Raw genomic sequence first — 56049 nt, 5'->3', positions numbered from 1 at the left:
GCCTTCTAAAAAATTCATTTCAGCCAAATAGATGTGGGCTAGATTGTAATTAATCTGAACAGAATCTTTATGAATTGATAATGCTTGTAAATTTATCTTTTTTGCTTCTTCAGATTTTCCTAAAATTGATTTTAAATATGACTTATTAATTAATGCATCTGCAAAATTATTATTTATCTTTAAAGCACTCTCAAAATAATCTAAAGCAAGCTCGTAATATTTTAAATCAATTAATGTACTGCCAGCATTCGACCATGCTGCTGCCGAATTTGGAAATAACTTTAATGATTTTTCATGGCAATTAAGAGCCCAGTTATGCTTTCCTATATGATTTAAGGCATTACCTAAGTTTGTCCAACATACTGGATAGGTATCATCGATTCTGAGTGACTTGATTAAAAATTTGATTGCTCTTCTATCTTGATTAGTTTCGATTTTGACATTACCCAAATTACACCAAGCAATATTATTTAAATTATTTTGTTTGATTGATTTTAATAAGATATTTTCTGCATCTATAAATAATTTCAATTCTGCATAACAAGTTGCGATTTCAACCAATACTTTGTCATTAAATTCATAATTCTTAATTTTTTTAAATGATTCAATTGCCTCATTAAATTGATTATTCTTTTTTTGAGAAATAGCTAAATTAATTCTATAATCAATATTGGTAGGATTTAGATCACATAGTTTTTTAAAGTTTTTAATTGCTTCATAATAATTTTCTTTTTTTGCTAATGTTAATGAATATATTAAAAGTGCATTTAAGTTTTTTGGGTCATCTTTAAGTATTTTTTTTCCTAAGATTAATGCGGAATCAAGCAAGTTTGATTCAAAATATTGGAGTAATTGATTATCTAGTTTCATTGTTCAGATTTAATATTATTTGCTACATCCTGTATCACCTCTAGCCAATCATCCATCTTTAATTGCTCGTTTACAGTGACACTCGGGTACCATAAACTTTTTTTGTTTTCGTGATGCCAATACCAAAATCGACCCTTGCTGAATGGCAACAGAAGGATTACTTGTTTACCGATTGCACCTGCCAAGTGTGCCGTTGTATTACTAGTTGTTATTATCAAATCGCAACACATAATTAATGCTGCCAATCCATCAATATCATTAAAATTATCTATGGAATTCATTTTTTCGATATTGATACCATATTCCTTTCTTAATTGCTCACGTTCTGTGGTTGTATCTGTATATTGCAAGTCTATAAACTTAGTATTTGACACAGTCAAAATTGGCAATAATTCAGAAAGTTGAATGCTTTTAAACGATCCGATTTTTTCGTTTTTGCTTAGCCAGGATAATCCTACTAGCTTAACGCTAGGTTGGACTAATTTCTTCTTTAGCAATTGATATTTCTCATCACAAACAGTCAAATAAGGATACTTGACTGTCTCAAAATCTTTTTTTTCCCTCCTAAAAAATTGTCCTAAGCTACCGATAGGAATATGGGCATCATAATTTTCCTCGGATACTATAAAATTTTTATCGAAAAACTCTATATTAGGAAACGAACGGCGAAATAAAATTAATAATTTTTGATCAACTCCAACGGTTAAAGTCTGAACTGATGCCCTTAATTCATGAAACATACTGGCATACAGTATTTGATCGCCAAGGCCTTGTTCTGCCCAAACATATAACCGCACAGCAAAATCTTTGCCATTCCAAATTGGTTTGCTTGTTGTTATTGGGGCACTATTAAATTCTCTCGTTTTCCATCGCCACTCATATTGTTTCCAGCCTTCTAAAAAATTCATTTCAGCCAAATAGATGTGGGCTAGATTGTGATTTGCTTCTGAATATCCACTATTTATTTGCAGTGCATTTAAATAGTCCTCAAGAGCTAAACTATAATTTCCACTGTCAGCATTACTAATTCCTCTATTTGATAATGCTTCTATATTGTTTGGACTTATGTTTAATATTTCTGTAAACATTTCTATTGCCTGGCTCATATTTCCAAGTCTTCTAAAAGCAATCCCCAGAAGCATTTTTATGTTGCTATTTTCACTTTTCTGACTATCTATTTTTTTTAGTATTTGGATTGCTTTTTGATATTCTTTTATCTCTATGTGAGCTGCTGCTTTATTAATGGTTGGCTCTATAAAATTTTTATCAATTTTTGTTGCTTTTTCGAATGATTTAATTGCCTCATTAAAATCTTTTTCTAATGCATATGTGATTCCCATAAGATTATGCATATCAGAATTTTTATAATCTAATGCTAAATATTTTTTTATAATTTTTTTTGCATTTTTTATTTCGCCTTTTTGAATTAAATCTCTTATTGAGCAAATTGCTATTTCATTATATTCGCGCATCATTTTATTAATTTTAGGTTTGGTTTTTTATTTTCCTTGTGTACTGATTTTATTTTGAATGCTTCCTTTTCATCGAAATGAAATGACATTCCTTGTCCATTTTCTCTGGCATATATTGCTAGTACATGCGTAATTGGCACCAAGACTTTTTTCGGCACACCACTAAACCTAGCCTGAAAACTAATCCAATCATTCTCAATGTGTAACTGATAGCAAGCTTCTGATGAGATATTAAGAACAATCTCATTATTTTTTACAAACTCTATGGGTACCTCAACCCGTTCGTCAACAAAAACGGCTACGAACGGCGTAAAACCAAAATCCGTACACCACTGATGCAGTGCACGGATGAGATACGGTTTGGTACTTGGGGTTTCGCTAGCCATAATTCTATTTTAAGCCAGCAGAGAAGTTGCTTCGATTAACGACGCATCACCTTTTCTGAAGGTGTCAATGCCTCAATATAAGCAGGGCGACTGAAAATGCGCTCGGCATATTTCAGGAGTGGAGCAGCGTTTCTGGAAAGATCGATACCGTAATGCTCTAAACGCCACAACAGAGGGGCAATTGCCACATCCAACATCGAGAACTCATCGCCCAACATATATTTGTTCTTCACAAATACCGGGGCTAATTGAGTCAAACGATCCCGAATTGCTATACGTGCTTTCTCATGGAGTTTTTCGGCACTTTTACCCTTTTCGTTCTCAAGTGCGCTAACGTGAACAAAGAGCTCTTTCTCAAAATTAAAAAGAAATAAGCGTGCACGGGCACGAGCTACTGGATCGGGCGGCATTAACTGTGGATGCGGAAAACGCTCATCAATGTACTCATTAATGATGTTGGACTCATACAAAATCAGATCACGTTCAACCAAAATAGGAACCTGACCATAGGGATTCATGACCGAGATATCTTCGGGTTTATTGAAGAGATCCACATCACGAATCTCAAAATCCATGCCCTTCTCAAAGAGAACTAGGCGGCAGCGTTGTGAGAATGGGCAATTCGTACCCGAGTACAACACCATCATAAGCAAGTATCCTTCAAATCAAATAATCAAAATACGCCAAGCTGTTACTTAGCGAATGTCTTTCCAATATGCCTTATTCAGACGCCATGCAATCAAGGTAAAGATCGCAAGAAATAGAAGGACAACAACACCAATTCGCTTACGTTGTAACTGGGTAGGCTCAGCCATCCAGGACATAAATGAAACAAGGTCCGCAATATTATCATCATATTCTTGGGGTTTCATTAATCCAGGGCTAACCTGCTCAAAACCTTTGAAGACCTTCGTACTTTTACTTGGATCCTTTGAGTCTTTAACGTTATCAAATTTGGCGATGCGCTCGCCTTGTAATTCCCACAAAACATGGGGCATACCTACATTAGGGTAGACAAGGTTATTCCACCCAGTTGGGCTCTCTTCGTCTTTGTAGTAAGTACGGAAATAGGTATACAGCCAATCGGTACCACGAGCACGAGCCTCCACAGATAAATCAGGAGGAACTTTGCCAAACCATGCTTTTGCATCCTTAGGTGACATAGCAATCGTCATCAGATCGCCGACTTTTTGATCACCCAAGATCAAGTTATCTTTAATCTGTTGATCGTTTAAGCCAATATCGCGCAGACGGTTGTAACGCAAGTTAACTGCGGAATGGCAACCTAAACAGTAATTGACAAAAATCTTGGCACCATTTTGCAAGGAAGCATTGTTGTTTACGCGATTGGGCGCGCTATCGAGGGGAAAATCACCGCCAGCAGCAAATACAGCGCTAAGCATAAAACAACCCAAGCCCACAGCAATGAACTTCTTAAATGCGCCGATCATATAAAGAGAATTGTTCATCTGGATTCCTAATATCTTCTATTGTTTTTATGGATTAGTGCGCCTCAAAAGTCACGCGATCGGGCACGGGCTTGAAGGTGCCCATCTTGCTCCACCAGGGCATAGCAAAGAAGAATGCCAAGTAGTAAATCGTGCAGATCTGCGAGATCTTCTCAAAGAGAGGTGAAGGTGGCTTGATGCCGAGGTAACCCAAGATCACAAAGCTAACAATGAAGGTGCCGTAAATGTATTTATGAAAATCAGGGCGATACCGAATCGAGCGCACGGGGGATTTATCAAGCCAAGGCAAGAAAAACAGAATCACGACCGTGCCGCCCATAATGACCACGCCCCAGAACTTGGCATCAAAGATGTAGAAGCCAACCGCAAGGACTGCCAAAATACCAGCGCATACCGCTTTAACCCGAATGTCTTTATTGGTTTTGATGACCATTCCCAAAATCACCGCACACAAAATCCACAACGGAATTAAGAATGGGGTAGTCGTCGCGCGCAACATCGAATAAAACGGTGTGAAGTACCACACCGGGGCAATATGCGATGGCGTTTGTAGAGGGTCTGCTGGGATAAAGTTGTTCGCCTCTAAGAAGTAGCCGCCCATCTCGGGGGCAAAGAACACAATCGCGGCGAAGATCATGAGGAACACACCGAGACCCATGATGTCATGCACCGAATAGTATGGGTGGAACGGAATACCATCGACTGGCTTACCCGAAGCATCTAAGTTCTTCTTAATATCAATGCCGTCTGGGTTGTTGGAACCTACTTCATGCAAGGCAATGATGTGTGCAGCGACTAAACCGACCAAGACCAATGGCAAGGCGATCACATGTAAGGAGAAGAAGCGGTTTAAGGTGGCGTCTCCCACCACATAATCGCCACGCAGCCATAGGGCTAAGTCTGGACCAATCAAGGGAATGGCGGCAAAGAGATTAATAATCACCTGAGCACCCCAGTAGGACATTTGGCCCCAAGGTAAAAGATAACCCAAGAAAGCTTCAGCCATGAGCAACAAGAAAATCGTGCAACCAAAGATCCAAATGAGTTCACGCGGTTTTTGATAGGAACCATAGATCAAGCCACGGAACATATGCAAGTAGACCACCACAAAAAACATCGAAGCGCCCGTGGAGTGCATATAGCGAATAAGCCAACCCCAAGGCACCTCGCGCATGATGTACTCCACCGAGTCAAATGCTTTCATGGCATCCGGTTTGTAGTTCATAACCAAGAAAATACCGGTCACAATCTGAATCACCAGCACCACAATGGCTAAAGAGCCAAAGAAGTACCAGAAGTTAAAGTTCTTTGGAGCATAGTACTCGCTCATATGCTCTTTAAATAGCTTACTCAATGGAAAGCGTGAATCCACCCAGGCCAGGCCCTTTTGGGCAACCGAGGCGTTATCAGGGACTTTAATTTCTTGGAATGCCATGGTTAGTTTCCTAAATCAGTAACTAATTATTAAACAGATAAATTACGACTTCTTATCTTCACCGATCAAAATCTTGGTGTCGCTCAAGTACATATGGGGGGGCACTTCTAAGTTATCTGGAGCTGGTTTGTTCTTATACACACGGCCGGCCAAATCAAATGTGGAGCCATGGCAGGGACATAAAAAACCGCCCGGCCAATCATTCGGTAATGATGGCTGAGGACCTGATTGTAATTTTGCTGTTGGTGAGCATCCCAAATGAGAACAAATACCAACTGCCACCAAATACTCTGGCTTGATCGAGCGGTGATCATTACGGGCATACGGAGGTGTCAGAGCAGCTGGGTCTCTCAAGGACTTGGGATCGGCCAACTCGCCGTCTAATTTGGGCAGTTGAGCCACTTGCTCTGGGGTACGGCGCAGAACCCAAACCGGCTTACCGCGCCACTCAACCGTACGAATTTCATCTGGCTTCATACCAGAGATATCAACCTCAACTGGGGCTCCAGCAGCTTTAGCGCGTTCTGAAGGTTGAAAACTGTCTAGAAATGGGTAGGCAACTGCTGCAGCACCGCAGCCACCTACAGCGGAGGTAGCTATTAGCCAAGTCCGGCGGTCTTTGTCCATTTTTGGGGTATCACTCATGTACGATCTATCCTTGTGCCTATGTCAAATAAGGGTTCTAAAGGGCGAATTGCAATAACCCTTTATTTTAAGGTAAAAAGCTAAATACACGTTTAATTTAGGTCAAAAATCATCTAACTCGCCGAAATATTAGGAGAAAACCGTGGCATCCAAAATGATGAAAGAATTTAGAGCCTTTGCGGTCCGGGGAAATGTGGTTGACCTCGCGGTCGGAATCATCATTGGGGGTGCCTTTGGAAAAATCGTTGATTCATTGGTAAATGACATTGTCATGCCCCTCATTTCCACCCTTTTAGGCGGCAGAATTGACTTTACCAACCTTTTTATTGTGTTGGGTAAGGCTCCTGAGAACATACCTCGCACATTTGATGCTCTCAAAAAGGCAGGTGTTCCCATCTTTGCTTATGGTAATTTCATCACCATTTCCATTAATTTCATTCTACTTGCATTTGTTATCTTCCAGATGGTCAAGATCATCAACAAAATTAGGGATGAAGAGCCAAAACCTACGCCACCAACACCGGAAGATATTGTTCTGCTAAGAGAAATAAGAGACGAACTAAAATTAAAGAAGATACTTTCTTAGTAAGTTTGGATGTAAACGCATAACTTTGGCTAAATCTTTTGGATAATAGTCAATCGGATGAAATGCCCATTCATGCGACTCGCGATTCAAATAATCAATGCCTAAATTAATAGCGTTCTCCAACTTCTCAATATTTTTAATTTCCTCTTTATTGAGCTCTTGATGAGCAAATGCCTCAATTTTTTCCTTTAGTTTATTTGCTCCACCCAGATTGGAGAAATGCCACCCAGCCCTATGAACTAAAGGTAATTTAGCCTCTTCTCTAATTTTTGATAATTTTCCCTGATTGCTTGATAAATTCCCTACTGTAGAAAAATAAGCAGAAACCCATGAGTTATTTGCCTTACCAACACCTCTACAATTCAACCAATAATAGTGAAATTGCATCTCAAGCCTAGCAATTTCTAAGGGTATTTTTTTTGATCTCAAAAGCTCGGCTAGATGCGGATTCCAAATTTCATCAACATCACAAATGATTGCAACATCATTGATTTCAAAATTTTTTATTTCTGAATACAAATAGTCTCTTTGCGCCCTCTCAACTTTCCAAGGTCCAGAATCAGGATCAAATGAGTCAATTTTTGAAAATGAAAAATTTTTTATATCTAAATCTAGATTTATTAGTTTAATCTTTTTTTTATATTTTTCAAACTCATCTAAGTTTTCCTTTAAATGAAAAGATTTTTTCTCTCCAGAATGCGTGTAATTTGCTTCACAAATTATAAAAGTATCAACAACTGGGTAAAGCAATTCAAGACGCATTTTTAATACTTCAACCTCATTAAAAAAAGTCACTGCATCAATAATTTTCATCATTTTTTTTGCTTAATCCATCTACTAGGGTATTAATTGAAGAATGCCAATCATCTACTGCTGGTTGTCTAATTAAGGTTGCCGTGGGATACCATGGTGTGTGCATTGTTTGCGTCATCCATCTCCACTCTGAAGACCATGGTAGTAGTATAAAAGTCCTCTTTGCAAGAGCCCCTGCCAAATGAGCTAACGAAGTATCAACCGAAATTACTGCATCCATATTTTGAATGATAGCGGCTGTATCTTCAAAATTTGATAAAAAATCCCCAAGGTATATATAATTTTTTTTGGTACTAATAAAGTTTAATAACTTCGCTTTTTGCTCTTCTGGAATTTTTTGAACAATATATACATTCATATCGTCCAACTTGTTGCCAAAATTCATTAAGTCAATCGACCTATTTACATTATTAATGTGATTCGGATTTCCAAAATATGCTAGTGCTACATTTTTTCTTACTCTATTAATTCCCAGACGGCTCTTCCACTCTATTACCTTCTCTTGATTTGCCTTTAGATATGGAACATTATTAGGGATTGAATCTGAATTTACTCTAAATAATTTCGGCAAACTTAAAAGTGGAATTTGATAGTCGAAATTGTCCTTGGATTTCTCAGAAACGACTTGTAAAGTCCCGAAAGAATGTTTTACTAATTCATATAATTCAGATTGAACATGAAATGTAATATTCTTACTATAATCGATAAGGAGGTTTATGAATCTACTAAATTGAATTGAATCGCCTAGGCCCTGCTCACACCATACAATAACTTTATCTGACTTCCTTATATCGCCTAATTTTTTTATACTCTTATATTCTGAATAATACTTATTAAAAACTTTATTTTTTAATCTGTATTCATATCCCGCCCAACCCTCCTCAAAATTTCCGAGAGTTAAATTTGTTAATCCCAAGTTCCAAGCCGCATCAGTTGATTTAGAATTAATTTTTAAGGCTTTCTTATAACTAATTATTGCATCTATGTAATTTTTTAACTCATGTTGACACATGCCAAGATTGATATAAGCATCTTCGAAATTTTTATTTTGCTCAATAGACCTCTTATATTCATTGATTGCTTCACTAAATTTCCTTTGTTTTTTTAAAGCATTCCCTAAATTAAAATAGAGGGTATTGCTTTTTTTATTGTTTTGAATTGCCTTTTTTATTATCTTAATTGCGAATTCGCATTTATTAATCTCGATTAAAACTGCGCTCATTCCACAAATTGCCTCTTCGCACTCCGGATCAATCCTAAGGGCTCTCTCATAACTTAGCTTTGCCTCTTCGTACCTTCCTGCCGCATAGTGGAGAAGTCCAATATTGTTATGAATTCTTAAGTCTTCGGGGTTTATTTCTTGTGCTTTATAGTAGCAATACATTGCTTGCTGTTCATCTTTTTGCTCTTGGTATAAATTACCTAAATTGAGATATGCTAAAAAATGATTGGGGTTTAGGGTAATTATCTTTTTATATTTTTCTTTTGCTTCATCAGTTTTTTTCTGGTCGCTCTGCAACACCGCATAATTGAGAAGCGCTTCAATATTTTCTTGATTAATTGCCAATGACTTGTTGTAAGCAGCTTCGGCATTAGAATAATCGCGTAAATGATATAGGACCAAGCCCAAATGATTCCAAGCATCGGACTGTGCTGGATTGATGCTAACCGCTTGCTGAATGAAGGTCTTGGCTTGCTCAAATTGAGTGAGTTCAGCATATAACAGACCTAAAAAATATAGCGCTTCAAAATGATTTGGATCGCTACTTAAGACAGACTCATATTTTCTTTTGGCAACGTCATAGTTACCATTTTGGTGCTCAAAAAATGCTTGCTGGAAGGCTTGATTCATTTATTGACATGTGCAATTACAAAATTTTCAAATTCACGAATTGGCTCTTCATCTAAAAATAGACAACTTGATTTAAATATTTTGCATTTAATTTTTTTGTAGAAGCTTTCATCTATAAGTAATTTTTGCACAATTTCTATATATTCTTTTTTACTGTTTGCACAAAGTTCGTCTAATCCCGCTCGCTTTAAAATCCCTGATGCCAAATTTTCACGTAATAGCGTTCCTTCGCTAGTTACTATCGGTGTACCAGCTTTCAAGGACGCGAGTGCAGTATTGAATCCTGAAAAGTAAATTGTATCTAAGCATAAATGACTGATTGATAAAATATAATTGAATTTTTTAATCGGTTGGTTTGGAATAAATTTTATTATTTCATTAAATTTATTTTCTGATATTTGTAGGTTTTTTATAAGTCTATCTTGAATTTTATTTGATACATATTTATCGCTTACAAAGAATATTATTTGAATATTATTTCCAATTTTTGCTATTTCCCGAATATATAAATCAAAATCCGGATGGTATTTTGGCTCTAATCCTGGACAAATAATTATTTTTTTATTAGTCTCTATTTTCAGCTCAGCTATATCAAAACACTGCTTAGGGAATTCGTCATTAAACAGGTATACACCCAAATTTTTTAACTTGATTAAATTTTCAGTATAGTTTTCCTGTGCCTCTCCGCTCTCCATTAATTCGGATGAGATATAGCTATCTATCGTTTCTATTCCTGTTGTTTCTGGGTGTCCCCACATCACACATTGTAAATTTGCCAATCGTCGTATTGCTAATTGTGTTGTTTCTTTATGCATCCCAAGTTCGGGATAAATTATTACGTCGGGATTTAGTTTAATGATTTTATTGATCCAAACATCCGTTGAATTTTTTTCTTTTATATAAATTGAAAATTTTTTGGCTATTTCTGTCTGATCATCTTCTTTTTCTCCAAGGTCAATGACATATATTTCAAACTTATCTTTGTCTAGTTTTTCTATAAAACCTCTTGTTATTGCATTCCAAACGGAATGGTTATAAAAATGACTTCCAATAAATATGACGTTTATTTTTTCTTTTGATTTTGTTTTCGTATGTTCAATTTTTCTTAAATTTTGAGTTCCAACTAATTTTCCCCATAATTTTCCGATTTTCCTATATAAATTAACTCTATTATCTTTTGTATATGCTAAGTAAAATGGTTGATTGACAGCAATTATTTTTTCATCGGGAACATTTTGTTTTTTTAATATTACATCTAAACTATTTTCAAATTTTTTAATTTGTTCATCGATCTGTAAACTATTTGTATAGAACTTTCGTAGAAAATTCATTGTTTTTACTAATTTATATTGAATATTTTCGGCATCAATTTTTTCAACTTCAGAATAGCAGTGTTCAGCAAGAGCATAATCAGTCATCTGATATGCAAGCTCTCCAAAGTTGTACCATGCCTCTTCGCACTCCGGATCAATCCTAAGGGCTCTCTCATAACTTAGCTTTGCCTCTTCGTACCTTCCTGCCGCATAGTGGAGAAGTCCAATATTGTTATGAATTCTTAAGTCTTCGGGGTTTATTTCTTGTGCTTTATAGTAGCAATACATTGCTTGCTGTTCATCTTTTTGCTCTTGGTATAAATTACCTAAATTGAGATATGCTAAAAAATGATTGGGGTTTAGGGTAATTATCTTTTTATATTTTTCTTTTGCTTCATCAGTTTTTTTCTGGTCGCTCTGCAACACCGCATAATTGAGAAGCGCTTCAATATTTTCTTGATTAATTGCCAATGACTTGTTGTAAGCAGCTTCGGCATTAGAATAATCGCGTAAATGATATAGGACCAAGCCCAAATGATTCCAAGCATCGGACTGTGCTGGATTGATGCTAACCGCTTGCTGAATGAAGGTCTTGGCTTGCTCAAATTGAGTGAGTTCAGCATATAACAGACCTAAAAAATATAGCGCTTCAAAATGATTTGGATCGCTACTTAAGACAGACTCATATTTTCTTTTGGCAACGTCATAGTTACCATTTTGGTGCTCAAAAAATGCTTGCTGGAAGGCTTGATTCATTTTGTGATAACAATAAAAAAACTCGCTATGTTTCCATAGCGAGTTTAAGGTACTTTTTTAATCTAAAAGTTGTAACTTATATGATTAGAAAGTATGGCGAACACCTAAAGCATACGAGTTTTGGCTTGCACCAGCCCCCGAGGAAACCGAGGTACTTGATGTTTGTGAGCTACCAAAAATTGCATACATATTGGTGCGCTTACTTAGCCAGTAATTAGATCCAACCTGATAGGCTGTGAAATTTGCTGTTGGTTGACTTGCGCCGTACGACTGCCAACGACCATTACCCATACTTGCCCAGTATTCAATAGTTTTAGTTGCAAAACCTCTCACACCGATTTGCTGCGCTGTACGGCTTAAGAAATTAGTTGAATTCAATGTGCTCGAATCTTTGCGATTAATATAGCCTGCATATGCTTTCAAGATTCCAAAATCATATGTAGCGCCAACATAATACTGATTGCTTGTTGCGTTAACCATTGATGTCAATAATGTAGCAACTGTTGTCGATGTGATTGTGGATGATTCATTTTTCAAATTTTGAAATACAGCTGTGGCATAGAGCTTGCCGAGTGTGTAATCTAGACCTGCGCCCCATGTAGTTGTATTACTTTTACCCGACGTTGTTGTTGCTGATGAAACTGTTCTGTCAGCGTTATTCATTCCGTATTGTGCAGTTACGCGAATGCCAGCCATTCTTTCTGACTGCAATTGAAGAACGTTATTAGTACGTACGGTATATGCAATTCCGCTATCCTGTCCAGAGGTTGAAGATGCATTGGTTCCGCCTGAATGAGGATAAATTACGCTACCCACCATATTATTTTGTTGACCTGGATCGGTTGCTCCAACTTGGCTATGGACGATGGTGTATTGCGTTCCGATTGAGAAATTACCTAAACCTTTTTTCGCTAAACCAGCAAATGCTTGGCGAGTATTGCCCAAAACGGTAGTGGTTGAAGTTGGATTAAGGTCCACTTCAACAGTGAAAAAGGCACTGTCTCCACCACCTAAATCTTCAGTTCCACGAAAACCTAATCTGCTGGACTGTTCCGCACTTGTTGTGAATGCGCTATAAGTCTGTCTTTGATTAGGTCCTGTTGAGGTAATTGTGCTAGAAGTAAGATTTCTTGTATTTCCACCTGCCCAACCCGCATCAATGATGCCGTAAACAGTCACGCTTGACTGAGCTTGTGCAGCACCAGCAAAAGCAGTCGCAGCAGCGATTGCAAATAATGATTTTTTCATTGTTTAAATCTCCATAAATTAAGAAATGCCTGAATTTCTTCAGGACCTTTGAATTATCCCGTTTTTGTATGTAAATACTGCCTTTTGAGGCTTTTTTGTGGCTATTCGTTGTATTGGTGCAACAGCGATTTCTCATTGATTTAATCTTTATAAATCAAAATGTTATGAATTTATTCTGATTTTTCTTCTTCAGATTGCGTTTTGGGTAGGTAGAAACGAGCAATCAAAAGCCCAAGTTCGTAGAGAAGGCACATTGGAATGGCCAGTAAGAGCTGAGATAAGACATCTGGCGGCGTCACAACAGCAGCGATCACAAACGCTCCGACGATCACATAAGGCCTGATTTCCCTTAATTTTTCGATGCTAACAATCCCCATTTTAACCAACACTACCACCACGACCGGTACCTCAAAGGTGATGCCAAAGGCCAAAAAGGTCGACATGGCAAAACTAAGGTACTTATCAATGTCAGTTGACATATCCGCACCCAAGGGGGCGTTGTAGCTCGCCATGAACTGAAAAACGGTCGGAAAGACTAGGAAATAGGCAAAGGACATGCCTACTAGAAATAGTGAGTAACTACTAACTACTAATGGGAGGACCAATTTTCTCTCATGCGTATAAAGCCCCGGGGCAATAAATGCCCACATTTGATAAAGAACAATCGGTAGCGCAATTAAGAATGCCACCAACATGGTGACCTTCATGGGAACAAAAAAGGATCCGGTCACATCGGTCACGATCATCTTGCCGCCGGCGGGGAGCGAGTCTAAAAGTGGCTTGGCAAACAAATGAAAAATGTCTGGGGCCCAATAAACTAGGGAAACAAACACAATAATGACCGCGATCGCTGATTTAACCACCCGATCGCGCAACTCAAAAAGGTGGGACATGAAGGTTTCTTGAAAACCCTCACCCCCTTTTGAAGTTTCCTCGCTCTGACCTGGTTTGGTATCGGACATCGTATTTGTTCTTGGTTCTTTATTGGTGAGGATCTATTGATTAATGATGCTTTTACTTGCTCAAAGCGGGCCGCTTAAAGCGCTTCACACGTGCCGCACCTGATTGAACTCGAGTGCGCACACCAGCTGAGTTTTTATACCAAAGGGGTTTAGCAGTGCGCTTCACACCCCAACTATCTCGCCCTTGTCGTAGCGCATCTCGATACACCTTCGTCACATCCGGGGAAGACTCTAGAATGGCGCTCGCGTAATCATCCTTGGGTTCAGCCTGATCGCTCAGATTAACGCTCGCTTCTTGCACGGTGGCATTGAGAGAGCTTTCCATTTCTTTCATGGCGTCCGCACTTGCCTCACGAAGCTTCTTGAACTCATCAAGCTCAATCTGACGATTGACCTCAGAGCGCACTTCCGCCATGTAGCGTTGGGCACGACCAAATAAGTTACCCGCCATGCGAGCCACTTTGGGTAAACGTTCGGGGCCCACTACGATCAAAGCCACCACCGCAATTAGGGCGAGCTTTGATACACCAAGATCAATCATCGATGCATCGCTAGTTTTTAGTTTTTGTGTCTGGTTTGATCAGGTCTTACGACTTGTTCACATCCTTGGCTTGCACATCGACGGTCTTATCGGCTGGGGCAGGGGTTTGCGACTGAATCTGCTCGGTCTTGGCTTCTTCATTCGTCTTCATGCCATCTTTGAAACCCTTTACGGCACCGCCTAGGTCGGAGCCAATATTGCGGAGTTTCTTGGTACCAAAGACCAACAAAATAATGACTAGTACGATTAACCAGTGCCAAATACTAAATGAGCCCATCTCAATTTCTCCTCGGATTATTTTTTCCAGGGGCGCGGTCCGCCCATCACATGCAAATGCAAGTGATAAACCTCCTGACCCCCATCCGCGCCATTGTTCACCATCACCCGAAATCCCCCCTCTTTACCGGGGCGACATCCTTCTTGGGAAGCTAAACGCGGGGCTAATTCCAACATTCTACCTAGCAATGGCGCGTCGTGGGCAGTCGCTGATTCCAACATCGGTAGGTGTTTCTTGGGAATCAGTAATAAATGCACTGGGGCAGCAGGATTAATGTCCTTAAACGCCAGGATTTCCTCGTCCTCATAGACCTTCTGGCAAGGGATTTCCCCGGCAACAATCTTGCAAAAAATGCAGTTTGGGTCATGGCTTGGGTGTTTCATAGGCTGGCATCTTACCTGAATTAACCCCAAAAACCAGCGAACTGGGGGTAAGCACTACGTTTTGCGACTCGCCTTCTCGGTAATCCCCGAAGTACCCTCGCGACGCTTGAGTTCAGCCAACACATCCTCGGGTCGTAAGTTAAAACAGGAGAGCGCCACCAGGCAATGAAACCACAAATCAGCCATCTCACCCACCAATAGCTGTTGAGATTTGGGATCGAGCTGATTCTGGCGGGAGTCCTTGGCCGCCATCACGGTCTCGGTGGCCTCCTCCCCAATCTTCTTCAAAATCGCATCGTCGCCCTTGGTAAATAGCTGGGCAATGTATGAACTTCCGGCATCGATCTTGCCACTCGCTAAATCAGCACGACGGCTATCGACCACATCGGCCAGATGCGCCAAGATGGAATCGAGGTTGGGGTTTTGGTTCGAGCTACTCATGGCTTCATTGTATCGACCCAATTACTCGCCACCGAGTCCCACTCATTAAAAAAGCAACTGTGTCTACCGGTATGGCAAGCAATTCCGTCTTTTTGATCCACGATTAGTAAAAGCGTATCGCCATCGCAATCCAACCGAATCTCTCGCACGGTTTGCGTGTGGCCAGACTCTTCACCCTTATGCCAAAGTTTGTTGCGCGAGCGCGACCAATACACCGCTTCACCCTTTTGCAAGGTTTGCATGAGAGATACTTGATTCATCCAAGCCATCATCAGCACATCACCCGATGAGGCTTCTTGAGCAATCACTGGCACTAAGCCCTGCTCATTCCAAACAATTCGATCAAGCCATGGGCCTGGTTCTAAACCCGATGTCTTTGTAAATTTAGCGTTGGTCATGATGATTAGAGTCTAATCGCAATTCCCTGCTTAGCCATATAGTGCTTTGCCTCTTGCACACTATGCTGCCCATAATGAAAGATGCTTGCTGCGAGTACCGCATCGGCTCTGCCAATCTGAATGCCATCAACGAGATCTTGTAAGCCACCCACACCACCAGACGCAATCACGGGCACTGATACCGCTCTGCTTACCGCAGCCGTGAGTTCCAGATCAAAGCCATCCTTAGTACCATCGCGATCCATGCTGGTGAGTAAAATCTCACCGGCGCCGCGCTTTGCAACTTCCTTGGCCCACTCAATCGCATCAATGCCAGTCCCTTTGCGCCCGCCGTGTGTAAATACCTCCCAGTGCTTAGGGGCGGTTTGCTTAGCATCAATCGCCACCACGATGCATTGCGAGCCATAATGCGCGGACGCATCCGAAACCAAATCCGGATTGGCGACCGCTGAGGAGTTCATGCTCACCTTATCGGCCCCAGCATTGAGTAAGCGGCGGACGTCTTGGGTGGCGCGAACTCCACCACCGACCGTCAAGGGAATAAATACCTTTGATGCCACCGCTTCAATGATGGGCAAAATCAGATCACGGTCATCCGATGTTGCGGTGATATCTAGAAAGGTAAGTTCATCAGCGCCTTGCTCGTTATAACGCTGCGCAACCCCCACCGGATCACCCGCGTCTTGCAAGCCAACAAAATTAATTCCTTTAACGACCCTGCCTGCAGTGACATCGAGGCAAGGAATAATGCGTTTCGTAAGCATCGTTTGCCTACTTGGCCTTACTGAGTTGATCGGCGTACTGTTGTGCCTCAGTTAAATCAATATCACCGTTGTAAATAGAGCGCCCTACGATTACACCCATGACACCCTCATCCTCGACCGCGCACAAGGCTTGAATATCTTTCTTGCTAGATAGACCACCACTCGCAATTACTGGAATACGAACCGATTGCGCAAGTTTGACGGTCGCCTCCAAATTAATACCCTTGAGCATGCCATCGCGCCCAATGTCGGTATAGATAATCGCCTCAGCACCGTAGTCCTCAAACTTCTTGGCAAGATCGATCACTTCATGGCCCGTTAACTTACTCCAACCATCGGTTGCGACCTTACCATCTTTGGCATCCAAACCCACCATGATGTGGCCCGCAAATGCGGTGCAGGCATCTTGTAAAAATCCGGGGTTCTTCACCGCAGCGGTGCCAATGATGATGGTGCTAATGCCATCATCGAGTAAGCGCTCGATGGTTTCTAGATCGCGGATACCGCCACCCAACTGCACCGGAATATCATCGCCCACTGCTTTGAGGATCGATTTGATTGCAGCCTCATTCTTGGGCTTACCAGCAAAGGCGCCATTGAGATCGACCAGATGCAAGCGGCGCGCACCTTTACTCAACCAGTGCTTGGCCATCGCGGCGGGATCTTCGGAAAACACGGTGCTTCGGTTCATATCACCTTGCTCAAGACGCACGCAGTGTCCGTCTTTAATATCAATCGCAGGTATTAACAACATAAGGTCATCTTGTTGAAATCAATCAGGGTCGCCAAGCGACAAAATTTTGATAGAGCTTTAGTCCGTATTGAGCACTTTTTTCTGGATGGAATTGCGTAGCAAAAATAGTATCGCGAGCCACGGCTGATGTAAACCACCCACCGTAATTCGTTGATCCTACAGTATCTTCTGGGTTGCCCACCTCAACATAATAACTGTGTACGAAGTAAAAACTCGTCATATCAGGGATGCCATGCCACATCGGGTGATCACGATCTTGGCGAACTTGGTTCCATCCCATGTGCGGGATCTTAAACCCTGAGCCATCCTCTTGCGTACCCGACAAATGAAAGCGTTTCACCTTCCCTGGCATTAAAGCAAGGCACGCCGTATTGGTTGTTACTCCGGGTTTGCGCTCTTCAGTTTCTTCAAAAAGCATTTGCTCGCCCACGCAAATCCCAAAAAGTGGTTTCTCACGCACCGACTGCATCACTGCATCCATGAGACCTGAAGAACGCAACTGCTTCATGCAATCGGGCATCGCACCCTGCCCGGGCAACACCACACGGTCTGAGCGCAAGATCTCAGCAGGATCGCTGGCGATCGTAATCTTGCACTCAGGAGCGACGCGCTGCAAGGCTTGTGAAACCGAGCGCAAATTACCCATTCCGTAATCAACAATAGCGATGTGCATCGCGATCTCAATAATCTCGTTGGCAAAAGAAGTGTGTCTTACAAACTTCCCTTGGTGGATGGCACCGCATGGGGTGAACGTGGATCGATACTCAAGGCCATGCGTAGCGCTCGCCCAAAGGCCTTAAATACGGTCTCAATTTGGTGATGCGCATTCACACCCCGAATGTTATCGATGTGCAAGGTCACACCAGCGTGGTTTACAAAGCCGCGAAAGAACTCGATGCTCAAATCCACGTCAAAGTCACCCACGCGCGCACGGGTAAACGGCACGTTGAACTCTAAACCTGGACGGCCGGAGAAATCAATCACAACGCGCGACAAGGTCTCATCGAGTGGCACATAGGAATGCCCGTAACGGGTAATACCCGCTTTATCACCAACCGCTTTCGCAATTGCTTGGCCTAAAGTAATACCAACATCTTCCACAGTGTGATGATCGTCGATGTGAGTGTCGCCCTGGGCATGCACCTCGAGATCAATCATTCCGTGACGGGCGATTTGATCGAGCATGTGATCCAAAAACGGTACACCGGAGTTTAAATCCGCTTTGCCGGTACCATCCAAGTTCAAGGTAATTTGGATCTTGGTCTCTGAGGTATTACGGCTGACATCTGCTTGGCGCATGGTGTGTGAATAAAAATAATGAGTCTTAAGCGTTCATAATATCATTTGTCATTCAAAATCAATCGCTTCACCTGTTTTTCATTGTTACTCTTTGGACCCTATTGCGATGAGCCTCTTTTGGAACCCCGACCTGCAGAACTTAAGCCCGTATGTTCCTGGGGAGCAGCCCAAACACGAGAGACTTATCAAACTCAACACCAATGAAAGCCCCTATGGGCCCTCACCCAAAGCCTTAGCAGCGATTGCCGCAGGCAACCACGAGGGCTTACGGCTATATCCCGATCCCGATGCCAAATCCCTCAAAGAGGCCATTGCAAATCACTATGGCTTAGAACCTAATCAGGTATTTGTGGGCAATGGCTCAGATGAAGTCCTGGCCCATGTGTTCTTGGGGCTTCTCAAACACCCAAAGCCCCTCCTCTTTCCCGATATCACCTACAGCTTCTACCCCGTCTATTGCCAACTGTTTGGGATTGACTACCAGACAATTGCGCTCGATAGTCAATTTGCCATTCATCTAGATGATTACCTTCAAAAGACCAACGAGTTAGGCGGAAATGGTGGAGTTATTTTTCCGAATCCCAATGCACCCACTGGTCGAGCTCTACCGCGCGCAGCAATTGAAGCGTTCCTAAAAACCAATACCCAAAGCGTGGTGGTGGTTGATGAGGCCTATGTGGATTACGGTACCGAGTCATGTGTACCACTTTTGCGCAAACACTACCCCAATCTCTTGATCACCCACACGCTTTCAAAATCGAGGGCTTTGGCTGGGCTACGAGTTGGTTATGCCTTGGGCCACCCTGATCTGATCGCAGGACTTGAGCGCGTGAAAAATAGTTTTAACTCCTACCCCTTAGGTCAATTAGCGCAAGCCGGTGCGATTGCAGCGATTGAAGATCAGGCGCATCTTGATGCAATCACTCAAGAGGTAATGAGGACTCGAGCCGCCTGTATCGAAAACTTAAAGAGTCTGGGTTTTAATACCCTTCCCTCAAGCGCTAACTTTGTCTTTACCCAGCATCCCAAACATGATGGCGAAAAATTGTACTTAGCCTTACGTGAGCGCGGCATCATCGTGCGCCACTTTAAAACACCACGGATTAAGAACTACCTTCGCATTACGATTGGCACGAATGAGCAAATGAGCATTCTCGTCGATGCTCTACGCGATATTGTGTCGTAATCTTCTGTAGTGAGGCTAAGTTAATTATTTTTTCGTGAGCCGCATCTCGGCTGCACGCGCATGCGCCTGTAAACCTTCGCCATGCGCTAGGGTGCTAGCAATAGGGCCCAAACTTTGCGCACCCGCTTCACTCACCTCAATGAGGCTCGAGCGCTTAATGAAGTCGTAAACCCCCAAGGGCGAAGAAAACCGCGCAGTCCGTGCAGTGGGTAAAACATGATTAGGTCCAGCACAATAATCACCCAATGACTCACTAGTGTAAGAGCCCATAAAAATTGCCCCCGCATGCCGAATTTGCGCAGCCCATTGATCGGGATTATTTGCACAAATCTCCAGGTGCTCGGCTGCAATTAGGTTGGCGATTTGGCAAGCCTGCGCCATATCATCCACCTCAATCAATAGTGCACGATTTTGTAGGGATGCGCGAATCACTTTCTCTCTAGGCATCTGCGGTAATAGCCTCTGAATACTCGCATCTACTCGATCAATGAACCCTTTGTCAGGACAGAGCAAAATCGATTGAGCGAGCTCATCATGCTCAGCCTGCGAAAACAAATCCATCGCAATCCAATCTGGATCGGTAGAACCATCGCACAACACCAAGATCTCGGAGGGGCCTGCGATCATATCGATCCCCACCCGACCAAAAACTCGACGCTTAGCCGCTGCCACGTACGCATTACCAGGACCTACGATCTTATCGACCGCCGGCACCGTTTGGGTTCCATATGCCAATGCCCCAACCGCCTGTGCCCCGCCAATCGTAAAGACCCGATCCACTCCTGCTAGATGAGCGGCTGCCAGCACCAAGGGATTACGCGCACCATCAGGTGTAGGGACAACCATCACAATCTCACCAACCCCGGCAACCTTGGCAGGGATGGCATTCATGAGAACAGAAGACGGATAAGCCGCCTTACCGCCAGGTACATAAATACCAACACGATCCAAAGGCGTGATTTTTTGACCTAAACGTGTGCCATTACTCTCGGTGTACTCCCACGAGTGGCAACCAGTTTCTACTTTCTGGCGCTCGTGATAGGCCCGCACTCGCTCGGCAGCCACTCGCAATGCACTTGCTTGCTCTTGCGCTAGAGATTGATAAGCCGCAGTAAGATCAGAAGAGGCAATCTCAAGATCGCGAACCTGATTGACTGCTAAACGATCAAACTGCTGGGTGTATTGCAAAAGCGCCGCATCACCCTCGCGCTCAATACGCTCCAAAATTCCAAGAACAACCTGATCAATGGCGTGATCATCGGCCGATGGAATTGACAAGCTGGAAAGCAAGGTCTTTTCAAAGCCGGGATCACGGCTTGTAAGACGTCGAATCTTGACACTCATGGCTGCCAAATACTCAGGATCTTTTGCAATTGAACGCGCTTACGCTTAAACGATGCTTGGTTCACGATTAAGCGCGCACTGATATCAGCAATCGACTCGACCTCGATTAAATTATTGGCACGCAGGGTGTTACCAGTGGACACCAAATCCACAATCGCATCGGCTAAACCGACCAAAGGAGCCAACTCCATCGATCCATATAAATGAATCGTGTCGATGTGTACCCCCTTATTGGCAAAGTGTTCACGCGCGCAGTTCACATACTTGGTAGCCACTCGCAGACGCGAGCCCTGACGCACCGCCGCCGCATAATCAAAACCATTTTTGACAGCCACCGCCATTCGACAGCGTGCGATTCCTAAGTCAATCGGGACATATAAACCATCGCTGCCTTTTTCTAAAAGAACGTCTAAACCAGCAACGCCAAAATCAGCAGCGCCAAATTGCACATAGGTGGGTACATCCGATGCGCGCACAATAATGATTTGCACCTCCGGATTGGAGGTCGGAATAATTAACTTACGGGATTGCTCAGGGTCTTCGAGCGGACGAATACCCGCCTTTGCTAAAACAGGGGCAGTTTCTTCAAAGATACGTCCTTTGGACAAGGCTAAAGTTAACATAATGACCCATTATTTCATGCGGCGGATGTTTGCGCCAAGTTGGGTTAATTTCTGCTCCATGCGATCGTAACCACGATCAAGATGATAAATGCGATCCACCTGGGTCTCACCTTGAGCCGCCAAGCCAGCAATCACCAGGCTTGCAGAGGCACGCAGATCCGTAGCCATTACTGTTGCACCCGAGAGTTTATCCACCCCCTCAACAATTGCCGTATTGCCCTCAATCGAGATATCGGCTCCTAAGCGGTTGAGTTCTTGCACATGCATAAAGCGATTCTCAAAAATGGTCTCGGTGATACGTGAACCACCACTGGCGATGGCATTAAGCGCCATAAACTGGGCTTGCATATCAGTCGGAAAGGCTGGGTACTCAGAGGTACGAAAGCTCACTGGCTTTGGACGACCACTCATCGAAGCAGAAATCCAATCGGTACCAATTTTTATATTAAGACCAGCTTCTTTAAGTTTTACTAGAACGGCATCTAAGGTATCGGGTCGGCAGTTCTTGAGAACAATCTCACCACCGGTCGCTGCTACCGCACACAAGAAGGTGCCGGTCTCAATGCGATCAGCAATCACCTGATGGCTTGCTCCGCGCAACGCGGACACTCCTTCGATCACAAGACGATCGCTACCAATACCAGTAATCTTCGCTCCCATCTTGACTAAGAGCTCTGCCAAATCACCGACCTCGGGTTCGCGCGCCGCATTTTCTAAAGTCGTAGTCCCCTCTGCAAGGCAAGCAGCCATTAAAAGGTTTTCTGTACCGGTCACGGTAATCATGTCGGTCAGGATCGCATTACCCCGTAACTGAGTATTGGGCTCAGAAATCTTTGCAACAATAAAGCCCTTACGAATCTGAATACCGGCTCCCATGGCTTTGAGGCCTTTAATGTGCTGGTCCACAGGTCGCGCCCCAATCGCACAGCCACCGGGTAGTGATACAGTTGCACGTCCCATCCGCGCTAAGAGCGGGCCCAATACCAAAATGGAGGCCCGCATGGTTTTTACCAATTCATAGGGAGCCTCAGGACTTGAAATAGTCGCCGCCTGCAAGATCAAATGGCTGCGATCGTTCGGATTTGGAAACTTCAAGGTCACGCCCATCTGTTGCAATAGCTTTAACATCGTACGTACATCTTGCAAATCCGGGACGTTAAAGAGTTCTATGGGATCGGCTGTTAATAAGCTTGCACACAAAATTGGTAAAGCGGCATTCTTAGCCCCCGCAATTGTGACCTCACCGTTGAGGGCGACTCCCCCCGTCATTACTAATTTATCCATTCGCGCTAATCTGAAATGATTTATTGAGCCGCAAACTCATCGGGCGTAAAGGCTTTAATGGAGAGTGCATGGATTTCCGCCTTCATCCGATCGCCCAGGGCTGCATAAACTAATTGATGCCGTTGCACCAAGCGCTTTCCTGCAAACTCAGGACTCACGATGGTGGCATAAAAATGTTGCCCATCCCCCTCGACCTCTAAGTGCGTACAAGAGAGCTGCTCACTAATATAACTTTTTACTTGCTCAGGGGTAGGAAACATCGCAATCCTTCATGATTAATGGCGTAATTTATAACCCGATTGTAGTAAACGCAGAGCCAATCCTGAGACGACCAAGAAAAACACGCTAACAATCGTCAAACTAAGCCAGGGTGAAACATCTGAGACCCCAAAAAATCCATAGCGAAAGCCATCGATCATGTAAAAGAATGGGTTAAGGTGAGAGATGAACTGCCAAATTTCTGGTAAAGAATGAATCGAATAGAACACCCCGGAGAGCATCGTAGCGGGCATGATCAAAAAGTTCTGAAAGGCAGCGAGCTGATCAAACTTATCTGCCCAAATACCAGCGATCAGCCCTAAGCCGCCTAAGATTGCCGCGCCCATAAATGCAAATAACAGAATCCACACTGGGTTTTGCATGGCAGGAACATCAAAAAAGAGGGTAATGAGTAAAACACCTAGACCCACAACAACCCCACGAAATACGGCAGCAAGTACATAGGCTGAATAAAACTCAAGATGAGTCAGGGGTGCAAGTAAAACAAATACCAAATTACCAGTAATTTTGGATTGGATCAATGACGAGGAGGTATTTGCAAATGCGTTTTGCAACACACTCATCATCACTAAACCTGGGATTAAAAATGCCGTATAGGTTAGCTTGTCGTACACCACCAAGCGTCCTTCTAACACATGCCCAAAAATCATGAGGTACAGGACGGCGGTCAAGACAGGAGCAGCAACCGTTTGAAAGGCAACCTTATAAAAACGCTTAATCTCTTTACGTAGCAGGGTTGGAAAACCACTACCGTATTCAAATGGAATTGGCATTAAGACTACTCTCCCGCCATAATTTGAATAAATACATCCTCTAGATCAGCCTCTTGCCCAGCTTGTGCTTTGTGTGCTCCATAGCGTGCGAGCAGATTTTGAGTGGTATCGAGTGCCACGACTTGACCAGATTTGAGCATCGCGATACGGCCACATAGACTTTCAGCCTCTTCTAAATAATGAGTGGTTAACAAGATGGTGTGACCATCTTGATTAAGACGACTAATAAATTTCCAGAGGGACTGACGCAACTCGACATCCACACCAGCAGTCGGCTCATCCAAGACAATCACGGGTGGGCGATGCACGAGGGCCTGTGCAACCAAAACGCGACGCTTCATACCTCCAGAAAGCGAACGCATATTGCTATTGGCCTTACTGGTTAAATCGAGATGGGTCATGATCTCATCAATCCAATCATCATTATTCCGAATCCCAAAATAACCCGACTGAAACCGCAGGGTCTCCCGAACCGTAAAAAAAGGATCAAATACCAGCTCTTGAGGAACCACGCCTAGTAATCGACGCGCCTCAATAAAATTAGTTTGCACATTCGTGCCCATGACGAACGCGCGACCGGAATCGGGTCGGCATAAACCAGCCAAAATCGAAATCAGCGTGGTCTTACCAGCACCGTTAGGACCGAGCAAACCAAAAAACTCGCCCTCCTTTACATCCAAAGAAACATTCTTAAGCGCTTGTAGTGAACCATAAGATTTAGTTAAATGTTCAACGAGAACAGCTGATTGCATGACTTACTGCAGCCCCAAAAGATCAGTCACTCCATACACGCTAGCAAGTACTCTTAATTTCTCAGGGGAATTTAAAACTACGAGGGATTGGTTGCGCTCTTGCAGTTGGCGGCGCCATGCCAGCAGAACCGCTAGCACGCTTGAGTCAAAATCACGCAGTGCAGAGCAATCCACTTGGGAAGACTGTACTAGGGCAAGAGCGCCCTGTTTCTCAATACCGAGCGCATTGGCCTGGGTCACGCAATTCGGCAAGGCAAAACTCATACTTACTTCTTGCCTGCCAACATCGCGTTGCGTTCTTGCAAAAACTTAATCAGGCCATCGACACCATTTTGACTAATTTGATTAGTAAATTGATTACGGTACGCCTCAATCAGCCAAGCGCCCATGATGTTAATGTCATAGACTTTCCACCCATCATTGGTTTTCTCAAGCCGATAGTCCAAGGGGATCGGATCTGATTTACCAATGACCACGGTTCGCACAATCACATCGGTATCGCTCGGATTTGCACGAAAGGGTTTGTATTGAACCGTCTGATCACGCAATTGACTCAAAGCCCCTGAGTAGGTTCGTATTAACAAAGATTTGAACTCGGCAATCAGTTGCGTTTGCTGCTCCGGGCTTGCCTTGCTCCAATTTCTTCCCATGGCCAATTGCGTGGTTCTGCGCATATCGGTATAGGGAACAATTTTCTTTTCTACCAAATCCACCACCCGAGGAATATTGCCTTTCTGGATTTCAGGATCGGCCTTCACGGAGGCCATCACATCGGCCACAATTATTTTGATGAGGCCATCAGGCGAGTTCGGGTCAGGCACATTTTGCGCATTGGCAAAGCCAACCATGCCAGACAGCAAAAAAGCAAAGAAAGTTAAAAAGGTTGTTTTCACGATAAGCCGGTCAAAAAAATAATGGATTGATTTTAGTCTTTTTGAATGATTTACTCGTAGGGGTTCTCGTAAACGGGTGCGCTTGATTCCTTGCCTTCCTTGGCCTGATCAATTTGATACTGGCGCCGTTGAATGTAGGCATCCCGGGTAAAGGTGTACTTATCAATCGCCGCACCCTCAAGAAGATCGCCTGCTTCATAGTAATTATTACGAGCATTGACAATCCGCAACCCCGTCAAACTGTTGCGCAGGGCCACGTCAGGTAATAGTCGGAACAGATAATCGGTCTCTAAATCCACCGCAGTACCAAAGGTATCGCGGACATTACTGGGGCCAAAAATTGGTAAAACCACATAAGGGCCTGCAGGCACTCCCCAAACACCAAAAGTTTGCCCAAAATCTGCTTTGTGTTTTTCTAACCCTCCCGGTGTGGCCATATCAATAAAGCCACCTAAACCAAAAATGGTATTGACGACCACTCGCATTAAATCGCTAAAGGCCATGCTTACATTGCCTTGCAAAAGATTATTTACTGAAGTGTAGATGTCGCGGTAGTTACCAAAAAAGTTGTCAATCCCTTGCTGGGCAGGTTTTGGCAATATAAATCGATAACCCCTGGTAATGGGTTTTAATAAATACTCGTCTAATCCCTCATTAAAAGAAAACACCGAGCGATTAAAAGATTCCCATGGATCATGGGGCGATGGCTCACTACCTGCAGGGATGCTTGCACAACCAATAATGCAAAAACTTAGAAAAGTAATGCCCAGGCGCTTTAGAAAAATCACAGTCGAGGTTGTTTCTTAAATAGTTATGGTTATTTAGCGCCGGACTTGGAATCGCCTTTATCTTGCCCAGTGTCTGCTGCCTTGTTATAAAGAAATTGACTAATCAGATTTTCTAAAACAATGGCTGACTGGGTCTGGGTAATCTTACCGCCATCGGCGAGCATTTGATCATCGCCACCCGCTTCAAGACCAATGTATTGTTCGCCCAACAAACCTGAAGTCAATATCTTAGCTGACGAATCCTTCGGAAACTGGTAGGTCTTATCAATCGTCATCGTTACCGTAGCTTGATAGGTTTTGTCATCAAACTGAATGGTTGAAATGCGGCCGACCACAACGCCGGCACTTTTTACTGGCGCACGCGGTTTTAAACCACCAATATTGTCAAAGCGGGCTGAAACCGTGTAGGTTGGAGCGAATGAGACGGCACTCATATTACCGACCTTGAGTGCTAAAAAAAGCATGGCCAACATGCCGATCGTTACGAACAATCCAACCCAAATATCAATCGCACTTTTTTTCATAAGAATCCTAGTTTATTCCGATCTTGGCCGACGGTTAGTTAGAAAACATCATGGCGGTCAATAAAAAATCCAAAGCCAACACTGCTAACGAAGACAGGACTACAGTCCTCGTGGTCGCTTGCGACACTCCCTCCGGAGTGGGCTTTGACTCATACCCCTGATAGAGGGCAATAAATGTCACGGCTACACCGAAGACAACGCTTTTGATAAAACCATTAGCAATGTCATCAAATAAATCCACGCCGCCTTGCATTTGGGACCAAAATGCACCGCTGTCGACTCCAATGAGTGGCACGCCCACTAAATAACCACCCAAGACGCCCACGGCAGTAAAGATGGTGGCCAAAATTGGCATCGCAATAATGCCAGCCCACAAACGAGGTGCAATTACACGACGTAAGGGGTCAACCGCCATCATCTCCATAGCGGATAACTGCTCACCGGCCTTCATAAGACCAATCTCTGCAGTGAGCGATGTGCCAGCACGGCCCGCAAACAATAAAGCAGTAATGACAGGACCTAATTCGCGGGTTAACGACAAAGCCACTAATAATCCCAGGGCCTGTTCCGAACCATAACGCGTTAAGGTGTAATAGCCTTGCAAGCCCAATACAAAACCAACAAATAAACCTGATACGGTAATGATCACAAACGAATAGTTACCAACGAACAAAATTTGATCCGATACCAAGCGCGGTCTTTTGAGTAAACCACCAGAACGCATCAGCACCAAGAAAAACATCCGCGCAGCATAGCCAAGGCCCGCAATGTTTCTACGAATAAAAAATCCAAAATCGCCTAATAGATTAGTAATCGGATTCGTTTTGGAAGTTGATTTAAGACTCATTGCTGGCGTAATCCAAAATCACTAGCTAAATCAGGGCCTGGGTAATTAAACGGTACCGGTCCTTCAGGCGAAGCGTCTAAAAATTGGCGCACAAATGGATCGACTGAGCGATTGAGCTCATCGGGTGTGCCTTGCGCTCCAATCTTGCCATTGGCAATAAAGTACACATAATCGGCGATCTCGAAAGTCTCTTCCACATCGTGTGTCACCAAAATACTGGTTGCATTTAGAGCATCATTGAGATTACGAATCAGTCGCGCTGTAATCCCTAAACCAATCGGATCAAGGCCCGCAAATGGCTCGTCATACATAATAAGCGGTGGGTCTAAAACAATCGCGCGTGCCAAGGCAACGCGCCTGGCCATCCCCCCTGAAATCTGCGAAGGCATTAAGTCACGAGCGCCACGCAAGCCCACCGCATTTAATTTCATCAGTACCAAATCACGAATCAACTCTTCAGATAAGTTCGTATGCTCCCGCAATGGAAAAGCAACGTTCTCAAACACACTCAAATCAGTGAACAATGCGCCAAATTGAAACAGCATCCCCATGCGCCGTCTGGCTTGCATCAACTGATCGGTATTCATCGCAGAAATTTCATGGCCCTCAAACTCTACCGAGCCAGTTTGAGCAGTCACCTGACCACCGATCAATCGCAATATCGTGGTCTTGCCGCAACCCGAACCACCCATCACCGCAACCACTTGGCCGCGGCGAAATTCCATCTGAAGCCCACCAAGAATTTGGCGCTCACCCGGGGCATAGGAAAAATCCACTCCCCGAATCGAAACAACGGGCGAATCAATCGCGCGTGCGGTAGGAGTAGAGGACATGCCTAGATTATCGCGGTAAAACTGATGTGCCCATTAAATACGCATCGACTGAGCGTGCGCATTGACGGCCTTCACGAATCGCCCAAACCACTAATGATTGACCGCGACGCATATCGCCCGCTGCAAATACCTTAGGTACATTCGTGTGATAAGCATGATGACCATCAACGGTCGCCTTGGCATTCCCACGAGCATCTTTCTCAACACCAAAGGCATTAAGGATTTGCTGAGCCGGAGAGACAAAGCCCATCGCCAATAAAACTAAATCGGCTTTAATCTCAAACTCAGAATTTGGGACCTCACTCATCTTGCCGTCTTTCCATTCCAAGCGCACGCCAATCAGTTTTTCAACTTTACCGTTTTTACCCTCAAACCGCTTAGTGGCAACGGACCAATCGCGCTCACAACCTTCTTCATGGGATGAGGAGGTACGAAGCTTGGTTGGCCAATAGGGCCAGACCAAGGGTTTGTTTTCCTCTTCAGGTGGCTGAGGCAATAACTCAAACTGCGTGACATTCTTTGCACCGTGGCGATTAGAAGTCCCGACGCAATCAGAACCCGTATCACCACCACCAATCACAACGACGTGCTTATCAGTGGCCCGAATCTCATTTTTCAAATCCCCGGCTACTTCCTTGTTTTGTGGAATTAAAAATTCCAAGGCAAAATGAATTCCACTCAACTCACGACCAGGCACAGGTAAGTCGCGGGGTTGCTCGGCACCCCCGCTAATGATGACCGCGTCAAAATTTTTAAGTAACTCCTCAGGGCTCACCGTTTTTTGGGCGTAGTTCTTCACTTCTTTCCCAAGCGTTTCTTTGCCCACAAAAACACCAGTTGCAAAAGTTACCCCTTCGGCTTGCATTTGCTCGACACGCCGATCAATCAACCACTTCTCCATTTTGAAGTCAGGGATGCCATAGCGAAGTAAACCACCAACCCGGTCATTCTTTTCATACACGGTGACATCGTGGCCAACCCGCGCCAATTGTTGAGCTGCTGCCATCCCTGCAGGGCCAGATCCAACCACGGCAACTTTCTTGCCAGTCTTTGTTTTAGGTGGTTGTGGCTTTACCCAATCATTTGCCCATGCTTTATCAATAATGGCGTGTTCAATCGATTTGATACCGACCGGTAACTGATTGATTCCGAGGGTACAGGCTGCCTCGCATGGTGCCGGACAAATACGGCCAGTGAACTCCGGAAAATTATTGGTGGAATGCAAAACCTCAATCGCATTTTTCCAATCGCCTTGGTACACCAAATCGTTAAAGTCGGGAATGATGTTATTCACGGGGCAGCCGTTGTTGCAAAACGGAATACCGCAATCCATGCAACGTGCACTTTGTACTTTTGCATCGGCATCTGATAGCGCCGCAACAAATTCTTTGTAATGATGAATTCGTTTGACTGGTGCTTCATAGGTCTCCTCGACCCGTTCAAATTCCATAAATCCAGTGACTTTACCCATACCAACTCCAAAAATCCTTCATTAATTAATCAGCATCATCAAGCCATCACAGGCTTGTTTTGATCGTGTCCTTGAGCGCGTTCCCATAACTCACCAAGAGCTCGCTTATATTCGGTAGGCAATACCTTTACAAAACGCGCGCGCGACTTGTCCCAATCGGCTAGCAATGCCTTGGCCCGCTCTGAGCCGGTGTACCGGAAATGACGCTCAATCAGTGTCTTTAAGATTTGCTCATCCGTTTGCCGCTCGCCACCCTCTTTCACATTCACTGGTGCATGCCATGTCGATTTGGGCATACTCGCAATTTGCTCAGAAGATGGCAACACTTTCTCAAGTGTGGCCATGGTGGTGTTGCAACGCTTCTCAAAAAGTCCGTCTTCATCAAAGACATAGGCAACACCACCGCTCATGCCTGCGGCAAAGTTACGGCCGGTCTTGCCAAGTACAACAACCGTTCCGCCAGTCATGTACTCGCATCCATGGTCACCCGTACCCTCTACAACCGCAATTGAGCCTGAGTTACGAACTGCAAACCGCTCACCAGCGACGCCGTTGAAAAATGCCTCGCCTTCAATCGCGCCATACAACACCGTGTTACCCACAATAATGTTTTGGGAAGCATCGCCACGGAACTCGTGCGGTGCACGCACCACAACGCGTCCACCCGACAATCCCTTGCCGACATAATCATTCGCATCACCCACCAGATCCAAAGTAATGCCACGCGCCAAGAATGCTGCAAAACTTTGTCCAGCGGTACCATTTAACTGAATGTGGATCGTGTCATCGGGTAAGCCCAAATGGCCATAGCGTTTTGCTAACTCACCTGACAGCATCGCGCCCACCGTACGATTAACGTTGCGGATCGGGACAATGAATGAAACCTTTTCGCCACGCTCTAAGGCTGGCTCACTCTTTTCGATCAAGGTATGGTCAAGCGCAGTATCTAGGCCATGATCTTGAGTGAGTGTTTGGTGACGAGGTTCGTCATGAGACACATTGGGTAGAGCAAACACCTTACTGAAATCTAAGCCTTGTGCTTTCCAATGATCAACCCCTTTACGTGTGTCTAAGAGATCAACACGACCAATCAGCTCATCAAAAGTTCGAATCCCCAGTTGCGCCATAATTTCACGTACCTCTTCAGCAATGAAGAAAAAGAAATTAACGACGTGCTCGGGTTTGCCTGAAAACTTTTTACGCAGTTCCGGATCTTGGGTCGCAACACCCACTGGGCAGGTATTGAGATGGCACTTGCGCATCATGATGCAGCCTTCAACTACTAATGGCGCTGTAGCAAAACCAAACTCATCAGCGCCTAATAAAGCACCAATCACGACGTCACGACCAGTCTTCATTTGGCCATCGGCTTGAACCCGAATCCGACTGCGCAGCTGGTTGAGCACCAATGTTTGCTGAGTCTCTGCAAGACCTAGCTCCCACGGTGTACCAGCATGCTTAATCGATGACAGGGGAGATGCGCCTGTGCCCCCATCATGACCAGCAATCACAACGTGATCTGACTTTGCTTTAGCAACGCCTGCTGCAACTGTGCCCACGCCGACCTCTGAGACAAGCTTCACTGAAATATCGGCTTGTGGATTGACATTCTTTAGGTCATGAATCAGTTGCGCCAAATCCTCAATGGAATATATATCGTGATGCGGTGGTGGCGAAATGAGACCCACACCTGGCACCGAGAAGCGTAGGCGTCCGATATAGTCCGAGACCTTACCACCGGGAAGCTGACCGCCCTCGCCAGGCTTTGCACCCTGGGCCATCTTGATTTGGATCTGATCGGCGGAACGTAAATACTCGGTGGTTACACCAAAACGTCCTGAGGCAACTTGCTTAATCTTCGATCGCAACGAATCACCATCTTGTAAGGGAATATCGGCTTCAACGACATCCTTACCCAAAATACTCGCTAGCGTCTCACCCTTCTTAATCGGAATACCTTTGAGCTCATTGACATAGCGATTCGGGTCCTCACCACCCTCGCCCGTATTGGATTTACCACCAATGCGATTCATCGCAATTGCTAAGGTTGCATGGGCCTCGGTGGAAATGGAACCCAAGGACATCGCACCGGTTGCAAAGCGCTTCACAATTTCTTTGGCAGACTCGACTTCATCGAGCGGAATGGCTTTATTGAGATCGATCTTGAACTCAAATAATCCGCGCAAGGTCATTAAACGCTTACTCTGATCATTAATCAGGTTGGCATACTCTTTATAAGTTTGGTAGCCCCTCTCTGGTCCAGTGCGAGTGGCATGCTGTAACTTGGCAATCGAATCCGGAGTCCACATATGTTTTTCACCACGAACGCGATAGGCATACTCTCCGCCCGCTTCCAACATATCAGCCAATACGGGATCATCTCCAAATGCAGCATGGTGCATCCGCAGTGCTTCTTCTGCAACTTCAAACACACCAATTCCACCGACATTCGAAGAGGTGCCTTTAAAGTACTTATCAATCAGTTCGTGATTAAGCCCAATGGCTTCAAAGATTTGCGATCCGGTGTAGGACATATAAGTTGAAATGCCCATCTTCGACATCACTTTTTGTAAGCCTTTACCAATGGCCTTCACAAAATTCTTAATCGCTTTCTCTGGCGATAAATCACCAGAGAGTCCCTTAGCCATTTCAGCCAAGGTCTCCATCGCCAAATAGGGATGAATGGCTTCGGCACCATAGCCTGCGAGTAGCGCAAAGTGATGAACCTCGCGAGCACTACCAGTTTCGACTACCAAACCAGTGCTGGTCCGTAAACCACGCTCCACCAAATGCTGATGAATGGCTGAGGTTGCTAACAATGCAGGAATCGCCATATGCTCCCGATCCACTTGGCGATCACTCACAATCAAAATATTGAATCCACTGCGCACCGCATCGGTTGCTTCAGCACATAAGGAAGCCAAACGCGCCTCAATGCCTTCCTTGCCCCATGCCACTGGATAGCAAATATCCAATTCGTGGGAACGGAACTTGCCACCGGTGTAGTGCTCAATATGGCGTACCTTGGTCATGTCATCCAAATCTAAAACTGGCTGACTGATCTCCAAGCGCATCGGTGGATTGATATTGTTGGTATCTAATAAATTGGGTTTTGGCCCAACAAACGACACCAAAGACATGACCAGGTTCTCACGAATCGGATCAATTGGAGGATTGGTAACCTGAGCAAATAATTGCTTAAAGTAGTTATAGAGCGACTTGCTGCGATCGGATAACACGGCAAGCGGACTGTCGTTACCCATCGAACCAATGGCTTCTTCCGCATTTTGTGCCATGGGCGCCATCAGGTATTTGAGATCTTCCTGGCTATATCCAAATGCTTGCTGACGATCGAGTAACTTTGCAGCAGGACGAATATGTTTTGCATCGTCTTGGGTATCTTTTTTGCTGACATCCAACTCATCAAGCTTCACGCGCACCGCATCAATCCAGCTCTTATAGGGTTTGGCTTTCGAGACCGAGTTCTTTAACTCAACATCATCAATGATGCGGCCTTGATCCATGTCGATCATGAACATCTTGCCAGGCTGTAAACGCCACTTTTGCACAATCTTATTTTCTGGAATCGGCAACACGCCGGCCTCAGACGCCATGATGACCAAATCATCATCGGTAACGTAATAGCGCGCTGGTCTTAAGCCATTGCGATCCAGGGTGGCGCCAATTTGACGCCCATCGGTAAAGGCCATCGCAGCGGGGCCATCCCATGGCTCCATCATGGCCGCGTGGTATTCATAAAAGGCACGGCGATTTTCATCCATGAGGGTATGCTGTTCCCACGCTTCAGGAATCATCATCATCATGGCTTGTGCAAGCGGGTAACCGGCCATCACCAAGAGTTCAAGGCAGTTGTCAAACGAGGCAGTATCCGATTGGCCTGGATAAATCAGGGGCCACAACTTTTGCAAATCATCACCCAATACAGGTGAACTAATTGCACCTGTGCGCGCATTAATCCAGTTCACATTGCCTTTGACTGTATTAATCTCGCCATTATGGGCAAGTAAGCGATAAGGGTGGGCCAGCTCCCACGCAGGGAATGTGTTCGTGGAGAAGCGTTGGTGAACTAATGCGAGCGCGGATACTGCTTTCGAATCTTTAAGATCGCAGTAATATGCGCCCACCTGACTAGCAAGCAAGAGGCCTTTATAGACTACAGTGCGGGCAGACATCGATGCTACAAAGTATTCTTTGCCGTGTTTCAGATGCAAGTCTTGAATCGCATGACTTGCCGTTTTACGAATTACATAAAGCTTGCGCTCTAATGCGTCGGTGGTCATGATGTCACGGCCACGTCCGATAAAAATTTGACGAATAATTGGTTCGGTTTTTTTCACAGTCGGCGACATCGGCATCGCGCGATCGATTGGCACATCCCTCCAACCTAAAACAATTTGTCCCTCCTGCCGAACAGTGCGCTCTAACTCTTGTTCACACGCAAGTCGTGAAGCATTTTCTTTTGGCAAAAAGATCATGCCAACGCCGTATTCACCAACGGGTGGTAAGTCCACCCCTTGCTTTTTCATTTCGCTACGGTAGAGCTCGTCTGGGATCTGTATCAATATTCCAGCACCGTCGCCCATGAGCGGATCTGCGCCTACGGCGCCACGATGATCGAGATTTTCAAGGATCTTTAATCCCTGAGTAATGATGTCGTGGGATTTTTTACCCTTAATGTGAGCAACAAAGCCGACGCCGCAGGCATCGTGTTCGTTTTGGGGGTCATAAAGACCTTGGGCGGATGGACGTAACTCGAGATGATTCATATTTAATCCAAATTGGTCATTCGGCATGCAATCCCCATGAATTGCGTTATCTATTGGCCGGGAGGGTAAATATAGGGGATTCCACTTAGGGATGCAATAGATATTTAATGACTCTGTCCCATTTAAATGCTGGGGACTAAAAATCTATCTTATTAAATAGGGACAGACTTAAGATTTTTTAGGTCGCCCTCGTGGTTTCAGCTGCCACCGGTCTAGACTCCATTTAGGATTTTGCTGGATAAATTCCAGACTTACCCAAGGTCTTGAGCGGATTAAATGCTCGGTAATGGCCCGATCCTCATGATGCGGTGCGCCCTCTCTGACAAATGCCTCCCAAGCTAGCTGCCTCTCAAAGGGCGTGTTTCCTAAGGCCCAAAAGTTCGGATGATCAGTTAGCCAGGGCTCCCCCTTGCCACCAATATGGCTTTGATAGCTGGTGCTCTTACAGTCTTCGGCGCGGGATTCAAGTCCGGCTCGTACAGGGTTGAGTTCAATATAGCGCTGCACTTGTAAAGCATAGCTAGGATCAGTGAGAGAAGAACAAAAGCGCCCCTCCCAAATCGTGCCTGAGGTACCCTGTCGTTGATTGATGTATTGCGCGTAGCGACGCCCTAATGATTGCATCGTTTTGGATAAGGAATAGTCAAAACGAGGGGTCACCAATAAATGTGCATGATTGGGCATTAAGGCAAATGCATGAACGCCGCATCCAAACTCTTTGGCAGCATCGCGCAACCAATCCAAATAAATTCGGCAGTCCGCGTCGTCATTGAAAATAATTTGACGGTTATGACCACGAACTAAAAGATGCATCGCTTGTCCAACAATGACCAAGCGCGCTTTACGGGCCATCTTTACTTAATTAAGTTGACGAACGCCGCCCAAGGGGGCGAACTCTGGAATGATCCAATCGCCATCGTATTCAGAAACCCCTGGCGGAGGCGCGCGATTTATCTCGGGGACGCCTCGTAAAGCAACCGACATAAAGTTAATCCAAACGGGTAATGCCAAGCCACCACCGGTCTCGCGATCGCCTAGGCTTTTGGGGTTATCAAAACCGATCCATGCTACTGCTGAAACTCGGGGATTGTATCCAGCAAACCAAGCATCGTGTGAATCATTCGTTGTACCCGTTTTTCCAGCAATATCGTTGCGTCCTAAAGCAGGTCTTGCACGCGCCGCCGTACCGGTTTTCGTAATTTCTTGCAACATACTGTCCATCACAAAAGTGGTTCGCTCATCCAATACCCGTAGCGCATTTTTTCCAACCCGGACTGGATCAGCCTGAAAAAGGATTTGACCTTTTGCATCAGTGACTTTGTCAATTAAATAGGGATTTACGAAATAACCCCCGTTAGCGAATACGCTGTAAGCGCTAGCCATTTGCAATGGCGTGACAGATCCTGCGCCAAGAGCCATGGTGAGATAAGGTGGATGCTTTTCAGGCTCAAACCCAAATCGTTGAATAAATTCTTGGGTATAAGACGGACCTATTTTCCGAATCACCCGAACCGACACTAAATTTTTAGACTTTGCCAAGGCGGTTCGTAAACGCATCATGCCGTCAAACTTCCCATCGTAGTTCTTAGGTTGCCACACTTGACTACCGGTCTCCAATGCCCCAATCGATAATGGTGCGTCATTCACCATGGTTGAAGGACTTATACCCTTTTCAAGAGCCGCTGCATAAACAAAAGGCTTAAAGGCTGAGCCAGGTTGGCGAAGCGCTTGAGTCACGTGATTAAATTTATTGCGACGAAAATCAAAACCGCCGACCAGCGCTAAGATTGCCCCATCATTCGGATCAAGGGCTACAAACGCAGCTTCAACCTGTGGCAACTGAGCCAGCTTCCAAACCCCATCATCATTAAGGAGTCGAACAACCGCCCCCGGACGAATACGCCGTTTGGGCTGCGCTGATTCTGATAAAGATGAACTTGCAAGCTTTAATGCATCGCCTTTAATCGTAATTTGCTCCCCAGTGGCAATCATGACCTTTAACTCCCTGGGACTAGCTTCCAATACAACCCCGGATTGCAACTCGTCGAGCGCTGGATAATCAAGTAAAGCGTCATCAATCGCTCGCTGGCGCTTTAGCGGGTCTTCAGGTAACTCAATGAAGCCCTCTGGGCCGCGATACGCATGTCGTAAATCATAGTCAAAGATACCTTTACGAACTGCGGCGTATGCTGCATCTTGGTCCGCTTTTAAGACTGTGGTGTAAACATTGATACCCTGCGAATAAACAATATCGCCGTACTGAGCGAAGAGCAGTTGTCTAGCCATCTCAGCAACAAAATCAGCGCGAGTATCAAACTCTTTTCCAAGACCGCGTATCTTGATGGATTCGGCCATCGCTTTTTCATAATTGGCTGGCGTAATATAAGAAAGGTCACGCATGCGCTGCAAAATATATTCTTGACGAATCTTGGCGCGTTTATAGTTATTAACCGGGTTATAGGCCGAAGGCGCCTTCGGCAAGCCCGCTAACATTGCAGCCTCCGCAATACTAATGTCTTTGAGTTCTTTGCCAAAGTAAATTTTGGAAGCACTGGCAAATCCATATGCACGTTGGCCCAAATAAATTTGATTCATGTATATCTCAAGAATCTTATCTTTGGTTAATTGGGCCTCGATTTCCCATGCCAGCAACACCTCATAAAGCTTACGACTGAAAGTCTTCTCATTGGTCAAGAAAAAATTACGTGCCACTTGCATCGTAATCGTTGATGCTCCTTGCGAAAGGCTTCCTCGCAAGTTTGCTAGAGCGGCTCGCAAAACACCCCAATAATCAACACCACCATGACTGTAAAAACGATCGTCCTCAATTGCAATCACTGCGTACTTGAGATGAACTGGGATTTCATTGAGAGGTACGACATTCCGTCGCTCTTCCCCAAATTCTCCAATCAACACCTTATCGGCGGTATAAATCCGTAGCGGCTCTTTCGGGTTGTACTCAACCAGCGCTGAAATGTTCGGTAAATTTGGCTTGGCAATAATGAATGCATACGCTACCAACATGGCAAATAACAAGCCAACCACCACCATCAAGATCAATAACGCTTTAATCAGTGGGCTAGCATTTGACTTTTCAGTAAAACGACTACCAGAGCCCCGTTGAAAAGGTGGTTTTTTGCTGGGAGGATTAGCCATCCTTAAATTATATGGTCCTACAGCATTTGCAAGAATTACTGATCAATTAATCCGGGTTTGCCGCTTTTAATGCGCAGTGGCTAGCAACACAATAGGCCATGGTCTATCGCAATATCAAACGGGAAGATTTTGACGAAACACTCCAAAGCTTAGGTAATGATCCTGCCATTTTGGAGCATGAGACTCAAGCCGATCATTTACAAAGTAAACGCCAGACTCCAGGGTCGACCCAATTAGGGCAAACGTGGTCGGGCCTTAGCGCCCTCAAAGAGTCCTATCGCGCATCCCCTCACTCTGGGGCGCTTGTCCTTGCCCTTGGTTTTATAGTGATTCTTCTGACTTTGGCCTATCTAATCACTCAAGTTCAGGAGATCGCTCAACGGAGCCATGATGGATCAAATCAAGCTTCGATGAAGCGAGAATTAACGGTCATTCAGGGTCAGATCGATGATCTTTATGAGCAGGCAGATGAAAACTTTTCGCAGATGATGGAACTTCTAGAAGCGGCTCAAAAAAGTCGGTCTATCCCGACTAAAGAAATTAAGCGCCTAGCAAGCCCCGATCCCGATGAAGTTGATTTGAAAAAATGGCGTCACCTTGGTGTGGGAAAAAATAAGGCAGGGTCATTCGTGATGCTTCATGATGGCCAACAAAGTCGGGTCTTCACCCATGATGAATTCGTAAAACCCGCCTGGAAGGTCACCCACTTTAATCACTCTCAAGCCATCCTACAAGGCCCCGGAGGAAAGCAAGTGGTGATAACTTCACCATGATACGTAAGGTATTTCAGAGCATTTGGATTTGGCTTTTATTGGGCGTTCAAAGTGCATTTGCATATCATCCAACCATCAACAGTGCGTTACCAAATACACCGATTAGTATTTCAGCCAAAGAGATGCCGCTGGTGGATTTGCTCCATGCATTGGGCCAACTGGGTAATACGCATTTTGTATTAAGTCCCAGCATTCAAGGAACGATTAATGTCCAGCTTGTCGATGTTCAATGGCAAACTGCCTTATCAACCATCTTAGCGAGTCGTGGCTTACGCTTCATTCGTAAGCAGGGTGTCTATTGGATTGCACCACACCAGGAAATCACAGCTTTCCAAAAACAACGTCGTGATGACTCCGCATTACCTTTTGGTGGTGAGTACCATGGCACACCTCGGCAAATTTTGATTGAAGCCAGGATTGTGGAAGCAGACCATCGCTTTGCGCGTAACCTAGGTGCCAAGCTGGGCTTGCGCTCTCATCCAGAAACTTTGCCCGATGGGAATAGCCGAACTCAGAGTTCGTTTGCAATAGGATTACCGCTTGGTGCTAGCGGCCTCAGTGGATTTGAGCCAGTTACCGCGGCAGCAACCCTACTGAGTAAAAACGCCACTCGCTTACTCGATTTTGAATTAAGCGCCCTTGAAAGCGATGGGCAGGGCAAGATACTGTCCAATCCACGCATCATGACCGCCGATATGGTGAAAGCCACAATTGAACAAGGTACCGAACTACCCTATCAAACCTCCTCTTCAAATGGAGGAAATAAAATTCAGTTCCGTAAAGCCAACCTACGCCTCGAAGTCATTCCGAAGATTCATGATGATGGCAGAGTCTCTTTATTGGTTGCTATTAATAAAGACAGCATTGGCATGAAGACCGAACAAGGTTATGCCATTGATACTAAAAATTTGAGCTCTGAAGTCAGTGTTGAGAATGGTGGAACCGTTATCTTGGGCGGTATTTATCAAACAACGGAGCGAAAGGATACTGTCAAAATCCCATTCTTAGGAGACATTCCCTTAATTGGTCACCTTTTTAAACATCAGTCCAGCTTGCGAGATAAAACCGAACTTCTCGTATTTTTAACACCTACCATCTTAGATAAACCCGAATAGAATGACGCTATGGACATTGAAAATTCCAATATCTTTCTAATTGGACTAATGGGGGCTGGCAAGTCAACGGTTGGGAAACTAATTGCCCGAAAACTCGAACGGCGCTTTATTGATTCCGACCATGCGCTTGAGGAGCGGTGTGGGGTCAAAATACCGACCATTTTTGAGATGGAAGGTGAGGCGGGTTTTCGTAAACGCGAAGCTCAAATCATCGATGAGCTAACCCGAGAGCAATCGATTGTGCTTGCCACCGGTGGCGGTGCGATATTGCTTCCAGATAATCGAAGGGTGCTTGCTGAACGTGGTACGGTAATTTATCTGCATGCCAACCCGATTGAGCTTTGGCATCGCACTAAGGGCGGCGAAGGTCGCCCCCTGTTACAACATGGCGACTCAAAGATGATCTTAGAAAACTTATATACCATTCGCGATCCACTCTATCGAGAAATTGCAGACTTTATTATTGAGACTGGTAAACCAAGCGTTAATCAACTCGTAAGCTCTTTACTGATGCAACTTGAACTAGCCCCATGAAAACTCTGAATGTATCCCTTGGTGAACGCAGCTACCCCATTTACATTGGTTTGGGGTTACTAAAGCAATCTGAACTTTTTAAACCTTGGATTACTGGCAAATCTGTATTTGTAGTCACCAACACAACCGTTGGCCCTCTCTATAGCCAATCCTTGATCCAAACCATTTCAAACGATGCAAAATCTGTTCATGAGATTGTTCTACCCGATGGCGAGTCATACAAAGACTGGATTACTCTGCAGAAGATCTTTGACGCACTATTAACCTATGGGGCTGATCGTAAATCGGTATTAATTGCTCTCGGTGGCGGGGTGATTGGTGATATGGTGGGTTTTGCAGCTGCTAGCTTTATGCGCGGCATTCGCTTCATTCAAGTACCCACCACCTTGTTGGCTCAAGTGGACTCCTCGGTAGGCGGCAAGACTGGGATTAATCACCCTCTTGGTAAAAATATGATCGGTGCCTTTCATCAACCGGTTGCAGTCATTGCTGATCTTGATACCCTCAAGTCACTCCCGCCTCGAGAGTTGTCGGCCGGTTTGGCAGAGGTAATCAAACACGGAGCGATTGCAGATGGTAAATTCTTTGATTGGATTGAAGCACATCGCCAAGAACTACTAGATTGCGATAGCAATGCGATGAGTCATGCGGTCGAGCGCTCTTGCGAAATTAAATCAGCGGTAGTAGCTGCCGACGAAAAAGAGTCTGGGATTCGTGCCATCTTAAATTTTGGCCACACCTTTGGCCATGCCATCGAATCTGGCTTAGGCTACGGGGAATGGTTGCATGGTGAGGCAGTAGGATGCGGAATGGTGATGGCGGCAGATTTATCTTCTCGCTTAGGCTATTTGCAAACTGAGGAAGCGGGTCGCATTAAAAAACTCATTGCAGCAATGAACCTGCCCGATTCTGCGCCCAAACTTGGAAATAGCCGCTTCTTTGATCTTATGCGAATTGATAAGAAATCCGAGGGCGGAGAAATTCGTTACATTACCCTAGAGAGAATTGGAAAAGCAAAAATTGAGGCGGTTGATGATGCGATTGTTGACCAGGTCTTAACGACTAATCAAGCAAAGTAATCTGAACCGCTTGCCCTGCCTGATCGCTCACAAAGCGAGATAAGTCGGTAAGCAATTCGTTACCTGTTTTTGTATCAAGCCATCGTGGCTGATGAACGGTTCCAGCCCAACGGTAGTGAAAGCCTCCGGCTTTACATGCGACCCAAATCTCATGCAAGGGCGGTTGCGTATTGATAACGACAACGCTTCGATCTCGAAACACAATATTAATGACATTACCCCCTTGACGAGCAATGTCGAGGTCGAGATCTAAACGCTCATCGGCATTCTCGAGCGACAATTCAATCGACTGCAATAGATGACTAGCGAGCTGATGAAATTGCTTATCATCAATTTTATCAATCTGGGAAGAAGAGGTATTTTGCATGCTATATTCAAATTTCGGTGATTAATCAGATGATATCGATTGTAGTTAAGATTCCGGTTTGCGTTGCTTTAATGTCCCTCGTTGGATGTGGGGTTAGAGGGCCTTTATTTTTGCCAAATGTTCCGCCCGTCCCACCAGCGCCCACTCAAGCGGAGCCTAAAGGTCCTCTATATCCACCTAAAGAATCAGGTTCAAGCACTCCGATTAATTCAAGCCCCACAAAGTAATGATGCATTCCATTCCATCACTAATCGGCTTTTCTCAACACCATGGGGAATGGTTTGCTGAAGGGATTTCGCTATCGGCTTTAGCGAGTCAATACGGTACTCCCTTATACGTATACAGCAAGCATGCGATATGTTCGGCATACCGTGCTTATGATGTCGCCTGCATCCGTGCAAACGGTAGTCGACGTGCCAGAATTCATTACGCAGTTAAGGCGAATAGCAATCTTGCTGTTTTAGATGAGCTCAAGCAACTAGGTGCTGGGTTTGATTTAGTTAGTGGTGGTGAACTGGCGCGCGCCCTTCATATCGGTGCCGATCCCAAAGGTATGGTTTTTGCTGGGGTCGGCAAATCCGCTGATGAAATTAAATTTGCACTCACAGTTGGAGTCAAGTGCATTAATGTCGAGTCCATCCCTGAACTCCATCGAATTAATCTGATTGCTAAAGGCATGGGCTTACGTGCTCCGGTTTCCTTACGCGTCAATCCTGACGTCGATGCTCAAACTCATCCGTATATTTCTACAGGTCTCAAGGAGAATAAATTTGGGATCGCCTATTTTGAGGTTCTAAAAACCTATCGAGAGGCGGTGCTACTGCCCCATATCGATATTGTTGGCATCGATTGCCATATTGGTTCCCAAATCACAAATACCTCCCCTTACCTTGATGCTCTTGATAAGGTGCTTGATCTTATTGAGCAGCTCAAGCGTGAAGGCATCATCATTCATCATCTTGATTTAGGCGGTGGCCTTGGAATCGACTATGGCTCGGATGCGCCCCCAGATATCACGATGTTCACCAACACCCTACTCAATCGCATCGATGAGCGTGGCTTTACTCAGCTAGATGTGATTTTGGAGCCCGGTCGCTCCTTAGTCGGAAATGCTGGAGTACTTCTGACTCAAGTTGAATATCTGAAGACCGGCGCTGATAAAAACTTCTGTATTGTGAACGCCGCCATGAATGATTTAATGCGTCCTGCACTCTACGATGCGTACCATGCGATCGTTCCGATCAAAAGTGGGAGCGATAAAGCAATGACTTACGACGTAGTTGGCCCTGTTTGCGAATCAGGCGATTGGTTGGGCAAAGATCGCGCTCTAGCGGTTCAGGAAGGGGATGTACTGGCTATTTTGTCCGCGGGCGCTTATGGATTTGTTATGGCATCAAACTACAACACGCGAGGACGACCAGCGGAAGTGATAGTTGATGGTGATCAAGCCCACCTAGTAAGGGAACGCGAGACTACCAATAGCCTCTTTGCTAATGAACGAACGATTGGAACGAACTAATTCGGTCTAGCGCAAACCCGCCATGTAATCAGATACGGCTTTCATTTCAGCATCTGACATCTTGGCAGCAATCGTACTCATTTGTACACTGTTCTTACGCGTACCCTCTCTGAAAGCAATTAATTGCGAGGTCGAGTAATCTGCCCATTGGCCACTCAAACGTGGGTACTGCGCTGGGATTCCAGCGCCATTAGGACTATGACATCCCGAGCATGCCGGAATCCCTTTTTCAGCAATGCCCGCGCGATAAATGCGCTGTCCCAATGCAATCGAATCTTTATTTTGAGCGGTACCCAACTTAGGCTCTTGTTTACTGACATAGGCAGCTAGGTTCAGCATATCCTGCTCCGTTAAGGCAGCTACCATCCCCATCATCACGGGGTTCATCCGTGAGCCATCTTTGTAATTCTTGAGTTGCTTCAGAGTGTAGGCAGTATGCTGAGCAGCCAACTTAGGCCAGGTTGCAACCCCGCTATTACCGTTTGGACCATGGCAACCAACGCAAGAAACGATTCCTCTCTTTGGATCACCATTGTTATAGAGGGCGTCGCCAGCAGCAGCATCCGCTTTGATCACAGCAGGAGTTGGAGCGCTGGTAGTCATCGCAGGCGCGGCGGCTTTTGCAGGCTCAGCTGCATGAGCAAACGATAAAAAACCGCCAACTAAAACTAGCAAAAGGGCAGAAATATTTAATTTGGAGAATTTGCTGCTATAGCGCATTATGGGTACCTAGCCTACTTTGAAATGAATTGATGTTCAAACTAAATTCATGTGATTTTACAATAGCTTCCAGTCATGTCTAAACTGCACCAAGCCCGCTTTTTTACCACGGTCAATGAGCTTCAAACTCTTCCTCAGGGAGACCTCCCCGAGATCGCATTTGCAGGGCGCTCCAATGCCGGAAAATCCAGTGCAATCAATATCTTATGTAATCAGAAGCGCCTAGCATTTGCAAGTAAAACCCCAGGTCGAACCCAGCACATTAACTATTTTGGGGTCTACACCAAGGATGAGTTACTTGCATATTTAGTCGACCTACCAGGCTATGGCTATGCAGCAGTTGGCGAGGCAACCCGTTCCCATTGGAACGAAATCTTAAGCCGCTACCTTCAAACTCGCAAGAATTTGGTTGGGCTAATCTTAATTGTGGATGCGCGACGGGGCCTAACTGAACTGGATGAACAGATGATTGCGTGGTTTGGTGTGACCCAAAAACCCATCCACATTTTATTGAGCAAGTCTGATAAACAAACGTTTTCAGAAAATCGCGCCCTGTTACATGCCATCTCTGAACAAATAAAGGGATTTGCCCCTGCCCAAATTACTGCCCAGTTATTTTCAAGTACAAAACGGGTCGGTCTTCTCGAAAGCGATACACTTATTCAACAATGGCTTTTTCCAGAACACCGCACCACCCAACCCTGCCCTGATTAGAAAGTATTTGCAATGTCTCAATACCCTGCTTATCGCCCTCGCCGGATGCGCCGCGATGATTGGTCACGTCGCCTTATTCAAGAAAATCATCTACGGATTGACGATCTCATCTATCCCGTTTTTTTACTGCCCGGCAACAATCAAACCCAAGCGGTCTCCTCGATGCCGGGTATTGAGCGAATGTCACTTGATCGCTTGTTTCATGTGGCTGAAGAATGCGTAGCACTTGGCATTCCAGTGATGGCCCTCTTTCCCATAATCGATGCGTCATTAAAGAGCAATGACGGTGCCGAAGCTTTTAATCCAAAAGGGCTTATTCCAAGCGCTGTAATGGAACTAAAAAAACGTTTTCCTGTGCTTGGCATCATGACTGATGTCGCACTCGATCCCTATACCAGTCACGGTCAAGATGGCGTACTCGATGATCAGCATCGGATTTTGAATGATGAGACCGTCGCAATCCTCATCAAACAGGCGCTCTGTCATGCTCAAGCAGGCGTTGATATTGTTGCACCTTCTGACATGATGGATGGCCGTATTGGTGCAATTCGTACCGCCCTTGAAAATCAAGGATTGATTCATACGCGCATCATGGCTTATGCCGCCAAATACGCGTCGTCATTTTATGGTCCCTTTCGGGATGCAGTTGGATCGGCAACGAATCTTGGTAAAGCAGATAAAAAGACTTACCAAATGGATCCCGCCAATGGCGATGAGGCCATCCGTGAAGTTGGCTTAGATATTAGTGAAGGTGCTGATTTGGTGATGGTAAAACCTAGCATGCCTTACCTCGATATCGTATATCGCATCAAAGAAGCCTTCGGCTATCCAACCTATGCCTATCAAGTGAGTGGTGAGTATGCCATGATGAAAGCTGCCACCCAAAATGGCTGGCTTGATCATGATGCAGTAATGATGGAGTCCCTACTCGGATTTAAACGCGCCGGAGCAGACGGCATCTTGACCTATTTTGCGCTTGAGGCTGCACGCTTACTCAAACGCTAGGATTACTTAGCTTCTAACTCCTGCAGTCGCTCTAAAAAACGGCTGGGCGCCATAAATCCAACCACTCGCAAAGACTTTTGCTCGGCACCAGCCCCATTAAAGAACAATATTGCGGGCGGACCGTACAAACTAAATTGCTTGAGTAGTGCTTGGCTCTGTTGGCTGTTGATGGTCACATCAGCTTGAACCAATACAAAACCGCTCATTGCCTTTGCAACCTCGGGATTTGTGAAAGTGATCGCTTCCATCTCTTTGCAAGAGATGCACCAGTCCGCATAGTAATCAAGTATGACGGGTTTATTTTCAGCCTTCGCCCTTTGCAAAATGCGCTCGAGCTCTTCACTCGAACGTACAACCTGAAATACCAAATCGGATGAAATTCGTTTTTCAGTACGAGGACTTATTTGATTTTGGTTACCAGCTACGACGGACATTACTGGCCACACAATCCAAATGGCTAAAGCAATTAACACCAAACCAAGACCGCGCTGCAACCACATCATCCACGCGCCTGTTTGTGGCAAGAAACTTCTGGCACCCATCGCAATAAGTAATAACGGAAGCCCCATGCCCAAGGCCATCACAAATAGTAGACCTCCACCAAGCACCATTGATCCGGTCTGTGCCACAAACCCCAACACACTTGCTAGTGGCGCCGTAATACAGGGACTTGCCACCAAAGTCGAAATCGCCCCAAGGCCAAACGCTCCAGCGATGCTGCCACCCTTTTGTCGCCCTGCCAGTTGATCGACTTTGTTTTGCCACGCTTGAGGCATCTTTAACTCGTACAAGCCAAATAAGCTGCCCGCTAAAAATAATAGAAGGAGGGCAAAGAGTATCAGCGCGATGGGGCTTTGTAGAGCCCGCTGTACACCGCTCCCCAATGCAGCCGTAAGTACTCCAGCTAACGCATACAACAAGGCCATGCCCAAAATGTAAGCCAAGGCAAGATAAGCCGATCGGGTTTTGCTGATTGGACCCCCATCTTGGCGGCCTAAAACAATACTACTCAAAATGGGTAACATTGGTAACACGCAGGGCGTAAACGCAAGCGCAATCCCAAGAATAAAAAATCCCGCAAATAGATAAAACGGTTTGGCATTCTCTAAGTAACTTTTAATCGAGGCAACGTCATCTCGCCCACTCCACAAATCACGTAAGTTAAATGGGGCTGGGGTTGGATTCGAGCTCCTTATTGGTGCTGCATCACCCTCAGGAATTGGCGCAACCCGAACCCCTGGAGCTGCAATAAAGTATTGATAGGTCATTGGTGGATAGCAAATACCTCCGTCCGCACAACCTTGTAAATCAATCTCTAGACGAATACCGCTTTGTGGAGTTTGTGTAAACCCAAGAACCACTTCAAATGGTTTTAGGAAAATCTCCATTTTTTTTCCAAAGGTCTCATCAAATTTTTCAACCCCTCGGGGGATTTGAATACTCTTGGGAGCGCTTGGCTTGTCATTGATGAATAGCCGATACTGCAAGGACTCCTGGTAAATGTAATAACCCGAAACCGGTCGGTACTCAATTGCAATCTCATTGGTATTGGCAAGCCATGTCGCCTCCACAATAAATGCCTTTTCTGGAGGCAGAAATTCTTTAGCGCTTACTAAACCAGATAATGCGACACTTGATAGTAGAAACAATAAGAGTTGAACTAAGCCATACTGAATTCGCCTCATGGCCTTGTCTCCTCATTCACCCATTGGCCGTATGCTTGGGAATACTCGGCCGGCCTAAAAGCAATGATCTCTGGCAATTGATAAGGGTGATGGGTCTTAATGAATGCTTCAATAAGTTGCCACTGAGTAGCTGTTGTTTTAGCACTCAATAAGACCTCGGTATCGTTGCATAGTGTTCCATCCCATCGATAAATCGATTGCACGCCCCCCTGAATTTGTACACAGGCTGCGAGACGCTCATCGATTAATTGCTGACCTAGTAATCTAGCCGCATCCATCGTTGGCAAAGTCGTTGTCACGATCAGTATCGGATCCATACAAAGAGATGGTTCAAGCAGTGGGTTAAATGAAAAAGCCAGGCCGAAGCCTGGCTTTAACTATACCTGATGCTAATTTATGCTGCTGCAGGCTCTTGCTGAGGGGCCTCTTCGACTTCGGGGCGATCGACTAACTCAACCAACGCCATTGGTGCATTGTCGCCGTGCCGAAAACCAAATTTCAGAATACGGAGATAGCCGCCTGGACGGGTCGCATAACGAGGGCCGAGCTCAGTAAATAATTTGCTAACCATTTCACGATCACGCAATCGATTGAATGCTAAACGACGATTAGCCAAATTATCCTTCTTGCCCAAAGTAATCAAAGGCTCAACTACCATCCGCAATTCTTTTGCCTTTGGCAGGGTTGTTTTGATGACCTCGTGCTCAATCAAGGAGTTCGACATATTGCGCAACATCGCCAAACGATGCGAGGAGGTGCGATTTAGTTTGCGTAAGCCATTACCATGACGCATGATGCTTCCTTTCTAATTATTGCCCGAGGGTTGCTGGAGGCCAGCTGTCGAGCTTCATCCCAAGACTTAAACCACGGGCTGCCAACACGTCCTTGATTTCGTTCAAGGACTTGCGACCCAAATTAGGTGTCTTGAGTAGTTCATTTTCAGTACGCTGAATTAAATCACCAATGTAATAGATGTTTTCAGCCTTTAAGCAGTTCGCTGATCGAACGGTCAACTCTAAATCATCGACCGGTCGCATCAATAATGGATCGACCATCGTCGAGCGACTTGGAGCCAACTCGCCACTCACCTGACTGCTCTCTAAGGCAGCAAATACGACCAATTGGTCTACTAAAATACTTGCGGCTTGACGGATTGATTCTTCAGGCGAGATCACGCCATTGGTTTCAATCGTCATTACCAAACGATCTAAATCGGTACGTTGCTCAACACGAGCAGACTCAACGGCATAGCTAACGCGATTAATCGGGCTAAACGAGGCATCCAAAACAATGCGTCCAATTAGCTTAGTCGCTTCATCTTGATATTGGCGCATATTACCTGGTACGTATCCACGACCCTTTTCAACCTTGATCTGCATATCGAGCTTACCGCCTGCAGCCAAATGAGCAATAACATGTTCAGGGTTGATGATTTCAACATCATGCGGAAGATCAATATCCTTGGCACAGACCACACCAGGACCTTCTTTACGCAAATTGATCGTCACCTCATCACGAGATTGCAATTTAAAGACAACGCCTTTTAGGTTGAGGAGCAGGTTAACAACATCTTCCTGAACGCCATCCAAGGTGGAATACTCATGAACAACGCCTGCAATCGCTACTTCGGTTGGAGCAAAGCCAACCATGGAAGACAACAAAACACGACGTAATGCATTACCAAGCGTATGGCCATAGCCACGCTCAAACGGCTCCATGACAACTTTAGCCTGATTCGCACCGAGTGCTTCAACAGAAATGATTTTTGGTTTAAGCAAATTTGTTTGCATAGATATCTTTTCCTTAAGAGGTGCAGTATTAGCGTGAATACAATTCGACGATCAAACTTTCGTTGATATCACCACTGATTTCATCGCGATCTGGTACTTGTTTAAACGTTCCCTCGAGCTTGCTAGCATCAACGCTAACCCAATTAATTGCGCCGACTTGGGAAGCAAGATTTAAAGCTTCTTGAATTCGGTTTTGTTTTTTTGCCTTCTCACGAATCGCAATCACATCACCAGGACGAACCTGCATCGATGGAATATTAACTACTTGCCCATTTACAGTAATTGCTGCATGCGATACCAACTGACGTGCTTCAGCGCGAGTTGAGCCAAAGCCCATGCGATAAACCACATTATCTAAACGGGACTCGAGAAGCTGCAGTAAGGTCTCACCAGTATTACCTTTGCGACGCTCCGCTTCAGCAAAGTAGCGTCGGAATTGACGCTCGAGCACGCCATAAATACGCTTTACCTTTTGCTTTTCACGCAACTGATTACCGAAGTCAGAAGTACGTGCACCTGAAGTGCGACCGTGCTGACCAGGCTTACTGTCTAATTTGCACTTGTCCGATAAAGCACGGCGAGCGCTCTTTAAAAATAAGTCGGTACCTTCCCGACGAGATAGTTTGGCTTTAGGGCCTAAGTAACGTGCCACGATTTCTTCCTTTCTATGCCTCGATGTTTACCGAGGTGAGTTCGCTGTAACTACCAGCGAACGGTGGGCTTATTAAACAATTGCTGGCATAGCCAGCGGCTTGGTACTGCAAAAATTAGATACGGCGACGCTTTGGAGGGCGGCAACCATTATGTGGAACCGGCGTTACATCCTGGATTTCAACAATCTTGATCCCTAACGAGTTCAATGCACGAACTGCCGACTCACGACCAGGACCGGGGCCCTTAATTTGGACCTCTAAATTCTTAATCCCGCACTCAATTGCTGCCTTACCAGCCACTTCCGCAGCAACCTGAGCTGCAAATGGAGTTGACTTGCGCGAACCCTTAAATCCCTGACCGCCTGAAGTTGCCCACGACAGGGCGTTTCCTTGACGATCCGTAATGGTCACAATGGTATTGTTAAACGATGCATGCACGTGGGCAATGCCATCAGCGACGTTCTTTTTTACCTTTTTACGAGCGCGTTGCGCACTTGCATTTGCGGCGGTTTGTTGTGCTTTTGCCATATCAGTTCCTAATTATTTCTTAAGTGCAACGCCGGCCTTACGGGGGCCTTTGCGGGTACGCGCATTGGTTTTCGTTCTCTGGCCACGAACTGGCAAACCTTTGCGATGACGAATGCCGCGATAGCAAGCCAAATCCATTAAACGCTTAATGTTCATGGTGACTTCACGACGCAAATCACCCTCTGTGGTGCGCTTACCCACTTCATCGCGAAGCTTCTCTAATTCAGCATCGGTAAGATCTTTCACTTTCTTATCGATTGCAACACCTGTGTTCTCACAGATCTTGAGAGCCTGAGCTTTGCCAATACCATAAATGGCGGTTAAACCAATCACAGTATGTTGATGATTTGGGATATTTACCCCAGCGATACGTGCCATATAAATTCCTCTACTTAACCGAATTAACCTTGACGCTGCTTATGGCGTGGATCGGACGAGCAGATCACACGCACCACGCGCTTACGCTTGATGATTTTGCAATTGCGGCAAATACATTTAACGGATGCCAATACTTTCATCATTCACCTCTTTAATAATCCTTACTTCGCACGGAAGATAATTCTTGCGCGCGTTAAATCGTATGGGGTCATTTCCACAGTTACCTTATCTCCGGGCAGAATTCGGATGTAATGCATCCGCATCTTCCCAGAAATATGACCTAGTACTACATGCCCATTCTCTAACTTCACCCTAAACATGGCATTGGGAAGGTTTTCAACAATTTCCCCTGCCATCTGAATCACATCGTCTTTAGGCATCTTAGAGAGTGGGTCCCATCTTAAAGTTGGCTTTCTTCATGAGAGAGCCGTACTGCTGTTGCATCACAAATGATTGCACTTGGGCCATAAAGTCCATCGCAACCACCACAATAATTAACAACGATGTTCCGCCAAAGTAGAAAGGAACGTTGTATTTCAAAACCAAAAACTCAGGCAATAGGCACACCAAAACCATATAAATAGCACCAGCCAAAGTTAAACGAACCAGAATTTTGTCGATGTAACGGGCCGTTTGATCACCTGGACGAATGCCAGGGACAAATGCTCCACTCTTTTTTAAGTTATCAGCCGTATCACGGCTATTAAAGACCAGTGCTGTATAAAAAAAGCAGAAGAAAATAATCGCCGTAGCATACAAAATAATGTACACCGGCTGACCTGGAGCTAAAGTTGCGGCCAAGTCTTTCACAATACGACTCAGCATATTGGTTGGTTCGCCTGCAGTAAACCAACCGGCAATGGTTGCTGGGAACAAAATAATCGATGAAGCAAAGATGGGGGGAATAACACCGGCCATATTCAGCTTTAGAGGCAAGTGGGAAGACTGACCACCATAGATCTTATTGCCAACTTGACGCTTGGCATAGTTCACCAAAATACGACGCTGTCCGCGCTCTACGAAAACCACAAAATAGGTAACAGCAATAACAATCAATACGATAAAAATTGCTGAAAGGATGCTCATGGAACCGGTACGAACGAGCTCAAGAAGGCTTGCTAGTGCACTTGGAAAGCCGGAAATTATTCCCCCAAAAATGATCATAGAAATACCATTACCCAAACCACGCTCTGTAATTTGCTCGCCAAGCCACATTAAAAACATTGTCCCAGTAACAAGCGTTACAACGGTACTAAGTTGAAACATGAGACCTGGATCAACAACAAGGCCAGGCTGAGACTCAAGCGCAACAGAAATTCCAATCGCCTGGAATGTGGCTAAAAAGACCGTTGCATAGCGCGTGTACTGAGTAATCTTGCGTTGCCCAGCTTGGCCTTCCTTCTTCATTGCCTCAAGCGAAGGGATCACAATCGTCATCAACTGCATAATGATCGATGCAGAAATGTAAGGCATGATTCCCAGAGCAAATACAGTGAAGCGCGATAATGCACCGCCTGAAAACAAATTGAACATTCCCAAAATACCGTCTTTTTGCTCGCTAAAGAGCTTTGAAAGCTGATCAGGATCAATTCCAGGTACTGGAATGTGCGCACCAATACGGAAAACAACTAACGCCAATACCAAGAAAATCAAGCGGCGACGTAAGTCGCCATACTTGTTTCCAGATGGTGTCAAACTAGAGACGTTAGAGGAACCGAGTGCCATAAATTGCTTTAAACCTCAGCGAGCACCTTGCCACCAGCAGCCTCAATAGCAGCTTTTGCACCAACACTTGCAGTCAACCCCTTCAAGGTGACTGCGCGCTTAATTTCACCGGTCTTAATCACTTTGACAGCATTCGTTTGCTCACCAACAAGGCCATGCTGTTTAAGGGCAACTAGATCCACTTCAGCCAAACCGATGCGCTCTAGATCTGCGAGGGTTACTTGACCAACAAAACGACGTGTTAAAGAAATAAAACCGCGCTTCGGTAAGCGGCGATACATTGGCATCTGACCACCTTCAAAGCCAACCTTATGAAAACCACCAGAACGCGACTTTTGGCCCTTATGACCACGACCTGCAGTTTTACCAAGACCAGAGCCAATACCACGGCCTACACGACGACGTGGGCGTTTAGCACCTTCTGCAGGTTTGATTGTGTTTAATTGCATTGCTTTACCCGATCACTTTCACAAGGTATGAAACCTTATTAATCATTCCCCGGACCGCCGGAGTATCTTGTAACTCTGAAACCGAGTTGAGGCGGCCAAGGCCTAAACCACGAACCGTGGCACGATGGCTCTCGCGAGTACCGATTAAGCTACGCACTAGCTGAAGCTTGACCTTGGAATTTGTTTGTGTGTTTGCCATTTTTTACTTTCGATTACAGGCTATTAACCCAAAATTTCTTCAACTGACTTTCCGCGCTTCGCAGCAATTTCTGCAGGCGTACTCATCTTGCTTAAACCATCTAAAGTTGCACGTACCATGTTGTAGGGATTGGTTGAGCCAATCGACTTAGCAACAACGTTGGTTACGCCCATCACATCAAAAATAGCGCGCATTGGACCACCAGCAATCACGCCAGTACCTTCTTTAGCGGGAGAAATCAGAACGCGCGATGCGCCATGCTGACCAATCACAGAATGTTGCAGCGTTCCCTTACGAAGAGGGACCTTAATCATTTTGCGGCGAGCTTCGTCCATAGCCTTTTGAACAGCGACTGGAACTTCCTTCGATTTCCCTTTGCCCATTCCAATGCGTCCATCACCATCACCAACGACGGTCAAAGCAGCAAAGCCAAGAATACGGCCGCCCTTAACCACTTTGGTTACGCGATTAACAGCAATCATCTTCTCGCGTAGACCGTCATCGCGCTCTTCAGACTGAATTTTGGTTTGCATTTTTGCCATAATTTTTTCCTAAACCGTTTCTTAGAACTTCAAGCCGGCTTCACGCGCAGCTTCAGCAAGGGCCTTAATGCGGCCGTGGTAACGATGTCCCGCACGATCAAAAGCAACGCTTTCAACACCTGCCTTTTTCGCACGTTCAGCAATTAATTTGCCAATGGTTTGTGCCGCTTGGCTATTTCCACCATTTTTCACCGATGTACGCAAATCCTTTTCCATCGTCGAAGCCGCAGCAACCACTTTGCTACCACATGGGCTATAGACCTGGGCTGAGATATGGCAATTACTCCGAATCACCGTCAAGCGATGAGCCAATAGCTCAGCAATCTTGATACGGGTTTGACGCGCACGTCTTTGTCTTGTTTCGTTTTTATTCATATCGAATCTCGGCTTTACTTAATTACTTCTTCTTGGTTTCTTTAAGGTGAACCACTTCGTCAACATAACGAACGCCCTTGCCCTTATAGGGCTCTGGAGAGCGATACGCACGAACTTCGGCAGCAACCTGACCAACTTGTTGCTTATTGGCACCTTTAATAATGATTTCAGTTTGCGAAGGGGTTTCCGCTTTGACGCCGGTAGGCAGTGGATAGTTAATTTCGTGCGAGAAACCCAATTGCAATTTCAAGGAATTGCCTTGCGCTTGCGCACGATAACCCACGCCAACTAAGCTCAGCTTACGCTCAAACCCCTGGGTTACGCCAACGACCATGTTGTTGACCAATGCTCGGGTTGTTCCTGAGAGTGCATTCGCTTCTGGCGAGTTGTCTTTAATAGCAACCGTTATAACGCCATCTTTATGTTCAACACCAACACTGGGATGCAATGTATGGGTGAGAGTACCCAAAGGCCCTTTCACTGTTAACAAGGCGTTTGCAATACTAATTTCAGCACCTTTTGGCACTGTAATGGGAGATTTACCAACTCGTGACATCGTTCTCTCCTTAAGCCACGTAGCAAATGACTTCGCCACCCACGCCAGATGCGCGTGCTTTGCGATCAGTCATCAAACCTTGCGGTGTTGAAATTATGGCAACGCCCAAGCCATTCATCACTTCAGGAATATCATGACGACCTTTGTAAATACGCAAGCTGGGAGTTGAAACTCGCTCAATTCGTTCAATCACAGGACGGCCAGCGTAGTATTTGAGATCAATCTTTAATACGGGCTTGGCTGCTTCACCAGTGATTTCATAACTATCGATATAGCCTTCGTCTTTCAAGACTTTTGCGATAGCAACTTTTAATTTGGACGACGGCATGGTGACCAAGGTTTTCTGCACCGCTTGCGCGTTGCGAATTCTAGTCAACATATCGGCGATTGGATCACTAATACTCATGGGTTCTCCTAAATTCTTTCGCCGCTTACCAGCTGGCCTTGGTTAAACCGGGGATCTCACCACGGAAAGCAATCTCACGGATCTTGCCGCGCGCTAAACCAAATTTGCGGAAGGTGCCACGTGGACGACCGGTTAATGAACAACGATTACGTTGACGAATAGGGCTCGCATTGCGCGGCAGTGATTGCAGCTTCAAACGGGCCTCATAGCGCTCTTCATCGCTACGGCTTGTGTCATTAATGATCGACTTAAGCTCAGCGCGCTTATGCGTATATTTTGCAACCAACTTAGCGCGTTTTTTCTCACGCTCAATTAAAGATAGTTTTGCCACGTTTGCCTCTTAATTGCGAAATGGAAATTTAAACGCCGCTAACAATGCTTTAGCTTCTTCATCGGTTTTAGCGGTGGTTGTAATACTGATATTGAGACCACGCAATGCATCGATTTTGTCGTACTCAATCTCAGGGAAAATAATCTGCTCTTTAACGCCAATGTTGTAATTACCACGGCCATCAAACGCTTTGCCAGAGATTCCGCGGAAATCGCGAACACGTGGCAAAGAAACCGTAATAAAACGATCTAAAAATTCATACATGCGAGTACCTCGCAGAGTAACCATCGCACCGATAGGGTAGCCTTGGCGAATCTTAAATCCCGCAATCGCTTTACGCGCCTTCGTGATAACTGGTTTTTGACCAGCAACTTTGGTTAGATCACCAACCGCGTGTTCGAT

The 56049-nt window shown here is 45.2% G+C and carries 67 protein-coding genes (2 of these 67 running past the window's edge); 10 read left to right on the top strand and 57 right to left on the bottom strand.

Features of this window, described 5'->3' with window-relative positions; translation table 11 throughout:
• The 7 genes from ICV32_RS00650 to petA form a co-directional block, all read right to left on the bottom strand.
• A protein-coding gene (locus ICV32_RS00650) for a CDC27 family protein (protein WP_215370961.1) crosses the window boundary here: on the bottom strand, positions 1 to 870 show its start. Its footprint begins 900 nt before the window's first position; the window shows 870 of its 1770 coding nt (coding positions 1-870); its start codon is at positions 868 to 870; the stop codon falls past the left edge of the window.
• Positions 867 to 2345 (bottom strand): tetratricopeptide repeat protein, encoded by a 1479-nt coding sequence (locus ICV32_RS00645; protein ID WP_215370958.1) that lies wholly within the window; start codon positions 2343 to 2345, stop codon positions 867 to 869. Before ICV32_RS00645 ends, ICV32_RS00650 begins: the two co-directional genes overlap by 4 nt.
• Positions 2342 to 2728 (bottom strand): ClpXP protease specificity-enhancing factor, encoded by a 387-nt coding sequence (locus tag ICV32_RS00640; protein ID WP_215370956.1) that lies wholly within the window; start codon positions 2726 to 2728, stop codon positions 2342 to 2344. The genes ICV32_RS00645 and ICV32_RS00640 overlap by 4 nt, the downstream gene beginning before the upstream one ends.
• Before the next feature lie 35 nt (positions 2729 to 2763).
• On the bottom strand, positions 2764 to 3375 hold the full coding sequence (locus tag ICV32_RS00635; RefSeq protein ID WP_108507650.1) for a glutathione S-transferase N-terminal domain-containing protein: 612 nt from the start codon (positions 3373 to 3375) through the stop codon (positions 2764 to 2766).
• Positions 3376 to 3423: 48 nt separating this feature from the next.
• On the bottom strand, positions 3424 to 4131 hold the full coding sequence (locus ICV32_RS00630; protein ID WP_251371947.1) for a cytochrome c1: 708 nt from the start codon (positions 4129 to 4131) through the stop codon (positions 3424 to 3426).
• Positions 4132 to 4231: 100 nt separating this feature from the next.
• Positions 4232 to 5632 carry a cytochrome bc complex cytochrome b subunit gene (locus tag ICV32_RS00625; protein ID WP_215370953.1) on the bottom strand — a complete coding sequence of 467 codons (1401 nt, stop codon included), beginning with the start codon at positions 5630 to 5632 and terminating at the stop codon, positions 4232 to 4234.
• Positions 5633 to 5674: 42 nt separating this feature from the next.
• The gene (petA, locus tag ICV32_RS00620) at positions 5675 to 6277 is read right to left on the bottom strand and encodes a ubiquinol-cytochrome c reductase iron-sulfur subunit (protein ID WP_215370951.1); all 603 of its coding nucleotides are present in this window, start codon (positions 6275 to 6277) and stop codon (positions 5675 to 5677) included.
• Positions 6278 to 6431: 154 nt separating this feature from the next.
• On the opposite strand from petA, the gene mscL reads away from it, so the two are divergent.
• Positions 6432 to 6863 (top strand): large conductance mechanosensitive channel protein MscL, encoded by a 432-nt coding sequence (gene mscL, locus ICV32_RS00615; protein ID WP_215372439.1) that lies wholly within the window; start codon positions 6432 to 6434, stop codon positions 6861 to 6863.
• On the opposite strand, the gene ICV32_RS00610 is transcribed toward mscL, so the two are convergent.
• The 14 genes from ICV32_RS00610 to hisB form a co-directional block, all read right to left on the bottom strand.
• The gene (locus tag ICV32_RS00610) at positions 6843 to 7679 is read right to left on the bottom strand and encodes a hypothetical protein (protein ID WP_215370948.1); all 837 of its coding nucleotides are present in this window, start codon (positions 7677 to 7679) and stop codon (positions 6843 to 6845) included. The two genes, mscL and ICV32_RS00610, sit on opposite strands and share 21 nt — an antisense overlap.
• Positions 7663 to 9528 carry a tetratricopeptide repeat protein gene (locus tag ICV32_RS00605; protein ID WP_215370945.1) on the bottom strand — a complete coding sequence of 622 codons (1866 nt, stop codon included), beginning with the start codon at positions 9526 to 9528 and terminating at the stop codon, positions 7663 to 7665. Before ICV32_RS00605 ends, ICV32_RS00610 begins: the two co-directional genes overlap by 17 nt.
• Positions 9525 to 11597 (bottom strand): tetratricopeptide repeat protein, encoded by a 2073-nt coding sequence (locus ICV32_RS00600; protein ID WP_215370942.1) that lies wholly within the window; start codon positions 11595 to 11597, stop codon positions 9525 to 9527. The genes ICV32_RS00605 and ICV32_RS00600 overlap by 4 nt, the downstream gene beginning before the upstream one ends.
• A gap of 84 nt (positions 11598 to 11681) precedes the next feature.
• Positions 11682 to 12845 (bottom strand): porin, encoded by a 1164-nt coding sequence (locus tag ICV32_RS00595; RefSeq protein ID WP_215370939.1) that lies wholly within the window; start codon positions 12843 to 12845, stop codon positions 11682 to 11684.
• A 170-nt stretch (positions 12846 to 13015) separates the two neighbouring features.
• Entirely contained in the window at positions 13016 to 13807 is a 792-nt protein-coding gene (tatC, locus tag ICV32_RS00590) for a twin-arginine translocase subunit TatC (protein WP_215370936.1), read from the bottom strand.
• Between the two features lie 52 nt (positions 13808 to 13859).
• Positions 13860 to 14348: a Sec-independent protein translocase protein TatB gene (gene tatB / locus ICV32_RS00585; RefSeq protein ID WP_215370933.1), complete on the bottom strand. Its 489-nt coding sequence runs from the start codon at positions 14346 to 14348 to the stop codon at positions 13860 to 13862.
• Between the two features lie 46 nt (positions 14349 to 14394).
• A complete protein-coding gene (gene tatA / locus ICV32_RS00580; protein WP_215370930.1) occupies positions 14395 to 14625 on the bottom strand; it encodes a Sec-independent protein translocase subunit TatA in 231 nt (76 codons plus the stop codon).
• A gap of 17 nt (positions 14626 to 14642) precedes the next feature.
• Positions 14643 to 15008 (bottom strand): histidine triad nucleotide-binding protein, encoded by a 366-nt coding sequence (locus ICV32_RS00575; protein WP_215370927.1) that lies wholly within the window; start codon positions 15006 to 15008, stop codon positions 14643 to 14645.
• Between the two features lie 54 nt (positions 15009 to 15062).
• Positions 15063 to 15449 carry a phosphoribosyl-ATP diphosphatase gene (locus ICV32_RS00570; RefSeq protein WP_215370924.1) on the bottom strand — a complete coding sequence of 129 codons (387 nt, stop codon included), beginning with the start codon at positions 15447 to 15449 and terminating at the stop codon, positions 15063 to 15065.
• Positions 15446 to 15847: a phosphoribosyl-AMP cyclohydrolase gene (hisI, locus tag ICV32_RS00565; RefSeq protein ID WP_215370921.1), complete on the bottom strand. Its 402-nt coding sequence runs from the start codon at positions 15845 to 15847 to the stop codon at positions 15446 to 15448. The genes ICV32_RS00570 and hisI overlap by 4 nt, the downstream gene beginning before the upstream one ends.
• A 5-nt stretch (positions 15848 to 15852) precedes the next feature.
• A complete protein-coding gene (hisF, locus tag ICV32_RS00560) occupies positions 15853 to 16611 on the bottom strand; it encodes an imidazole glycerol phosphate synthase subunit HisF (protein ID WP_215370918.1) in 759 nt (252 codons plus the stop codon).
• Positions 16612 to 16618: 7 nt separating this feature from the next.
• Positions 16619 to 17365: a 1-(5-phosphoribosyl)-5-[(5-phosphoribosylamino)methylideneamino]imidazole-4-carboxamide isomerase gene (hisA, locus tag ICV32_RS00555; RefSeq protein ID WP_215370915.1), complete on the bottom strand. Its 747-nt coding sequence runs from the start codon at positions 17363 to 17365 to the stop codon at positions 16619 to 16621.
• Positions 17366 to 17387: 22 nt separating this feature from the next.
• On the bottom strand, positions 17388 to 18044 hold the full coding sequence (gene hisH, locus ICV32_RS00550; protein WP_215372437.1) for an imidazole glycerol phosphate synthase subunit HisH: 657 nt from the start codon (positions 18042 to 18044) through the stop codon (positions 17388 to 17390).
• A 32-nt stretch (positions 18045 to 18076) separates the two neighbouring features.
• Positions 18077 to 18664: an imidazoleglycerol-phosphate dehydratase HisB gene (gene hisB / locus ICV32_RS00545; protein WP_215370912.1), complete on the bottom strand. Its 588-nt coding sequence runs from the start codon at positions 18662 to 18664 to the stop codon at positions 18077 to 18079.
• A gap of 106 nt (positions 18665 to 18770) precedes the next feature.
• Here hisB and hisC point away from each other — a divergent pair, with 106 nt between their 5' ends.
• Positions 18771 to 19850: a histidinol-phosphate transaminase gene (gene hisC / locus ICV32_RS00540; RefSeq protein ID WP_215370909.1), complete on the top strand. Its 1080-nt coding sequence runs from the start codon at positions 18771 to 18773 to the stop codon at positions 19848 to 19850.
• Between the two features lie 24 nt (positions 19851 to 19874).
• On the opposite strand, the gene hisD is transcribed toward hisC, so the two are convergent.
• The 16 genes from hisD to ICV32_RS00460 form a co-directional block, all read right to left on the bottom strand.
• Entirely contained in the window at positions 19875 to 21194 is a 1320-nt protein-coding gene (gene hisD, locus ICV32_RS00535; RefSeq protein ID WP_215370907.1) for a histidinol dehydrogenase, read from the bottom strand.
• Complete coding sequence (hisG, locus tag ICV32_RS00530) at positions 21191 to 21817, bottom strand: ATP phosphoribosyltransferase (protein ID WP_215370904.1); 627 nt, start codon at positions 21815 to 21817, stop codon at positions 21191 to 21193. Before hisG ends, hisD begins: the two co-directional genes overlap by 4 nt.
• Positions 21818 to 21826: 9 nt before the next feature.
• The gene (gene murA, locus ICV32_RS00525) at positions 21827 to 23101 is read right to left on the bottom strand and encodes a UDP-N-acetylglucosamine 1-carboxyvinyltransferase (RefSeq protein WP_215370902.1); all 1275 of its coding nucleotides are present in this window, start codon (positions 23099 to 23101) and stop codon (positions 21827 to 21829) included.
• A gap of 20 nt (positions 23102 to 23121) precedes the next feature.
• A complete protein-coding gene (locus tag ICV32_RS00520; RefSeq protein WP_215370900.1) occupies positions 23122 to 23361 on the bottom strand; it encodes a BolA family protein in 240 nt (79 codons plus the stop codon).
• 15 nt (positions 23362 to 23376) lie between these two features.
• Positions 23377 to 24153, bottom strand: a complete 777-nt coding sequence (locus ICV32_RS00515; RefSeq protein WP_215370899.1) for an ABC transporter permease — start codon at positions 24151 to 24153, stop codon at positions 23377 to 23379.
• A 5-nt stretch (positions 24154 to 24158) separates the two neighbouring features.
• The gene (locus ICV32_RS00510) at positions 24159 to 24905 is read right to left on the bottom strand and encodes an ABC transporter ATP-binding protein (protein ID WP_215370897.1); all 747 of its coding nucleotides are present in this window, start codon (positions 24903 to 24905) and stop codon (positions 24159 to 24161) included.
• Between the two features lie 3 nt (positions 24906 to 24908).
• The gene (locus ICV32_RS00505; RefSeq protein WP_215370895.1) at positions 24909 to 25169 is read right to left on the bottom strand and encodes a lipid asymmetry maintenance protein MlaB; all 261 of its coding nucleotides are present in this window, start codon (positions 25167 to 25169) and stop codon (positions 24909 to 24911) included.
• 2 nt (positions 25170 to 25171) lie between these two features.
• Positions 25172 to 25798: a phospholipid-binding protein MlaC gene (locus ICV32_RS00500; RefSeq protein ID WP_371817060.1), complete on the bottom strand. Its 627-nt coding sequence runs from the start codon at positions 25796 to 25798 to the stop codon at positions 25172 to 25174.
• A gap of 50 nt (positions 25799 to 25848) precedes the next feature.
• Positions 25849 to 26466 (bottom strand): VacJ family lipoprotein, encoded by a 618-nt coding sequence (locus ICV32_RS00495; protein ID WP_251371873.1) that lies wholly within the window; start codon positions 26464 to 26466, stop codon positions 25849 to 25851.
• Positions 26467 to 26615: 149 nt separating this feature from the next.
• Positions 26616 to 27110: an outer membrane lipid asymmetry maintenance protein MlaD gene (gene mlaD, locus ICV32_RS00490; protein WP_215370891.1), complete on the bottom strand. Its 495-nt coding sequence runs from the start codon at positions 27108 to 27110 to the stop codon at positions 26616 to 26618.
• 34 nt (positions 27111 to 27144) lie between these two features.
• On the bottom strand, positions 27145 to 27957 hold the full coding sequence (gene mlaE, locus ICV32_RS00485; protein WP_215370888.1) for a lipid asymmetry maintenance ABC transporter permease subunit MlaE: 813 nt from the start codon (positions 27955 to 27957) through the stop codon (positions 27145 to 27147).
• The gene (locus ICV32_RS00480) at positions 27954 to 28790 is read right to left on the bottom strand and encodes an ABC transporter ATP-binding protein (RefSeq protein WP_215370885.1); all 837 of its coding nucleotides are present in this window, start codon (positions 28788 to 28790) and stop codon (positions 27954 to 27956) included. The genes mlaE and ICV32_RS00480 overlap by 4 nt, the downstream gene beginning before the upstream one ends.
• A gap of 7 nt (positions 28791 to 28797) precedes the next feature.
• Positions 28798 to 30261 carry a glutamate synthase subunit beta gene (locus tag ICV32_RS00475; RefSeq protein ID WP_215370883.1) on the bottom strand — a complete coding sequence of 488 codons (1464 nt, stop codon included), beginning with the start codon at positions 30259 to 30261 and terminating at the stop codon, positions 28798 to 28800.
• Positions 30262 to 30299: 38 nt separating this feature from the next.
• Positions 30300 to 35075, bottom strand: a complete 4776-nt coding sequence (locus tag ICV32_RS00470; RefSeq protein WP_215370880.1) for a glutamate synthase-related protein — start codon at positions 35073 to 35075, stop codon at positions 30300 to 30302.
• Positions 35076 to 35216: 141 nt separating this feature from the next.
• Complete coding sequence (locus tag ICV32_RS00465; protein ID WP_215370877.1) at positions 35217 to 35900, bottom strand: transposase; 684 nt, start codon at positions 35898 to 35900, stop codon at positions 35217 to 35219.
• Between the two features lie 6 nt (positions 35901 to 35906).
• Positions 35907 to 38204 (bottom strand): penicillin-binding protein 1A, encoded by a 2298-nt coding sequence (locus ICV32_RS00460; protein ID WP_215370874.1) that lies wholly within the window; start codon positions 38202 to 38204, stop codon positions 35907 to 35909.
• Between the two features lie 98 nt (positions 38205 to 38302).
• Here ICV32_RS00460 and ICV32_RS00455 point away from each other — a divergent pair, with 98 nt between their 5' ends.
• From ICV32_RS00455 to aroB, 4 genes are read left to right on the top strand one after another with little or no spacing between them, the layout of a single operon-like run.
• Complete coding sequence (locus tag ICV32_RS00455) at positions 38303 to 38977, top strand: hypothetical protein (protein ID WP_215370871.1); 675 nt, start codon at positions 38303 to 38305, stop codon at positions 38975 to 38977.
• Complete coding sequence (locus tag ICV32_RS00450; RefSeq protein ID WP_215370868.1) at positions 38974 to 40092, top strand: type II and III secretion system protein; 1119 nt, start codon at positions 38974 to 38976, stop codon at positions 40090 to 40092. The genes ICV32_RS00455 and ICV32_RS00450 overlap by 4 nt, the downstream gene beginning before the upstream one ends.
• 48 nt (positions 40093 to 40140) lie before the next feature.
• Positions 40141 to 40626: a shikimate kinase gene (locus ICV32_RS00445; protein ID WP_251371946.1), complete on the top strand. Its 486-nt coding sequence runs from the start codon at positions 40141 to 40143 to the stop codon at positions 40624 to 40626.
• Entirely contained in the window at positions 40623 to 41705 is a 1083-nt protein-coding gene (gene aroB, locus ICV32_RS00440) for a 3-dehydroquinate synthase (protein ID WP_215370862.1), read from the top strand. The genes ICV32_RS00445 and aroB overlap by 4 nt, the downstream gene beginning before the upstream one ends.
• Here aroB and cyaY read toward each other — a convergent pair.
• Positions 41689 to 42072, bottom strand: a complete 384-nt coding sequence (gene cyaY / locus ICV32_RS00435; protein WP_215370859.1) for an iron donor protein CyaY — start codon at positions 42070 to 42072, stop codon at positions 41689 to 41691. The genes aroB and cyaY overlap by 17 nt on opposite strands.
• A 29-nt stretch (positions 42073 to 42101) precedes the next feature.
• Here cyaY and ICV32_RS10060 point away from each other — a divergent pair, with 29 nt between their 5' ends.
• Positions 42102 to 42299, top strand: coding sequence for a lipoprotein (locus ICV32_RS10060; protein WP_371817059.1), 198 nt, complete (start codon positions 42102 to 42104; stop codon positions 42297 to 42299).
• Positions 42299 to 43591, top strand: coding sequence for a diaminopimelate decarboxylase (lysA, locus tag ICV32_RS00430; RefSeq protein WP_251371872.1), 1293 nt, complete (start codon positions 42299 to 42301; stop codon positions 43589 to 43591). Before ICV32_RS10060 ends, lysA begins: the two co-directional genes overlap by 1 nt.
• Before the next feature lie 6 nt (positions 43592 to 43597).
• On the opposite strand, the gene ICV32_RS00425 is transcribed toward lysA, so the two are convergent.
• Entirely contained in the window at positions 43598 to 44311 is a 714-nt protein-coding gene (locus ICV32_RS00425; RefSeq protein WP_215370856.1) for a cytochrome c, read from the bottom strand.
• 75 nt (positions 44312 to 44386) lie between these two features.
• On the opposite strand from ICV32_RS00425, the gene yihA reads away from it, so the two are divergent.
• Positions 44387 to 45025 carry a ribosome biogenesis GTP-binding protein YihA/YsxC gene (yihA, locus tag ICV32_RS00420; RefSeq protein WP_215370853.1) on the top strand — a complete coding sequence of 213 codons (639 nt, stop codon included), beginning with the start codon at positions 44387 to 44389 and terminating at the stop codon, positions 45023 to 45025.
• A gap of 12 nt (positions 45026 to 45037) precedes the next feature.
• A complete protein-coding gene (hemB, locus tag ICV32_RS00415; protein ID WP_215370850.1) occupies positions 45038 to 46030 on the top strand; it encodes a porphobilinogen synthase in 993 nt (330 codons plus the stop codon).
• Positions 46031 to 46032: 2 nt separating this feature from the next.
• Here the strand turns inward: hemB and dsbD are convergent, their stop codons facing one another.
• The 18 genes from dsbD to rplE form a co-directional block, all read right to left on the bottom strand.
• On the bottom strand, positions 46033 to 47715 hold the full coding sequence (gene dsbD / locus ICV32_RS00410) for a protein-disulfide reductase DsbD (RefSeq protein WP_215370847.1): 1683 nt from the start codon (positions 47713 to 47715) through the stop codon (positions 46033 to 46035).
• A complete protein-coding gene (gene cutA, locus ICV32_RS00405) occupies positions 47712 to 48032 on the bottom strand; it encodes a divalent-cation tolerance protein CutA (protein ID WP_215370844.1) in 321 nt (106 codons plus the stop codon). Before cutA ends, dsbD begins: the two co-directional genes overlap by 4 nt.
• A 77-nt stretch (positions 48033 to 48109) precedes the next feature.
• Positions 48110 to 48508, bottom strand: coding sequence for a 50S ribosomal protein L17 (gene rplQ / locus ICV32_RS00400; protein WP_108507606.1), 399 nt, complete (start codon positions 48506 to 48508; stop codon positions 48110 to 48112).
• A 16-nt stretch (positions 48509 to 48524) separates the two neighbouring features.
• Positions 48525 to 49505: a DNA-directed RNA polymerase subunit alpha gene (gene rpoA / locus ICV32_RS00395; protein ID WP_215370842.1), complete on the bottom strand. Its 981-nt coding sequence runs from the start codon at positions 49503 to 49505 to the stop codon at positions 48525 to 48527.
• A gap of 28 nt (positions 49506 to 49533) precedes the next feature.
• Positions 49534 to 50157: a 30S ribosomal protein S4 gene (gene rpsD / locus ICV32_RS00390; RefSeq protein ID WP_215370840.1), complete on the bottom strand. Its 624-nt coding sequence runs from the start codon at positions 50155 to 50157 to the stop codon at positions 49534 to 49536.
• Between the two features lie 115 nt (positions 50158 to 50272).
• Entirely contained in the window at positions 50273 to 50686 is a 414-nt protein-coding gene (rpsK, locus tag ICV32_RS00385; protein ID WP_108507603.1) for a 30S ribosomal protein S11, read from the bottom strand.
• Positions 50687 to 50698: 12 nt separating this feature from the next.
• Positions 50699 to 51064, bottom strand: a complete 366-nt coding sequence (gene rpsM, locus ICV32_RS00380) for a 30S ribosomal protein S13 (RefSeq protein WP_108507602.1) — start codon at positions 51062 to 51064, stop codon at positions 50699 to 50701.
• A 23-nt stretch (positions 51065 to 51087) separates the two neighbouring features.
• Positions 51088 to 51204, bottom strand: coding sequence for a 50S ribosomal protein L36 (gene rpmJ, locus ICV32_RS00375; protein WP_096673338.1), 117 nt, complete (start codon positions 51202 to 51204; stop codon positions 51088 to 51090).
• A 21-nt stretch (positions 51205 to 51225) separates the two neighbouring features.
• Complete coding sequence (infA, locus tag ICV32_RS00370; protein WP_108507601.1) at positions 51226 to 51444, bottom strand: translation initiation factor IF-1; 219 nt, start codon at positions 51442 to 51444, stop codon at positions 51226 to 51228.
• Position 51445: 1 nt separating this feature from the next.
• Positions 51446 to 52789: a preprotein translocase subunit SecY gene (gene secY, locus ICV32_RS00365; RefSeq protein WP_215370838.1), complete on the bottom strand. Its 1344-nt coding sequence runs from the start codon at positions 52787 to 52789 to the stop codon at positions 51446 to 51448.
• Between the two features lie 8 nt (positions 52790 to 52797).
• Positions 52798 to 53238 (bottom strand): 50S ribosomal protein L15, encoded by a 441-nt coding sequence (gene rplO, locus ICV32_RS00360; protein WP_215370836.1) that lies wholly within the window; start codon positions 53236 to 53238, stop codon positions 52798 to 52800.
• A gap of 4 nt (positions 53239 to 53242) precedes the next feature.
• A complete protein-coding gene (gene rpmD / locus ICV32_RS00355; RefSeq protein ID WP_215370834.1) occupies positions 53243 to 53437 on the bottom strand; it encodes a 50S ribosomal protein L30 in 195 nt (64 codons plus the stop codon).
• 23 nt (positions 53438 to 53460) lie between these two features.
• Positions 53461 to 53979 carry a 30S ribosomal protein S5 gene (gene rpsE / locus ICV32_RS00350; protein WP_108507598.1) on the bottom strand — a complete coding sequence of 173 codons (519 nt, stop codon included), beginning with the start codon at positions 53977 to 53979 and terminating at the stop codon, positions 53461 to 53463.
• Positions 53980 to 54000: 21 nt separating this feature from the next.
• Positions 54001 to 54354, bottom strand: coding sequence for a 50S ribosomal protein L18 (gene rplR, locus ICV32_RS00345; RefSeq protein ID WP_215370832.1), 354 nt, complete (start codon positions 54352 to 54354; stop codon positions 54001 to 54003).
• Positions 54355 to 54376: 22 nt separating this feature from the next.
• Positions 54377 to 54910 carry a 50S ribosomal protein L6 gene (gene rplF / locus ICV32_RS00340; protein ID WP_215370830.1) on the bottom strand — a complete coding sequence of 178 codons (534 nt, stop codon included), beginning with the start codon at positions 54908 to 54910 and terminating at the stop codon, positions 54377 to 54379.
• A gap of 10 nt (positions 54911 to 54920) precedes the next feature.
• Complete coding sequence (gene rpsH, locus ICV32_RS00335) at positions 54921 to 55316, bottom strand: 30S ribosomal protein S8 (RefSeq protein WP_215370828.1); 396 nt, start codon at positions 55314 to 55316, stop codon at positions 54921 to 54923.
• Positions 55317 to 55341: 25 nt separating this feature from the next.
• Positions 55342 to 55647, bottom strand: a complete 306-nt coding sequence (gene rpsN, locus ICV32_RS00330; RefSeq protein ID WP_215370825.1) for a 30S ribosomal protein S14 — start codon at positions 55645 to 55647, stop codon at positions 55342 to 55344.
• Between the two features lie 9 nt (positions 55648 to 55656).
• A protein-coding gene (rplE, locus tag ICV32_RS00325) for a 50S ribosomal protein L5 (RefSeq protein WP_215370823.1) crosses the window boundary here: on the bottom strand, positions 55657 to 56049 show its 3' portion. 150 nt of this gene lie beyond the right edge of the window; only the last 393 of its 543 coding nucleotides appear in the window; the start codon falls outside the window, past its right edge; it ends in the stop codon at positions 55657 to 55659.

The sequence above is a fragment of the Polynucleobacter sp. MWH-UH24A genome (genome assembly GCF_018687475.1).
Taxonomy (GTDB): Bacteria; Pseudomonadota; Gammaproteobacteria; order Burkholderiales; family Burkholderiaceae; genus Polynucleobacter.
This window is presented reverse-complemented; position numbering and strand designations above follow the sequence as displayed.

Coding starts and splice junctions, on each gene's coding strand:
- ICV32_RS00645 (WP_215370958.1), bottom strand. CDS start 2,345: ATGATGCGCGAATATAATGAAATAGCAATTTGCTCAATAAGAGATTTA.
- ICV32_RS00640 (WP_215370956.1), bottom strand. CDS start 2,728: ATGGCTAGCGAAACCCCAAGTACCAAACCGTATCTCATCCGTGCACTG.
- ICV32_RS00635 (WP_108507650.1), bottom strand. CDS start 3,375: ATGATGGTGTTGTACTCGGGTACGAATTGCCCATTCTCACAACGCTGC.
- ICV32_RS00630 (WP_251371947.1), bottom strand. CDS start 4,131: ATGCTTAGCGCTGTATTTGCTGCTGGCGGTGATTTTCCCCTCGATAGC.
- ICV32_RS00625 (WP_215370953.1), bottom strand. CDS start 5,632: ATGGCATTCCAAGAAATTAAAGTCCCTGATAACGCCTCGGTTGCCCAA.
- petA (WP_215370951.1), bottom strand. CDS start 6,277: ATGAGTGATACCCCAAAAATGGACAAAGACCGCCGGACTTGGCTAATA.
- mscL (WP_215372439.1), top strand. CDS start 6,432: ATGATGAAAGAATTTAGAGCCTTTGCGGTCCGGGGAAATGTGGTTGAC.
- ICV32_RS00610 (WP_215370948.1), bottom strand. CDS start 7,679: ATGATGAAAATTATTGATGCAGTGACTTTTTTTAATGAGGTTGAAGTA.
- ICV32_RS00605 (WP_215370945.1), bottom strand. CDS start 9,528: ATGAATCAAGCCTTCCAGCAAGCATTTTTTGAGCACCAAAATGGTAAC.
- ICV32_RS00600 (WP_215370942.1), bottom strand. CDS start 11,597: ATGAATCAAGCCTTCCAGCAAGCATTTTTTGAGCACCAAAATGGTAAC.
- ICV32_RS00595 (WP_215370939.1), bottom strand. CDS start 12,845: ATGAAAAAATCATTATTTGCAATCGCTGCTGCGACTGCTTTTGCTGGT.
- tatC (WP_215370936.1), bottom strand. CDS start 13,807: ATGTCCGATACCAAACCAGGTCAGAGCGAGGAAACTTCAAAAGGGGGT.
- tatB (WP_215370933.1), bottom strand. CDS start 14,348: ATGATTGATCTTGGTGTATCAAAGCTCGCCCTAATTGCGGTGGTGGCT.
- tatA (WP_215370930.1), bottom strand. CDS start 14,625: ATGGGCTCATTTAGTATTTGGCACTGGTTAATCGTACTAGTCATTATT.
- ICV32_RS00575 (WP_215370927.1), bottom strand. CDS start 15,008: ATGAAACACCCAAGCCATGACCCAAACTGCATTTTTTGCAAGATTGTT.
- ICV32_RS00570 (WP_215370924.1), bottom strand. CDS start 15,449: ATGAGTAGCTCGAACCAAAACCCCAACCTCGATTCCATCTTGGCGCAT.
- hisI (WP_215370921.1), bottom strand. CDS start 15,847: ATGACCAACGCTAAATTTACAAAGACATCGGGTTTAGAACCAGGCCCA.
- hisF (WP_215370918.1), bottom strand. CDS start 16,611: ATGCTTACGAAACGCATTATTCCTTGCCTCGATGTCACTGCAGGCAGG.
- hisA (WP_215370915.1), bottom strand. CDS start 17,365: ATGTTGTTAATACCTGCGATTGATATTAAAGACGGACACTGCGTGCGT.
- hisB (WP_215370912.1), bottom strand. CDS start 18,664: ATGCGCCAAGCAGATGTCAGCCGTAATACCTCAGAGACCAAGATCCAA.
- hisC (WP_215370909.1), top strand. CDS start 18,771: ATGAGCCTCTTTTGGAACCCCGACCTGCAGAACTTAAGCCCGTATGTT.
- hisD (WP_215370907.1), bottom strand. CDS start 21,194: ATGAGTGTCAAGATTCGACGTCTTACAAGCCGTGATCCCGGCTTTGAA.
- hisG (WP_215370904.1), bottom strand. CDS start 21,817: ATGTTAACTTTAGCCTTGTCCAAAGGACGTATCTTTGAAGAAACTGCC.
- murA (WP_215370902.1), bottom strand. CDS start 23,101: ATGGATAAATTAGTAATGACGGGGGGAGTCGCCCTCAACGGTGAGGTC.
- ICV32_RS00520 (WP_215370900.1), bottom strand. CDS start 23,361: ATGTTTCCTACCCCTGAGCAAGTAAAAAGTTATATTAGTGAGCAGCTC.
- ICV32_RS00515 (WP_215370899.1), bottom strand. CDS start 24,153: ATGCCAATTCCATTTGAATACGGTAGTGGTTTTCCAACCCTGCTACGT.
- ICV32_RS00510 (WP_215370897.1), bottom strand. CDS start 24,905: ATGCAATCAGCTGTTCTCGTTGAACATTTAACTAAATCTTATGGTTCA.
- ICV32_RS00505 (WP_215370895.1), bottom strand. CDS start 25,169: ATGAGTTTTGCCTTGCCGAATTGCGTGACCCAGGCCAATGCGCTCGGT.
- mlaD (WP_215370891.1), bottom strand. CDS start 27,110: ATGAAAAAAAGTGCGATTGATATTTGGGTTGGATTGTTCGTAACGATC.
- mlaE (WP_215370888.1), bottom strand. CDS start 27,957: ATGAGTCTTAAATCAACTTCCAAAACGAATCCGATTACTAATCTATTA.
- ICV32_RS00480 (WP_215370885.1), bottom strand. CDS start 28,790: ATGTCCTCTACTCCTACCGCACGCGCGATTGATTCGCCCGTTGTTTCG.
- ICV32_RS00475 (WP_215370883.1), bottom strand. CDS start 30,261: ATGGGTAAAGTCACTGGATTTATGGAATTTGAACGGGTCGAGGAGACC.
- ICV32_RS00470 (WP_215370880.1), bottom strand. CDS start 35,075: ATGCCGAATGACCAATTTGGATTAAATATGAATCATCTCGAGTTACGT.
- ICV32_RS00465 (WP_215370877.1), bottom strand. CDS start 35,900: ATGGCCCGTAAAGCGCGCTTGGTCATTGTTGGACAAGCGATGCATCTT.
- ICV32_RS00460 (WP_215370874.1), bottom strand. CDS start 38,204: ATGGCTAATCCTCCCAGCAAAAAACCACCTTTTCAACGGGGCTCTGGT.
- ICV32_RS00455 (WP_215370871.1), top strand. CDS start 38,303: ATGGTCTATCGCAATATCAAACGGGAAGATTTTGACGAAACACTCCAA.
- ICV32_RS00450 (WP_215370868.1), top strand. CDS start 38,974: ATGATACGTAAGGTATTTCAGAGCATTTGGATTTGGCTTTTATTGGGC.
- ICV32_RS00445 (WP_251371946.1), top strand. CDS start 40,141: ATGGGGGCTGGCAAGTCAACGGTTGGGAAACTAATTGCCCGAAAACTC.
- aroB (WP_215370862.1), top strand. CDS start 40,623: ATGAAAACTCTGAATGTATCCCTTGGTGAACGCAGCTACCCCATTTAC.
- cyaY (WP_215370859.1), bottom strand. CDS start 42,072: ATGCAAAATACCTCTTCTTCCCAGATTGATAAAATTGATGATAAGCAA.
- ICV32_RS10060 (WP_371817059.1), top strand. CDS start 42,102: ATGATATCGATTGTAGTTAAGATTCCGGTTTGCGTTGCTTTAATGTCC.
- lysA (WP_251371872.1), top strand. CDS start 42,299: ATGATGCATTCCATTCCATCACTAATCGGCTTTTCTCAACACCATGGG.
- ICV32_RS00425 (WP_215370856.1), bottom strand. CDS start 44,311: ATGCGCTATAGCAGCAAATTCTCCAAATTAAATATTTCTGCCCTTTTG.
- yihA (WP_215370853.1), top strand. CDS start 44,387: ATGTCTAAACTGCACCAAGCCCGCTTTTTTACCACGGTCAATGAGCTT.
- hemB (WP_215370850.1), top strand. CDS start 45,038: ATGTCTCAATACCCTGCTTATCGCCCTCGCCGGATGCGCCGCGATGAT.
- dsbD (WP_215370847.1), bottom strand. CDS start 47,715: ATGAGGCGAATTCAGTATGGCTTAGTTCAACTCTTATTGTTTCTACTA.
- cutA (WP_215370844.1), bottom strand. CDS start 48,032: ATGGATCCGATACTGATCGTGACAACGACTTTGCCAACGATGGATGCG.
- rplQ (WP_108507606.1), bottom strand. CDS start 48,508: ATGCGTCATGGTAATGGCTTACGCAAACTAAATCGCACCTCCTCGCAT.
- rpoA (WP_215370842.1), bottom strand. CDS start 49,505: ATGCAAACAAATTTGCTTAAACCAAAAATCATTTCTGTTGAAGCACTC.
- rpsK (WP_108507603.1), bottom strand. CDS start 50,686: ATGGCAAAAGCACAACAAACCGCCGCAAATGCAAGTGCGCAACGCGCT.
- rpsM (WP_108507602.1), bottom strand. CDS start 51,064: ATGGCACGTATCGCTGGGGTAAATATCCCAAATCATCAACATACTGTG.
- rpmJ (WP_096673338.1), bottom strand. CDS start 51,204: ATGAAAGTATTGGCATCCGTTAAATGTATTTGCCGCAATTGCAAAATC.
- infA (WP_108507601.1), bottom strand. CDS start 51,444: ATGCCTAAAGACGATGTGATTCAGATGGCAGGGGAAATTGTTGAAAAC.
- secY (WP_215370838.1), bottom strand. CDS start 52,789: ATGGCACTCGGTTCCTCTAACGTCTCTAGTTTGACACCATCTGGAAAC.
- rplO (WP_215370836.1), bottom strand. CDS start 53,238: ATGCAATTAAACACAATCAAACCTGCAGAAGGTGCTAAACGCCCACGT.
- rpmD (WP_215370834.1), bottom strand. CDS start 53,437: ATGGCAAACACACAAACAAATTCCAAGGTCAAGCTTCAGCTAGTGCGT.
- rpsE (WP_108507598.1), bottom strand. CDS start 53,979: ATGGCAAAAATGCAAACCAAAATTCAGTCTGAAGAGCGCGATGACGGT.
- rplR (WP_215370832.1), bottom strand. CDS start 54,354: ATGAATAAAAACGAAACAAGACAAAGACGTGCGCGTCAAACCCGTATC.
- rplF (WP_215370830.1), bottom strand. CDS start 54,910: ATGTCACGAGTTGGTAAATCTCCCATTACAGTGCCAAAAGGTGCTGAA.
- rpsH (WP_215370828.1), bottom strand. CDS start 55,316: ATGAGTATTAGTGATCCAATCGCCGATATGTTGACTAGAATTCGCAAC.